The sequence below is a fragment of the Algoriphagus aestuariicola genome (assembly GCF_017254835.1).
Lineage (GTDB): Bacteria > Bacteroidota > Bacteroidia > Cytophagales > Cyclobacteriaceae > Algoriphagus > Algoriphagus aestuariicola.
The window spans coordinates 1624107-1681777 of record NZ_JAFKCW010000001.1; the positions used below are offsets into that span (position 1 = coordinate 1624107).

The 57671-nt window shown below is 46.3% G+C and carries 43 protein-coding genes (2 of these 43 cut by a window edge); 23 read left to right on the top strand and 20 right to left on the bottom strand.

Annotated elements, in window-relative coordinates; translation table 11 throughout:
- From J0A67_RS06785 to J0A67_RS06800, 4 genes are all read left to right on the top strand, one after another.
- Positions 1–150, top strand: partial view of a hypothetical protein gene (locus tag J0A67_RS06785; protein ID WP_206568504.1) — the 3' portion only. The gene continues 468 nt to the left of window position 1, outside the view; 150 of the gene's 618 nt are visible here — the last part of the coding sequence; its start codon lies beyond the left edge, outside the window; it ends in the stop codon at positions 148–150.
- A 99-nt stretch (positions 151–249) separates the two neighbouring features.
- The gene (locus J0A67_RS06790; protein WP_206568505.1) at positions 250–3468 is read left to right on the top strand and encodes a VCBS repeat-containing protein; all 3219 of its coding nucleotides are present in this window, start codon (positions 250–252) and stop codon (positions 3466–3468) included.
- A gap of 40 nt (positions 3469–3508) precedes the next feature.
- Positions 3509–5269, top strand: a complete 1761-nt coding sequence (locus J0A67_RS06795) for a glycoside hydrolase family 9 protein (RefSeq protein ID WP_206568506.1) — start codon at positions 3509–3511, stop codon at positions 5267–5269.
- A gap of 85 nt (positions 5270–5354) precedes the next feature.
- Complete coding sequence (locus tag J0A67_RS06800; protein ID WP_241265080.1) at positions 5355–7271, top strand: sialate O-acetylesterase; 1917 nt, start codon at positions 5355–5357, stop codon at positions 7269–7271.
- A 17-nt stretch (positions 7272–7288) separates the two neighbouring features.
- On the opposite strand, the gene J0A67_RS06805 is transcribed toward J0A67_RS06800, so the two are convergent.
- Positions 7289–8356, bottom strand: a complete 1068-nt coding sequence (locus tag J0A67_RS06805; RefSeq protein WP_206568508.1) for an alpha/beta hydrolase — start codon at positions 8354–8356, stop codon at positions 7289–7291.
- Positions 8357–8608: 252 nt separating this feature from the next.
- Between J0A67_RS06805 and J0A67_RS06810 the strand changes: the two genes are divergently transcribed.
- Together J0A67_RS06810 and J0A67_RS06815 are read left to right on the top strand one after the other, a co-directional pair.
- A complete protein-coding gene (locus tag J0A67_RS06810; protein ID WP_206568509.1) occupies positions 8609–9178 on the top strand; it encodes a hypothetical protein in 570 nt (189 codons plus the stop codon).
- A 380-nt stretch (positions 9179–9558) separates the two neighbouring features.
- Positions 9559–10152 carry a hypothetical protein gene (locus J0A67_RS06815; RefSeq protein WP_206568510.1) on the top strand — a complete coding sequence of 198 codons (594 nt, stop codon included), beginning with the start codon at positions 9559–9561 and terminating at the stop codon, positions 10150–10152.
- A 49-nt stretch (positions 10153–10201) separates the two neighbouring features.
- Here J0A67_RS06815 and J0A67_RS06820 read toward each other — a convergent pair whose 3' ends face one another.
- Complete coding sequence (locus J0A67_RS06820; RefSeq protein ID WP_206568511.1) at positions 10202–11446, bottom strand: ADP-ribosylglycohydrolase family protein; 1245 nt, start codon at positions 11444–11446, stop codon at positions 10202–10204.
- A gap of 2 nt (positions 11447–11448) precedes the next feature.
- Positions 11449–12411: a phosphotransferase gene (locus tag J0A67_RS06825; RefSeq protein WP_206568512.1), complete on the bottom strand. Its 963-nt coding sequence runs from the start codon at positions 12409–12411 to the stop codon at positions 11449–11451.
- Positions 12412–12553: 142 nt separating this feature from the next.
- Here J0A67_RS06825 and J0A67_RS06830 point away from each other — a divergent pair, with 142 nt between their 5' ends.
- The 3 genes from J0A67_RS06830 (at position 12554) to J0A67_RS06840 (ending at position 17015) form a co-directional block, all read left to right on the top strand.
- Positions 12554–13711: an acyl-CoA dehydrogenase family protein gene (locus J0A67_RS06830; protein ID WP_206568513.1), complete on the top strand. Its 1158-nt coding sequence runs from the start codon at positions 12554–12556 to the stop codon at positions 13709–13711.
- A 72-nt stretch (positions 13712–13783) separates the two neighbouring features.
- On the top strand, positions 13784–15475 hold the full coding sequence (locus J0A67_RS06835; protein ID WP_206568514.1) for an AMP-binding protein: 1692 nt from the start codon (positions 13784–13786) through the stop codon (positions 15473–15475).
- A gap of 160 nt (positions 15476–15635) precedes the next feature.
- Complete coding sequence (locus tag J0A67_RS06840; RefSeq protein WP_206568515.1) at positions 15636–17015, top strand: MATE family efflux transporter; 1380 nt, start codon at positions 15636–15638, stop codon at positions 17013–17015.
- A gap of 216 nt (positions 17016–17231) precedes the next feature.
- Here the strand turns inward: J0A67_RS06840 and J0A67_RS06845 are convergent, their stop codons facing one another.
- Positions 17232–17597: a hypothetical protein gene (locus J0A67_RS06845; protein ID WP_206568516.1), complete on the bottom strand. Its 366-nt coding sequence runs from the start codon at positions 17595–17597 to the stop codon at positions 17232–17234.
- A gap of 603 nt (positions 17598–18200) precedes the next feature.
- On the opposite strand from J0A67_RS06845, the gene J0A67_RS06850 reads away from it, so the two are divergent.
- The 5 genes from J0A67_RS06850 to J0A67_RS06870 all read left to right on the top strand — a co-directional run bounded on the left by J0A67_RS06850 (position 18201) and on the right by J0A67_RS06870 (position 22984).
- A complete protein-coding gene (locus J0A67_RS06850; RefSeq protein WP_206568517.1) occupies positions 18201–18635 on the top strand; it encodes a helix-turn-helix domain-containing protein in 435 nt (144 codons plus the stop codon).
- Positions 18636–18713: 78 nt separating this feature from the next.
- Entirely contained in the window at positions 18714–18983 is a 270-nt protein-coding gene (locus J0A67_RS06855; RefSeq protein ID WP_206568518.1) for a helix-turn-helix domain-containing protein, read from the top strand.
- A 57-nt stretch (positions 18984–19040) separates the two neighbouring features.
- Complete coding sequence (locus J0A67_RS06860; protein WP_241265081.1) at positions 19041–20009, top strand: AAA family ATPase; 969 nt, start codon at positions 19041–19043, stop codon at positions 20007–20009.
- A 9-nt stretch (positions 20010–20018) separates the two neighbouring features.
- Entirely contained in the window at positions 20019–22475 is a 2457-nt protein-coding gene (locus tag J0A67_RS06865) for a S8 family peptidase (RefSeq protein ID WP_206568519.1), read from the top strand.
- Between the two features lie 44 nt (positions 22476–22519).
- Positions 22520–22984, top strand: coding sequence for a hypothetical protein (locus J0A67_RS06870; protein WP_206568520.1), 465 nt, complete (start codon positions 22520–22522; stop codon positions 22982–22984).
- Between the two features lie 72 nt (positions 22985–23056).
- On the opposite strand, the gene J0A67_RS06875 is transcribed toward J0A67_RS06870, so the two are convergent.
- The 6 genes from J0A67_RS06875 to J0A67_RS06900 form a co-directional block, all read right to left on the bottom strand.
- Complete coding sequence (locus tag J0A67_RS06875) at positions 23057–23818, bottom strand: hypothetical protein (protein ID WP_206568521.1); 762 nt, start codon at positions 23816–23818, stop codon at positions 23057–23059.
- 7 nt (positions 23819–23825) lie between these two features.
- Entirely contained in the window at positions 23826–24407 is a 582-nt protein-coding gene (locus tag J0A67_RS06880) for a hypothetical protein (protein ID WP_206568522.1), read from the bottom strand.
- A 4-nt stretch (positions 24408–24411) separates the two neighbouring features.
- Positions 24412–25434: a hypothetical protein gene (locus J0A67_RS06885; protein ID WP_206568523.1), complete on the bottom strand. Its 1023-nt coding sequence runs from the start codon at positions 25432–25434 to the stop codon at positions 24412–24414.
- Positions 25412–26794 (bottom strand): restriction endonuclease subunit S, encoded by a 1383-nt coding sequence (locus J0A67_RS06890; protein ID WP_206568524.1) that lies wholly within the window; start codon positions 26792–26794, stop codon positions 25412–25414. Before J0A67_RS06890 ends, J0A67_RS06885 begins: the two co-directional genes overlap by 23 nt.
- 85 nt (positions 26795–26879) lie before the next feature.
- On the bottom strand, positions 26880–28499 hold the full coding sequence (locus J0A67_RS06895; RefSeq protein ID WP_206568525.1) for an HsdM family class I SAM-dependent methyltransferase: 1620 nt from the start codon (positions 28497–28499) through the stop codon (positions 26880–26882).
- Positions 28496–31570, bottom strand: coding sequence for a type I restriction endonuclease subunit R (locus J0A67_RS06900; protein ID WP_206568526.1), 3075 nt, complete (start codon positions 31568–31570; stop codon positions 28496–28498). Before J0A67_RS06900 ends, J0A67_RS06895 begins: the two co-directional genes overlap by 4 nt.
- A 266-nt stretch (positions 31571–31836) precedes the next feature.
- Here J0A67_RS06900 and J0A67_RS06905 point away from each other — a divergent pair, with 266 nt between their 5' ends.
- The 5 genes from J0A67_RS06905 to J0A67_RS06925 all read left to right on the top strand — a co-directional run bounded on the left by J0A67_RS06905 (position 31837) and on the right by J0A67_RS06925 (position 36420).
- Positions 31837–32487 carry a hypothetical protein gene (locus J0A67_RS06905; protein ID WP_206568527.1) on the top strand — a complete coding sequence of 217 codons (651 nt, stop codon included), beginning with the start codon at positions 31837–31839 and terminating at the stop codon, positions 32485–32487.
- Positions 32488–32865: 378 nt separating this feature from the next.
- The gene (locus J0A67_RS06910; RefSeq protein WP_206568528.1) at positions 32866–33528 is read left to right on the top strand and encodes a DUF6266 family protein; all 663 of its coding nucleotides are present in this window, start codon (positions 32866–32868) and stop codon (positions 33526–33528) included.
- A gap of 380 nt (positions 33529–33908) precedes the next feature.
- Entirely contained in the window at positions 33909–34745 is an 837-nt protein-coding gene (locus J0A67_RS06915) for a chromate resistance protein ChrB domain-containing protein (protein WP_206568529.1), read from the top strand.
- A gap of 80 nt (positions 34746–34825) precedes the next feature.
- Positions 34826–35278 carry a chromate resistance protein ChrB domain-containing protein gene (locus J0A67_RS06920; RefSeq protein ID WP_206568530.1) on the top strand — a complete coding sequence of 151 codons (453 nt, stop codon included), beginning with the start codon at positions 34826–34828 and terminating at the stop codon, positions 35276–35278.
- A gap of 5 nt (positions 35279–35283) precedes the next feature.
- Complete coding sequence (locus tag J0A67_RS06925; protein ID WP_206568531.1) at positions 35284–36420, top strand: chromate transporter; 1137 nt, start codon at positions 35284–35286, stop codon at positions 36418–36420.
- 201 nt (positions 36421–36621) lie between these two features.
- On the opposite strand, the gene J0A67_RS06930 is transcribed toward J0A67_RS06925, so the two are convergent.
- From J0A67_RS06930 to J0A67_RS06950, 5 genes are all read right to left on the bottom strand, one after another.
- Complete coding sequence (locus J0A67_RS06930; RefSeq protein ID WP_206568532.1) at positions 36622–37899, bottom strand: hemolysin family protein; 1278 nt, start codon at positions 37897–37899, stop codon at positions 36622–36624.
- A gap of 337 nt (positions 37900–38236) precedes the next feature.
- Complete coding sequence (locus J0A67_RS06935) at positions 38237–39028, bottom strand: peptidylprolyl isomerase (RefSeq protein WP_206568533.1); 792 nt, start codon at positions 39026–39028, stop codon at positions 38237–38239.
- Positions 39029–39108: 80 nt separating this feature from the next.
- A complete protein-coding gene (locus J0A67_RS06940) occupies positions 39109–39522 on the bottom strand; it encodes a c-type cytochrome (protein ID WP_206568534.1) in 414 nt (137 codons plus the stop codon).
- Between the two features lie 272 nt (positions 39523–39794).
- Entirely contained in the window at positions 39795–42455 is a 2661-nt protein-coding gene (locus tag J0A67_RS06945) for a DUF7133 domain-containing protein (RefSeq protein WP_206568535.1), read from the bottom strand.
- Positions 42456–42663: 208 nt separating this feature from the next.
- Positions 42664–43026 (bottom strand): diacylglycerol kinase family protein, encoded by a 363-nt coding sequence (locus tag J0A67_RS06950; protein WP_206568536.1) that lies wholly within the window; start codon positions 43024–43026, stop codon positions 42664–42666.
- Positions 43027–43333: 307 nt separating this feature from the next.
- On the opposite strand from J0A67_RS06950, the gene J0A67_RS06955 reads away from it, so the two are divergent.
- Positions 43334–44755, top strand: coding sequence for a cellulase family glycosylhydrolase (locus tag J0A67_RS06955; protein WP_206568537.1), 1422 nt, complete (start codon positions 43334–43336; stop codon positions 44753–44755).
- A gap of 27 nt (positions 44756–44782) precedes the next feature.
- Here the strand turns inward: J0A67_RS06955 and J0A67_RS06960 are convergent, their stop codons facing one another.
- From J0A67_RS06960 to J0A67_RS06970, 3 genes are read right to left on the bottom strand one after another with little or no spacing between them, the layout of a single operon-like run.
- Positions 44783–46339, bottom strand: coding sequence for a glycoside hydrolase family 99-like domain-containing protein (locus J0A67_RS06960; RefSeq protein ID WP_206568538.1), 1557 nt, complete (start codon positions 46337–46339; stop codon positions 44783–44785).
- Positions 46340–46360: 21 nt separating this feature from the next.
- Positions 46361–46951, bottom strand: a complete 591-nt coding sequence (locus J0A67_RS06965) for a GNAT family N-acetyltransferase (protein ID WP_206568539.1) — start codon at positions 46949–46951, stop codon at positions 46361–46363.
- Between the two features lie 15 nt (positions 46952–46966).
- Complete coding sequence (locus tag J0A67_RS06970; protein WP_206568540.1) at positions 46967–47260, bottom strand: phosphoribosylpyrophosphate synthetase; 294 nt, start codon at positions 47258–47260, stop codon at positions 46967–46969.
- A 396-nt stretch (positions 47261–47656) separates the two neighbouring features.
- Between J0A67_RS06970 and J0A67_RS06975 the strand changes: the two genes are divergently transcribed.
- From J0A67_RS06975 to J0A67_RS06985, 3 genes are read left to right on the top strand one after another with little or no spacing between them, the layout of a single operon-like run.
- Positions 47657–50995 carry a transglutaminase family protein gene (locus tag J0A67_RS06975; protein ID WP_206568541.1) on the top strand — a complete coding sequence of 1113 codons (3339 nt, stop codon included), beginning with the start codon at positions 47657–47659 and terminating at the stop codon, positions 50993–50995.
- A 40-nt stretch (positions 50996–51035) separates the two neighbouring features.
- Positions 51036–53576, top strand: a complete 2541-nt coding sequence (locus J0A67_RS06980; RefSeq protein ID WP_206568542.1) for a circularly permuted type 2 ATP-grasp protein — start codon at positions 51036–51038, stop codon at positions 53574–53576.
- Positions 53573–54466, top strand: a complete 894-nt coding sequence (locus J0A67_RS06985) for a transglutaminase family protein (protein WP_206568543.1) — start codon at positions 53573–53575, stop codon at positions 54464–54466. The genes J0A67_RS06980 and J0A67_RS06985 overlap by 4 nt, the downstream gene beginning before the upstream one ends.
- 239 nt (positions 54467–54705) lie before the next feature.
- On the opposite strand, the gene J0A67_RS06990 is transcribed toward J0A67_RS06985, so the two are convergent.
- Both J0A67_RS06990 and J0A67_RS06995 read right to left on the bottom strand, forming a co-directional pair.
- A complete protein-coding gene (locus tag J0A67_RS06990) occupies positions 54706–55884 on the bottom strand; it encodes a PQQ-dependent sugar dehydrogenase (RefSeq protein ID WP_206568544.1) in 1179 nt (392 codons plus the stop codon).
- Positions 55885–56158: 274 nt separating this feature from the next.
- Positions 56159–57671, bottom strand: partial view of a tetratricopeptide repeat protein gene (locus tag J0A67_RS06995; RefSeq protein WP_206568545.1) — the 3' portion only. 206 nt of this gene lie beyond the right edge of the window; the window shows 1513 of its 1719 coding nt (coding positions 207–1719); its start codon lies off the right edge, out of view; it ends in the stop codon at positions 56159–56161.

The following is a 57671-nucleotide window of genomic DNA, read 5'->3' on the forward strand; positions in this document are numbered from 1 at the left end:
TTGGTTCCCACTGTGAAGATAAAATCCCCCGGAAAAGATGGCCTACTTTTCGACGAAGATTTCCGGGTTCAATATTATTTTATAAAGCCTGCATTCGAGATTTTGGTGCACAGGTCTGGAGAATACGTGATCAACTTTGAACCTCACTAGATGGACTGGGATCGAGCACATATTTTTTTTCGAAGATATTCGGTGATTTTTGTATGGGTGCTCATTTGCGGTGTTTCGTTTTTTTCTTGTGAAAGCAAAATGCAGGAACAAAGGATGTCGCTTTTTGAGGCTTTGAGTCCGGATTCCACAGGAATCCATTTTACCAACCAAATCCAAGAGACCGCCCAAGCCAATATCCTGACCTACCAGTATTTTTACAATGGCGGTGGCGTCGCAGTCGGGGACTTGAACAATGACGGGCTAGAAGATTTATATTTCACGGCCAATCAAGGCCAAAACAAACTTTTCCTCAACCAAGGCGAGCTCAAGTTCCGCGACATTACCCTGGCCACCGGTACGGGCGGACGCGATCAAGCCTGGTCCACCGGCGCGGTCATCGTGGACATCAACGCCGACGGACTCAAAGACATCTATGTGTGCTACTCCGGCGATCTGCCGGAAGAGATGCGCAGAAACCAACTTTTTGTAAACCAAGGGCTCGATTCCAAAGGCATTCCCTTTTTTAAGGAAATGGCCAAAGACTTTGGGCTGGACGATCCGGCATTTTCCACCTCGGCCTATTTCTCAGATCTGGATAAAGACGGGGATCTGGACATGCTTCTGCTCAACCATAATCCGGGTCTTTTCAACAACCTGAACGTAAATGCCTTCAAAACCATGATGGGCACTCCCGACCCCATGAGTTCCAGTAAGGTGTATCGCAATGATAATGGCAGGTTCCGAGACGTTTCTGCCGAAATCGGTATTGCTACCGGCATGCTCAGTTACGGCCTTGGGGCAAGCATTGCTGATTTTAACGAGGACGGCTGGCCGGATATCTACATTGGCAATGACTACTCGGCACCGGATTATTACTATTTGAACCAAGGCAATGGAACCTTTATCGATGAGGCAGGAAATGCATTCGGCCACACCAGTCTATACTCCATGGGCGTGGACGCGGCGGATTTCAATCGGGATGGACATCTCGATTTGATCTCGCTCGATATGCTTCCTGAGGACGCCAAGCGGCAGAAGCTTTTGCATAGTCCGGAAAATTACGAGCACTACGAGCTTTTTGTCGATGCGGGTCTGCATCACCAGCTCATGCGGAACATGCTCCAAGTGAACAATGGGAACGGGACTTTTTCCGAAATCGGCCAAGCGGCTGGAGTTGCCATGACGGATTGGAGCTGGGCACCGCTCTTTGCAGACTTTGACAATGACGGCTGGCAAGACCTTTTTGTTTCCAACGGCTTCCTGAAAGACTTTACCAACCTCGACTTTATCAACTATCGCGAGCAAGTTTTGGCAAACCCAAATGCCGGACAGCAGCAAATCCTCGACCTTATTGCCGCTATGCCCGCCACCAAGCTGGGCAACTATGCCTTCAAAAACAAACAAGGAGGTACGTTTGATAAGGTCTCGAAGGACTGGGGTCTCGATACACCAGGCAACAGCAATGGGGCAGCCTATGCAGACTTGGACGGAGACGGAGATTTGGAGCTAGTAGTAAACAACCTCAACGAGCCCTCCCGGATCTTCAAGAATTTTACTAGAGAGCGAGAAGGTGGCCAATTCCTCCAAATCAAGCTGGAAGGAGAAAAAGGCAATCCGAGCGGAATAGGAGCGAAAGTTTGGGTGTTTTCCCGCGGATCTGTCCAATACCAGGAGCAGTCGGTCTATCGGGGTTTCCAGGGCAATGTGTCTGAGATCCTACATTTTGGTTTGGAAAACCAAAATGTTGATTCCGTTCTCGTTCAGTGGCCAAATGGCCGGGTACAAAGGCTCGTTTCCCCTCAAGCTGATCAGCGTTTGGTTTTGAAAATCAAGGAGGCAAGTGATGAGACTTTGGGAAAAGCTTCTCTAGCCACGCAGTTTCAACTTGTCCAACAGCTGGACTTTGATCAGGCCAAGGAGGAGTTTAACGATTTCAAGCGCCAAAGTCAGCTGCTCTATTCGCTGAGCCAGCCTGGGCCTATTCTGGCCAAAGGTGACCTGAACGGAGATGGGGTGGCGGATTTGGTGTCGACGTCCTTGACCTCAAAACTTACCTTGATCGACGGATCGACTCAAAATGCCAGATCAATTGCGACAGAATTGGCGGTAGGCTACGTTTCAGGCCTACTTCCATTCGATGTGGATGGCGATGGAGATCTGGACTTGTATCTGGCAAGAGGTGGTTACGGAAATCTCAACCAAGACGATCCAGCACTTCAAGACCTGATCTTGCTCAATGACGGAAATGGTAATTTTTCGTCATCTCCTGTTGGAATTTTGTCAGAAAGGCTGACGGCTTCTTCAGTCGCTTTGGCTTGGGATTTTGATGGAGATGGTCAAGATGAAATTTTCGTTGGCGGAGATTACACGCCCGGTCGCTGGCCGGAGTCTGCGGGTTCTTATGTGTTAAAAAAATCAGTAAGCCGCTATGAAGTTCATTCAGAGCCGATTTTGGATTCTTTGAAACGGGTCAAAGATGCAGTCGTTTTTGACTTAGACGGAGATGGAGCGAAAGAATTGATCGTTGCATCAGAGTTTGATCTTTTAAGGGTAATCTCTGCGAAAGGCGGGAAGTTGATTGATAGAAGTGCTGAGTTCTTTCCGCAGGGGAAAAGCGGACTCTGGAGAAGCCTGTTGCTGGAGGATCTGGATGGCGACGGCAGCCCTGAACTACTGGCCGGAAATTGGGGATTCAATTCCAGATTGCGAACAGAACCGGAGATGCCGGTTAGGTTGTATTTTGCCGATTTTGACCAAAATGGTTCGGTCGATCCCATGATGACTTTCCCAATCGGTGGTGCAGAAATCCCCTTTCTTTCAAGGGATGAGCTGGCAGCCCAGATGTATCGAAAAAAGGCACTTTTCCCCAAACATGAGGCTTTTGCGAATGCCTCGATTGCCAAAATCCTGACACCAGAAGAGCTTTCACGCGCGGCTATGCTTCAGGTTGGGACTTTGGAAACCCAGCTTTTCAGCTTAACAGAAGGCAGTTTTAAATCCCAGTCCCTTCCTCCCCAAGCCCAATACGCCCCGGTAAATGTGGCTGTGGCGATAAAAACAGATCAGCCTGTCAAAGATCTTCTTCTGCTGGGCAATCTCGACCAAGCACGACTTAAGATTGGAAGGCTGGATGCCAATCAAGGACTCTTGTTCAGCTTGGATAAAGACAGCGACACTTGGTTTGCCGTCCCGCAGTCCCGGTCGGGTTTTCAACTTAAGGGAGAGGTAAATTCGGCGGAAGTGTTGGGAGACAGGCTTTGGCTTGGCTTGAGAGACCAGGGACTTATGGTTTTCAAAATGAACCAAGGCCTAAAATAATGGTGAAGTTTTATTTGGCTGGAAGACAGCTGTTTGAAAGATGTATTTGAAACTTGCAATTGTATTTGTTTTCGCTGTGGTGGGCACCTCCTGCACGACCAGCCAAAGCATAGATTCACTGGAGCTCACTGAGGCTATCCGGCTGAATCAGGTGGGATATTTTCCAGAGGCATCCAAATTAGCCCTTCTCCTTTCTGAACAACCAGTGGACGGGTTTTTCATTTGGGATGTTTCGGAGAAAGCCATAGTCTTTGAAGCGGACGCCAAGGAAATTGAAGTGCGGACGCTTTCTGGAAAAAAGATATGGAAGCTGGATTTTTCGGCACTTTCCGAGTCGGGCAACTACGAGATTGGAGTTCCCGGATTGGGCAAGTCATACCCATTCCAGATTGGTGAAAATGTATTTGGGAGTTTGGCGCAAGCCACACTCAAGGCCTTTTTCTTCCAAAGGGCCTCGACAGACATTACCAAGGAATTTGCGGGTGTTTGGGGCAGGAGTGCCGGTCATCCCGACACGCTCGTAGAGGTTCATCCCTCAGCCGCCAGTGCACTCCGTCCGACGGGTACCATCGTTTCGGCACCCAAAGGCTGGTATGACGCTGGGGATTATAACAAATACGTGGTCAACAGTGGGATCACGGTCGGGACGCTTTTGTCCCTATATGAGGCTTACCCTGATTTTTTTGCGAAGCAAAAGCTAAACATTCCCGAATCCGCCAATGCGCTGCCTGATATCCTGGACGAGATCACTTGGAATCTGGATTGGATGCTGGCGATGCAAGACCCTGCGGATGGGGGAGTCTACCACAAGCTGACAACTGCACGTTTTGAAGGAATTGGTTTGGAGCCAAAAATGGCCGTAAACCAACGTTTTTTGGTGCAAAAGAGCACTGCCGCTACTCTGGATTTTGCTGCGGTGATGGCTCAGGCATCCCGAATCTTCGAAGCTGTTGCCCCCGAAAATGCCATAGGCTACCAAAAGGCCGCCGAGAAGGCCTGGGCTTGGGCGGTAGACCACCCCGAAGTCTACTATCGCCAAAACGAACTGAATGAAGCCTTTGACCCAGATATCAGTACCGGTGCCTACGGTGACCAAAACCTAAGCGACGAATGGGTTTGGGCGGCCGCGGAGCTATACATCTCCTCGCACAACTTGGACTATTGGGAGACTCTGGAGAAAGCTGAGTTGGAGTATAGGCTGCCTTCTTGGTCCCAGGTCAATTGGCTGGGCTTTTACTCGCTCATCCGGCACGAAAAACAGCTCCCACAGATCCCGCAGGAATGGATGTCCATGCTAAAAATCAACTTGGTCACGGCTGCTAAGTCCTATCAAACTGCGGCCCAAACCCATGCCTGGCTTGCACCCATGGGGGCGGAAACAAAGGATTTTATCTGGGGCAGCAACGCCGTGGCCTCCAATCAGGGCATATTGCTTATCGAGGCATTTAGACTGTATGGAGAGGAAGTCTTTTTGCAGATGGCAAAGGCCAATTTGGACTATATACTGGGGAGAAATGCAACCGGGTTCAGCTACGTGACTGGCTTTGGAGGCAAGACGCCACAACAGCCACATCATCGCCTGGCAGTATCCCGGCCAGAATTGCCCCCATTGCCCGGGTTTGTTGTAGGCGGTCCCAATCCCTCCCAGCAGGATGGCTGCGACTATCCAAGCAAGGTTCCAGATGAATCGTACGTGGATTCCTCCTGTAGCTATGCCTCCAACGAGATTGCGATCAACTGGAATGCGGCATTTGCTTATTTGGTCAACGCAATCCAGGCGATTGAGGCGGACCTCGATTAGTGCATTTGCAAAAGTTTTTGACCGTTTGGGCTCAGATAAATCATTTATTTTAGGCAAATTCCCAGACAATCGACCAAATATCACCTTGAAAAAGATTTGCCTTTTTGCCCTGCTATTGCCCTTGTTGTTTGCCTGTGGCTTGTCCAAGCCGGATTCGGCCGTAGAGTTCCCCAAATTGATTTCCGAAGGCATGGTCGTCCAGCGCGACCAGCCAATCAAAATCTGGGGACGGGGAGTTCCTGACAAAAAAATCCGTGCGAGCCTAGCCGGGGCAATCGGCAGTACTCAGGTTTTGGCTGATAGCACTTGGGTGGTTCAGCTGCCACCTCTGCCAGCGGGCGGTCCCTATGAGCTAGTGGTCAATGCGCAGTCTGTGAAAGATGTCTATATCGGAGATGTATGGCTGGCGGGTGGCCAATCCAATATGGAGTGGCCACTTAAGTCTGGAGTAATACGGGCTGAGGAAGAGTTTGCGAAGGCCGATTTTCCAAAGATTCGATTTTTCAAAGTTGCCAAAGACTATAGTGTCGAGGAGAAAACCGATGTGTCGGAGGGAGAGTGGAAAGCCGCAAATGCCGATAATCTGCCCGATTTCTCGGCTGTAGCCTGGTTTTTTGCAAAACAAAATCACCTGGAAAAGGGAGTGCCAGTGGGTATCATAGAGTCCAATTGGGGAGGGACACCTGCCGAAGGCTGGACTGAAACTAAGGTACTGGCGGAGATTGCCGAACGTTCTTATACCGAAGAGTCTGCCGAGATTCTGGAAAACATGGAAAAGTGGAAGGAGGTTTTGGCCAAAAACCAAAAAAACCAAGCGGTCCGGGATAGTTTGATTGGCGCTCCAGATTCGGCACTGGCGAAAAAAGCCTCCTCGCTTGATTTTGACGACGCAGACTGGGCGGCGATCAATCTGCCTGCAGCCAATCCGCTAGAGCACATTGCTTGGGTCAGAAAGCGATTTAACCTTTCCTCGACTGACGAGGCTACTTTGACGATTCCTGACGTGCAGCAAATGGCCTTTTTATACGTAAACGGCACCCAAATTCACCACAAGGATTGGGGCGCGGCGATGCCAGAAGTCAAGATCCCCTCTGGAATTCTGAACGAGGGCCAAAATATACTCACCATCCGCGCGGTTAATGGCTGGAACAACAGGCCTCAAATCGGCACCGAGGGCCAGATGTACCTGACCCAAAATGAAAAAAAAATCAACTTGGAAGGCACCTGGAATTATTCAAACAGCAGATTGGAGCCAAGGCCCCCGGTGGTGGAATACCACAATTGGCGTCCAGGTTTTATGTTCAATGCGATGATTGCCCCTTTGACCAACTATGCGATACGGGGTGTGATTTGGTATCAGGGCGAAAGCAACACCGGACGGCACGAAGAATACAGAGAGCTTTTCGGTGCGATGATCTCCAACTGGAGAAGACGCTGGGGTGCAGAGGAGATGCCTTTTCTATTCGTTCAATTGGCCAATTTCATGGAGCGAAAGGAGCTACAACCGGAAAGTAGCTGGGCCTATCTCCGGGACGCGCAAAGCCAGACTCTCGAGTTACCGGCTACCGGGATGGCAACGATTATCGACATTGGCGAGGAAACCGATATCCATCCTAGAAACAAAAGAGACGTAGGCGAGCGGCTTTGGCTGCAGGCTAGGAAGGTTGCCTTTGGGGAAAAAATTCTTGCGTCGGGACCCGTATTTCAGACCATAAGCCTGGACGAAAATGGACTCCTCGTTACATTTTCTGAGGTAGGTGAGGGCTTGAAGCTGACGTCGGGGGATGAGGTTTTGGGTTTTATTGCGGAGAATGCTTCAGGGAAATTTGAGCCGCTCAAGGGGACTTTGACAGGCAAAGACCAAGTGCTCTTGGAGTTGCCTCAGGGTTTTGAGCCGGTGGGAATACGCTATGCTTGGGCCGACAATCCCGAAGTAAACCTGGTCAATCATCTGAATCTTCCAGCGGTGCCTTTCAAGGCAAGTCTCAAAACCGAGGAATAATAGGAAAAGGCAGGAGCTTAGAGTACTCCCTCCGCCAGTTCTTTTGCGTTTGTCATTCCCTCTACCTGTTCTTGAAATTCAGGTCTTGCGGGCACTTTCGCGACATTTTCCAAAAAATCTATAGTGCTGAAAAGTACGGTCTGCCAGTCGTTGGAAGTGATGGAGGAGGCTATGACATGGTCGCCGGTATTGGGAAATGCCTGCTTGTGCTTGAGCTTCTCTGGAGTGCTGACCTGCTCGTACATTTCCAACATTTTAGGAACAGAAACGACGAAATCCTGCTCCTTTTCATTTTTGAAATAGTATCCCAAATACAGCGGTTGCTGAATTTTGGAGAAGGTTTTCGCATTCATGTTGCCATAGACCAGTGTGGCCAAGCTTACATGGGCGTTGATATGATAGTCTTCTGACCAATAGGCTTTCTTTTCTCCCGTTCGTTCTTCGTGAAGCATATTATTCTTCATATAAAACTTTCCCATTAGGATTTTCATCCAAGGATTGAATAGCGCACTCAGTTTTTCTCCGTTGTCTCTCACTGCTGGGGAGTATACGACCACAGCCTTTATATCAGGTTGTTGGCTAGCAAGCAGCAGTGTCAAGGCCCCGCCCATTGAGGTTCCGACCACAATCACCGAATCCCCAAGGCTCTTGCCTATTTGGTAAGCTTCACCAACCGCGTCCACGAGCTTTTGGGCCGAGAGGTACTCCATCCCGTTCTCCCGCTTGATGCCGTGCTCAGGCAGTCGCGTCACAAAAAGATTGGCGCCAAAGTGTTCCGCCAAAAAACGATGTACGGGATCACCTTCCATGGGGCTGGCCCCGAAACCGTGGATGTAAACGATAGAGTAAGGAGTCTTTGCTTTGTTGCTGCTGTCCGCCCATTGGATATAGGCTTCGTTTCCCGGCTTGAGACCGATCACCGTGTCTTCGCGATTTTGCACATAGCTGCTTAATTCACTGAGTCTAGTCGGAACTTCGGGGAAATTGATCGTCAGTTCCTCTTTTTCGACTTTCGGGCCCAGCATGTAGACGATCACCAAGATGATGGCTGAAGCAAACAGTCCCAGAAATATTTTACGGAGCATAAAAATCAGTTGGTTTTTTCAGTTGGTTGAGATACAGGTCGAATCCCATTTTCAAAGCAAATAATCGTCTAAGCGCAAAGGCCAGATGTTTATAAAGTGTCAAAGTTAAGCTTGTTCCGAATTAGATCGATATATTTTCAAAAGTTCGTAAAATGGAACTTAAGTTTGTCTCCAATGGAAATGTTCACCTTGAATCTTGGTAGCGACTGAGGCTCTCCTCACGTTGAGTGTAAAGGTTTCTATATCTGTACTATGAAAAATCTTCTGTTTTACTTTCTGCTTTTAATATCAGCGTCGCCACTCTTCGCGCAAGAGGAATCACTGCCCAGCCAATCGGTGTATTTGGAATTGGGTGGAGCCGGACTTCCCTATAGTTTCAATTATGATTTTCGCTTTGATAAGGAACGGATGGATTCTTGGGGGATGCGAGTGGGTGCAGGGGGATACTCGATCGACGGAAGCTCTTTTTTTTCACTCCCGGTTATGGTCAACAAGCTTTACGGCAAGGGACCACACTATTTTGAGATGGGTCTGGGAGTGACCTTTTTCGCGTTTGACGAGGATAACTACAGCTACTGCAATAGCGGGTACTACGATTCGAGTGGCAATTATATATGCACTAGCTATTCGGACGGGGACAGCTACTATGAATTTATCCTTCCAGTGGACGGATCCCCCAGTCTGATGGGAACCATGAATTTTGGCTATCGAAGGGTGCCCGTGGACGGTGGATTTACCTGGCGTTTGAATCTGACACCCATCTTCAACAACAATGGCTTTTGGCCTCTGTATGCCGGAGTTGGGTTTGGCTATGCTTTTTAGCTTTGACTTATGTCAAAAACATTGTGTCCAGACGGACAAAACCTGTACGCAGCCGTACAGGTTTTTTTTCGCAATCGATTTAAATTCAGCTGGATGCAGTTTTTTTGAAATTAATTTTTCTTAATACAACACAATACCCTGTAACCTGCAGAATTGGCAATTTCTCCCAAATCTGTCCGCTCCTGTTACAGAATAACGCCGGAATCCCAAATTCGCACGCGTGTCAGTTACCAAATCTTCATCATTTCCAAACAAAATTTGGCTGGAAGGCTTAATGAAACTTAAAATCAGGATAAAAGTGCAAGGAGTGTTTTGGCATGCTTCAATGGCTTGGTATGGGCTTCGCATGATGACTAGCACAACACTAAACCAACACATTTATGAAAACCTTATTCACTTTAGCACTTGCAGGCGCACTTTCTTTTAGCAGCTTGGCCGTATCCGCAGCAGATGACGATTTGATGGCTCTGTCAGACGTAAAAGCAAAATTCAAAAAAGTAAACGTACTCCTTAAAGAAGGAGTTGGGGAAGCGAAGATCGCGCTTTTTGACAAATCCGGAAGAAAACTCCACCAAAGGAAAGTCAAAGTGGGAGACAGTGACTTGATCGTTCCTTACAACCTGTCCGACCTGCCGGTGGGAGAGTACAAGGTCAGGATCTCTACTGAAAACGAAGAGGTCGCCTACACTGTAGCTACCTTTGACAAGCCGATCCCAAAAGATCAACTTCCTCTAATGGCCTACGGAAAAATCATCGATGGCGAGACCGTAAACCTGACCGTGATCGGACTGGAAGAGCCGGGAGTGGGGGTTGAGATCCGCTACGCCGAAACCAACAAGCTGATCCACCAAGATCAAATCGAGCAGCCTGAAGGGTTCCGAAAAAACTACAAGTTGAACGGTGTATCTCCTGAGGATGTGTACTTTAACGTAACCGACGCAAAAGGCCGTACGAAAACCATCCATTTTGAGTAAGGCAACCAGCCGATTGTACAAAAGCTTCGAACCGCCAGGTTCGGAGCTTTTATTTTTTGAGGATGTGCGCAGTGAGCTCAGCTGCCAGTTTTTCCAAATCTGTGTCGAGAGCTTCCCGATTGACCTTGAGTACCTTTTCCCGATCCGCAATCGGCAGTTTTTCGAATCCATACCAAGCCCCCAAAATCCCTCCGACCAGAGCTGCTGTCGTATCGTTGTCGCGGCCATAGTTGACCAAAAAAGTCAGGGAATGGCTGAAATCAAAATCAGAGTAAATCATCGCCGTCATCGCTTGGAGGTAGATCTCTCCTGCGTGGAAAGGCATATCCTGGAGTTTCATGTCGAGCTCAGTATATGCTTTGAGCAGCGCTGGACTGGATAAAGACATCCTGCTGCCGAGACTGTCCAGCTTGTGGGACTCTTGGCAAATCCAGAGCGCATCCCGAAGGATCCGGTGTGAGCTTCTACCCACTAACCGGCTTTGGAAATATCCTTCGGGGTCCAGTCGCGCGACTGCCAAAAGACTTTTTTCGTCTGTTTCTGGTGTCATCGCAGCAGCTGTCATAGCTACAGCCAAAGCGCTCAGATCACGGGCATACCCCAAATCGAAAATCGAAAGTTTGTAGGCTTCCCTGTAAGCCTTTTCCGGATCTCCTGGAAAATATACGCCAAGGGCTGGGGCGTAGAGCAAGCCCGCGCAGACCATCTCTCCCCCGTAAAACTTCGATAAGGAGTCTGAATAAGCCGTGAGCTTATCATCCAGATAGGGCTTGCTGACTTTAGCCCATTCGGATAGCCAATTTACTTGCAGCATTGCGGCCTCATAGGGTTCCGGATCTGAGCTCTTGATGGATTGGAGGTTTTTTAATCCCCTTTCATAGGTTTCGAGAATATGGCTTGCAAAGTCTTTTGGATCGAGAGTCTCCGGCTCTTGGGTCAGTAAATATTTTACGGCTAGGACTTTCCATCGCGTATCGTCTGTCGTCCCACCTGCAGGGAGGTTGGGTTTCCAAATGCCTTCTGGTGATACTTCCCTTACCATTGAGTCCAGTCCCTTTACAAAACCATATTCCAAACTTATGTTCTCCCGACTCCACATCTCTGTGGGTGCGCCCATCGCATCGCCTATGGCTGATCCGACCAGCATTCCTAGGATTTTATCGTAAAGCTGGGCTTCGCTGAGTCCGGAGGCTGTTTTGACTTCCGGGGAAAAGGAGGTCTGTTGGACCTCCTTTGATTTATTTTCACAGGAAAAAAGGAAGGCAAAAGCCAAAATGAAGATATAAAACCGCATGATCAGTTTAGGATTAGATATTTGCCTTTTCTTAAGAGTTTCGCTTTTTGGGAAAGCGTCAAAGTGAGGGGGAGCTGAGCAATTCCGATCAATCTTCTCAAAATCTCCATTCCTTGGAATTGCCCGACTAGCTGGAGATCCAATGGATTTGAATAGGCCGAAAGTATGGAACCTCTCAACAGCTCGGGCTGCTGGGCCAGATCCAGGTGTGCCAGAAAAATCCCAAGGTCAAACTCCGGCTCACCAAGAAAGCCAAATTCAGGATCGATGATCTTGATACCAGAAGAAACGTCTAACCAACTCCCCGGATAGAAATCACCATGAATGAGGACTTTGCCCGGACTGAGGTAGCGATCTCCGAGCAGTTTCAATTTTTCTTTGAGCTGAACATCGCGCTTGTAAGTGAGGCTGAGTGCTTGAAGTCCAGATTGAATAGTGTCCAGATCAAAACCATTTTCCTCCAAAAAGGGAAACTGGAACAAATGTTCATGGTTGAGAAGGCGCATTTTCATGTTTACGGGAAACTCATCCACTTTCAATCCATGCATTCGGCTCAAAAAGTCGACTAGTTGAATGATTTCATCCTCAGTCAAAGTTTTTTCGCCGGAGTAGATTTTTGAAAAATCAAGTCCTTTTCCCAAATCCTCCATGATCAAAATATGGGATTCCGCATCAAAAAACACCACTTTAGGAACCCTATCCTTGATCCACGCATCTCTTGCTATCTCTTGTAAAAACCGGTATTCCACCTCGATTCTGTCGACGGGAGCAGGAATCTGGGGGTATTTTCGCACGTAAGGCTTGGATTGCTTGATTATCAGGTTTCTATGTGAAGTCTGGATCCTGAGAACGAGATTCATATTGCTTTCGCCTGCGGGCTCGGATTTGATTGGATGTTCACCAGGTAGCCAGTAGGGAAGGTTTTGTAGGTCAGCTAGGGAACTGTCTTCAGTTAGATCGGTCATGGGTATGATTTTGATTCAAGATAGAAGCAGTATCTTGAAGAATTAAAAAAGAGCTTGATTTTTAGGGCTGGCGTAATTCGAAAGATCAATCGGGAGCGGCCCAAATTCGCTATTTTTGGATAAGACAAATCTAAACCCAAATATGTTCGGACTGCACAGATCACTTTTTACCGAAGAACACGAACTCTATAGACAGAGTGTACGCGAGTTTGTTTCCAAGGAGATTACTCCCCACAATGCCGATTGGGAAAAGCAAAAAATGGTCTCACGAGAGGTTTGGAAAAAACTCGGGGACCAAGGCTTTTTGGGAATCCAGGCTCCCGAGTCTCTGGGTGGGATGAACATTTCTGACTTCCGGTACAATGCGATTTTCATTGAGGAGCTCGGACTAAGTGGATGCTCTGCTCCGGCTGTTGGTTTTCCGCTCCACTCGGATATCGTGATGCCTTACATTCTCCATTACGGAAAAGAGGAGGTACAAAGGAAGTACATCCCCAAGATGATTTCCGGGGACCTCATAGGTGCGATTGCCATGACCGAGCCGGGTGCCGGATCTGATCTTCAGGCAATCAGAACCAGTGCCGAGGATCATGGCGACTACTATTTGGTCAACGGTACCAAGACTTTCATTACCAATGGTTTTTTGTGCGATGTGGTGGTGGTTGCCGTGAAGACTGACCCGGACAAAGGAGCCAAGGGCATCAGCCTTTTGGTTCTGGATCGGGATATGCCGGGATTTAAGCGGGGTGTTCCCTTCGAAAAGGTGGGCCTGCACGCCCAGGATACCTGCGAGCTGTTTTTTGAGGATGTCAAAGTGCCCAAAGAAAATCTGCTTGGAAAAGCGGGTGAAGGCTTCAAGTATCTGATGACTGAGCTTGCGCAAGAGCGCTTGGTCGTAGCCTTGGCAGCAATAGCCTTGGGAGAATACATGCTTCAGGCCACGATATCCTATGTGAAAGAGCGCAAGGCTTTTGGAAGGAGTATATCCGAGTTCCAAAATACCAGGTTTAAGCTGGCGGAAATGAACGCAGCTTTGGAGCAGGGTAGGATCTATTGCGACTATCTCGTGTCGCTGCACAATGAGGGCAAACTTGACTCCGCCATGGCATCGGCAGCCAAATACAACATGACCGAACTCCAATGCAAAGTGGCAGATGAGTGCGTACAGCTGCATGGCGGCTATGGCTACATGTGGGACTATGGAATCGCTCGGGCTTGGGCCGATGCCCGGGTACAGCGCATTTATGCCGGAACGAACGAGATCATGAAGGAATTGATCGCCCGTAAAATCCTCCAATGACAAATCGCTTGGCGAAGCATAATAATTTTAAGTAATTGAGCAAAGGTTTATAATACCCAAAATATCCGAAATATGACCGATTTTCCCTGGCTAAAACACTATCCTGCCTCTGTCGACAAAGAGATCAACTACGAGGCCTATTCCAGTATCGTCGACCTTTTCGACGAGAGTGTGAAAAACTTTGGGTCAAACGTCGCCTTTGAGTGCATGGGAAAGACGATGAGCTTCACAGAACTTGAAAGGCTCAGTGCTCTCTTTGCGAACTACCTATCCCAGAGTCTAAAACTGAAGAAGGGAACCCGTGTGGCAATCCAGATGCCTAATACCCTACAATATCCAGTGGCCATGTTTGGAGCCCTGAGAGCGGGAATGATCGTTGTCAATACAAATCCGCTCTATACGCCTGCGGAAATGAAGCATCAGTTTGTTGATTCTGGCGCAGAGGTGATTGTGATTGTAGAAAACTTTGCGTCCAATCTGGAGAAAATCCGAAACGAAATCCCCGCAAAGCATATCATTTTGACGGGGCTGGGTGACCTCTTGGGAGGGCTCAAGGGCATGATTGTCAACCTGGTGGTTAAGCATGTGAAAAAGCTTGTACCCCCGTTCTCCCTCCCGGGCGCCGTTTCATTTAAAACAGCTCTTTCCAAAGGTGGTGAATTCACTTTTAAGCAGACAAAGCTCACGCTAGCTGATACTGCCTTTCTTCAGTACACCGGAGGGACGACGGGAGTATCCAAAGGTGCCGAGCTGACGCATGGAAATATTGTCGCGAACATGCAGCAGATTTCTGCTTGGATGAAGCCCAAGCTGCGACCGAGGGAAGAGATCGTGGTCACAGCACTACCTCTCTATCATATTTTTGCGTTAACAGTGAACTGTCTTTCGATGTTGAAAATTGGAGCACATAACCTGTTGATTACCAATCCGAGAGACATGAAGGCTTTCATTGGGGATTTGGCTAAGAAGAAGTTTACCGTGATCACTGGCGTGAATACCTTGTTCAATGGACTGCTTAATCAGGAGGCCTTTAAAGCCCTTGACTTTTCCGCTTTGAAAATCGCCGTGGGTGGGGGGATGGCGGTACAAAAGGCCACCGCAGAAAAGTGGAAAGCGGTGACAGGGGTTCCTTTGGCGGAAGGTTACGGACTCACGGAGACCTCACCTGTTGCCTCGTGCAACCCTATAGACGGAACTGAACGCATAGGTACCATAGGCGTGCCTCTGCCTAATACTGAGTTTATGATTGCGGATGACGCTGGCAGCCGGCTTTCGATCGGTGAGCGTGGTGAAATATTTATCAAAGGGCCTCAGGTGATGAAGGGCTACTGGAACAGACCGGAAGAAACCGACAACGTCATGCACGGCGAATGGTTTAAGTCGGGAGACATCGGCGTGATGGACGAAGATGGTTTTGTGAAGATTGTGGATCGCAAAAAGGAAATGATCCTGGTCTCCGGATTCAATGTGTATCCCAATGAAATAGAAGACGTCATAGCTTCCTGCCCTGGAGTTTTGGAAGTGGGAGTGATAGGCATGCCTGATGCCAAGTCCACGGAAAAAGTGGTGGCCTACGTGGTCAAAAAAGACGGGGGGGTAACTGCAGAACGGGTGATCGAACACTGCAAAGACTCGCTGACCAATTACAAGGTGCCAAGAGAGGTTCATTTCGTAGATGAACTTCCCAAGTCGAATGTGGGCAAAATCCTGAGGAGAAAAATCAAGGAGGCCCATCTCGAGAAAAAAGGAGTCGTCGCCGACTGAGCTTGTCGGGATAGCTCATCCTTATTTTGGAATAAGAACCGCGGGTTTCGCGGTTTTTTCGTTTTTTTGCAGCAACGTTATAATTGCCAGCAATTCCCCTTGTGAATTTCTCAATCCCAAAATTTTCCAATCCTCCAATTCTAAAATTTTTCAATTCTCCATGACCTGGCAACTGATTAAAGACGCAATCCTTGGCAAGGAGCAGGATTTTACGAGCCTTTCGTTGAAGACGGCCATTTTCGTCTTGGCTATACCCATGATCTTGGAGATGATGATGGAGTCTGCCTTTGCCGTGGTGGACATCTTCTTTGTCGCGAAACTGGGGGAATATGCGGTGGCAACTGTCGGCCTGACTGAAGCGGTGATCGTGCTGACTTATGCAATCGGATTTGGGATCAGTATGGCGGCAACGGCTTTGATTTCCCGAAGGTTTGGGGAAAAGGAGTACGAAGAGGCTGGAACTGCTACCTTCCAACTTTTGCTGGTTGGGGGGATTGTTTCGATTTTTCTCGGTGTGGGAGGATGGATATTTGCGGAGGACTTGCTTAGAGTGATGGGGGCAGAGGAATCAGTGGTGTCGAGTGGGACCACTTATGCAAAGATCGTTTTCGCAGGCAACACCGCCATCATGCTGCTGTTTTTGATCAACGGGGCATTTCGTGGCGCAGGACAAGCGCATCATGCGATGCGTTCCCTTTGGATAGCCAATGGCCTGAACATCGTCCTGGATCCGCTCTTGATTTTTGGAATCGGAAGCTGGGATGGATTTGGATTGGATGGTGCGGCCATCGCGACGACTTTTGGCCGGAGTGTGGGGGTACTCTATCAACTGTATCATCTTTTTAACGGAAAACACAAACTCAAGATCCTGCGTCGCAACCTGCATGTGAAGTGGGAGACCATTCGCAAAATCATTGACCTTTCTTTGGGTGGGATGGGGCAATTCCTGATCGATTCAATTTCATGGGTGGCATTAACCCGGATGAATGCTGAGTTTGGCTCGGCCGCATTGGCGGGGTATACCATAGCTTTCAGGGTTTTGATTTTCACGATTTTGCCTGCCTGGGGACTTTCCGGAGCGGCGGCAACTTTGGTAGGGCAAAATCTGGGTGCCAAGGAGGTCGGTCGAGCCGAAAAGGCTGTCTGGCTTACCGCCCGATACAATGTGATTTTCATGGCTTCCGTGACCGGGATTTATTTGCTCTTCAACCAACAGTTGGCTGGTTTCTTTACCGATATCCCGGAAGTCAGGGACGTAGCCGCAAAGGGACTTTGGGTAATCGTATTGGGCTATGTGTTCTTCGCCATCGGTATGGTCTTAACCCAGGCATTCAATGGGGCTGGTGATACAAGAACGCCAGCTTGGATCAACATCGGGGTTTTGTTGTGTATGGAGGTTCCTTTGGCGTATTTCCTGGCATTTCCGATGGGCATGCAGTACACGGGGATTTTCATCGCGATTGCGATATGCCATTCGTTTCATGCTTTGGTTTCGCTTTATTTCTTCAGAAAAGGGAGATGGAAGACCATGCAGGTGTAGGGGTGATTCGATTATACGCTATTCTGCCATTGGTCGAGTATTCCTTGCTTTTAGGTTGGAAGACCGAAGACCGATGATACACCGATTTGGCGCTTTCTTGGCCTCCTAGCCTTGTGAAAAAGGTGCTGATAAAGTTCAGGATATTCAGAGAAAGTAATCAAAGAACAGTATATTAAGTGGGTTTGATTCCAGTCTTTAGATGGATTGGGAGGGTTTTTAACTCTGTTCTATATGCAAGAGATCAGATATCGAAACCTCAGGCAAACCGAGCATTTGGGCTTTTTCATGGAGTGTCAAAAAACACTCGCTCGCTAATGATTTCAGGTCACGGCCATCTTGAGAAATTGGAAAAGCAGTGGCTTCGCTCATGTAGACTTGATAGATATCAAAGAACATATCCATCTCCTGATCGGTCTTAAATCCCATCCAATTCGCGATTAAATTGCCTAAACCCAAGAAATGGTTGTCAAGCGGATCCAGGCCCAAAGCCGCCAGGCCAAAAATCAATTGGCAATGCTTCAGGTCTGCCAAGATCAATTCCTCGATCAAAGGTTTTAGCGAAAGGGATATGTTGGTTTCCATAGTCGATTTGGGATATTGGATTTGAGACTCAGGCGTAGTCGAATCGATTTCCGAAATGCCTGAATCGAATTTTTTCAAATTCCCATGACAATCCTATTCTGATTTTGGATAAAATATCCTGTTCATATCACTATTTTACCTAAGAATTAAATACCCGTTTTCTGCTCCGTTTGGGGATTTTTTTTAAATTTGATAGTGGTATCAAATTAGATCACACAGGCTTTAATAGCCTGGAAGTTTGACAGCCTGAGTCTGAAATATTAATAAGGGAATGAAAGCCCAAAACCAACAAGATGTGAATCCAGGTGAGAAATTACTTGGTATACAAAACATTAATAGGAAGGGCGCGGAGGCAGACGCAGCAGCGGGCCAGCGTTCGGCCTTGTGCGGTTAGGGCCGAGCGTCAAAAATTAATCCAGTGGATTAATTTAGCGAGGAGCCGGTTTACAGGGGGGACTGCGTCTTGACCTTTTGGTTCTTTTGGGTCAAGCCAAAAGAACGAAAAAAAAGATCAAGCTAATCTGAATTCAAAACTGAAATTAAATGATTGATTGCCATCGCCCCGGTTTGTGTCTTCACAAACCGGATTAAATTATAAAAACCATGACCGAATCCCCATCCAAATCCATCCACCAAGGCCGCAATGTCAAACGCTTCCGTGAAATGCTTGGCATCAAGCAGGAGGCGCTTGCTTATGAACTAGGGGAGGACTGGAACCAAAAGAAAATCTCCCTCCTCGAGCAGAAAGAGGAAATCGAAGCAGGCCTGCTTGCCCAGATCGCCGAGGTGCTTAAACTACCCGTGGAGGCTTTCCAGAACTTTGATGAGGAACTGGCGGTGAATATTATTGCAAATACATTTCACGATAGTGCTGTCGGAAACACTTTTAAGGAAGGTGCTCAAGCAAATTTCCATTGCACAATAAATCCCATCGACAAATTGATCCAACTCCACGAGGAAAAAATCGCGCTGTATGAGCGAATGCTGAAAGAGAAGGACGAGATGATGGCGAGGCTGGAGAAGTTGATAGGGAGGTGATTTTTGTAAATTAAACTCCTAATAAGTAGCTACTTGCGCTTCAAAAAGTAGCACGATTTATGTTTTTCTTTAATTAGCATGAGTTATACCAGTCATTTGCTAGATTCTTTACTTTCGGAAATCGATCCTCTGGAACAGTCAAAAGTTGATGTAAAAATGGAGGTTGCGGCTAGGATTGCTGCCGTGATGGACTCCAAAGGCTGGAGCAAGCGGGATTTGCAAAAAGTGATGGGAGCAAGCCCTGCAAAGGTCAGAAGGTGGTTATCAGGAACTGAAAATTTTACGCTGGATTTGCTTGTTCACTTAGAGGCGGTTCTTGGAATTAAACTTTTGACGAAGAGTTTTTAAATCTATCTTGGGTGAGTTCCTTTTGAAGGAAAATTTACCTTTGCAACAAAAAATATAATGGCAGCGGCGGAGCAAATAAAGAGTTTGATCAAATCTTTTGGGGAAGGCGATGAATCGCGCTTTTATGCTACTGCTATGCAGATAGCCGCTGCAGAAGCCAGAAAAGGGCATGTTGCCATCGCTGAGGAACTAAAAAAACTTATAGACAAAAGCAAATCTTCCAAATCTGTTGTTAGAAGACTTCCAGTTAATGCCGCGCAAAAGGAACTTAATGATTTATTGGAGCTAGTCAGTCCAGAAATCAAACTCAAGGACATGGTTTTGTCCAATGAGATTCAGGAGACTTTGGCGAAAGTAATACACGAACAAAAGCATTTAAATAAACTCCTAAATCATAATCTACAGCCTAGAAGGAAGCTTTTATTAATTGGAACTCCCGGATCTGGAAAAACCATGACAGCACACGCCTTGGCTGGTGAATTGGGATTGCCTTTATTTATTATCCGACTTGATGGTTTGATCAGTCGATATCTGGGTGAATCCATTGCAAAGCTTCGTTTGATTTTTGATGCGATGGTAGATTTCAGGGCTGTTTACCTTTTTGACGAATTTGACAGTATTGGGAGCACCCGAACTCAGGGGCAGGAAGTAGGGGAAATCAAACGGGTGTTGAATAGTTTTTTACTTCAAATCGAAAAGGATAAATCCAATAGTTTGATTATTGCTGCCACCAATCTGCCCGAAAGTTTGGATACTGCCTTGTTTAGAAGATTCGACGATATTATCCAATATGGAAACCCTTCAATCAATCAAATTCATCAAATTTTTTCTTCAAGATTGAATGAAATAGGCTTAACCTTGGATTGGGATCTCGACAATCTATCACAGCTTTCATTAGGCCTTAGCTATGCGGAAGTTCACAAGATCTGTGAGGATATTTGGAAGGATTTTTTACTCAACGGCAAAGATTATGTTACTGAATCAAGAGCTATAAAGTATATCAGTGTTAGAAAGCGAGACCATTAATATTAACCTATGGATGGACTTTTTAAACACATTTTTTTAGAGAACAAGGCCAAGTCAATCAGTTTCACTCCTTTAGGTTCGGGAAGGTTTCCTGTTAATGAAATAGTAAACCAAGTACGACATGGCAAGCGGTTGAAGGACGAATTTAATTCGGCCTTCCTTGATTTTTCGGAGGGAGAGCCGCGTGACTTTGTTTATGTGGAATTTGAGACTTTTCCAGGCTATGATTTGGACTTGGCCAAATTTGAAGGCAAAACCGGAGATGTCAGGATCGCAACCCTCAAAGAAAAAATTGATGAAAATGGGCAACCCAAAACATTGGGCTCAGTTTACTTATCCAAAAAAGGAATAAGTTCTTTTATAAAGAAGCTAAACGAGTATTCGAACCCTGAAATAAAAACGAAAACCGGAAAGCCCAAAAACTCAAGCCTGCTTTCCAATATCGAGTCCATAAACCAAGCCACCCTAAAATCATTTTGGCAGGAACCCGAACGGTCATTTCCGCCAATGCATCTTGAGGTTTGGTGGGAAGTCTGGTTAGATATTACTGTAGATTCAGATACTATCGTACTCGAAAAAATCACTGCAAGGCTAGCCGAATATGGAGTTCAGATTTCTCCGCGAAGCCTGATTTTTCCAGAACATTTGGTAATTCTTATAAAGGGCAGTGCTAATCAGATTTTCGAACCTTTACTTTATTCCAGCTATTTGGATGAATTGAGAAAGCCTGTGGAACTTTCCGACACCTTTAATTCTATGGAGATTCCTGAACAAAAAGCATGGATAGCCGACTTGGCTAAAAGGTTAAATATTCAGGAAGAAACCCCTATCTCCGTTTGCCTTTTGGACTCTGGGATCAATGAAGATCATCCCCTTTTGGGCCATATTAAGCATTTGATCCATCCGGATACAGTTGAGCCATCTTGGAGCACCAATGATAGCTGGTCTGGTTCTGGTCATGGTAATCCGATGGCTGGATTGATATTTTTTGGGGATCTATCCGATACTTTCCTAGGTAAACATTTTGTAAGGATTTTTCATAGACTGGAAAGCATTAAGATTCTGCACCACATCCATCCAACGCATCCTGATTTCTATGCTGTAATCACTGAAGAAGCCATTTCTCGTGCAGAAGTGATTAATTCTACTCCAGAAAGAGTGTTTTGTCTGGCGATTACTGCCAAAGAAGTTATTCATAATGGAAAGCCATCCTCTTGGTCGGCAAGTCTAGATAAATCAGCTTTTGGTGAGGAGGAATGGAAAAGGTTAATTCTGGTTTCCGGAGGTAATATACCGAGTACCCATTGGCCAGAATATCCGCGCTCAAATTTTGAATTTAGCATTCATGATCCGGCACAGGCATTTAACGCGCTCACAATCGGAGCATATACGCTGAAGGATCGCATTGATTTAAAAAAATATCCCGGCGCGAGTCTTTTGGCACAAAGAGGTCAACTTTCTCCATCGAGTAGTACCAGTATTTCTTGGGAAAGCGATTGGGCAATCAAACCTGAAGTAGTTTTTGAAGGCGGAAACTGTGGATTATGGAATGAAGGTTTATGTGACCCTGATTCATTACAGCCTTTAAGTATTTCGAAAGGAGGGATGGCTAAATCACCTTTCACTACATTTGGAGATACTTCAGCCGCTACCGCTTTCGCCACAAAATTTGCAGCAGCTATTCTGGAAAACTATCCGGGACTCTGGCCTGAGACGATTAGAGCATTGCTTGTCCACTCTGCGCAGTGGACAGATCAAATGCTGGGAAATAGGAAAATTGAAGAGCTTTCGCGAGAGGAAAAGATTAGCCTATTACGCACGGTTGGCTATGGTGTGCCATTCCTGCCTTCAGCTATTTACACCCTTCAGAATTCTGTTTTCCTTGTAATTCAGGAGAAAATCAAACCCTACAAATTTGAAGAAAATAGGGTTAAGGCAAATGAGTGTCATGTCTATACACTTCCTTGGCCCCAGGCGCAGCTTTTGGAGTTGGGTGAATCCCAAGTTAGGCTTAACGTTACCTTGTCCTACTTTATAGAACCGAATCCGGGAAACAAGCGCTATGCCGTAGCCAACAACTATGCTTCGCATGGTCTTCGCTTCAGGCTTAAAGACCGGGATGAATCCTCTTCCGCTTTTATGGCCAGGATCAATAATAAGGCTAGGAAGGCCTTGGAAGAAAAATACGAAAGTGAGGGAGGAGAAAAATGGACGATTGGTCAACAAATCCGTGACAAAGGTTCAATTCATAGGGATATCTGGATAGGAAATGCAGCCGATTTGGCAACAAAAAATGAACTGGCGATTATCCCAACGGGTGGCTGGTGGAAAACGAGACCGAATCATAAAAGATACGAAAGCGAGGTTCGCTATTCCCTTATCATTAGCATTGAGACGGATTCTGAAGATATCTTGACACCGATTTTGAATGAATTAAAAGTAGATGTCGATGCGATTAATTTTTGAGTTTTAAGCTTGATCTCTACAATACTGAAACCTAAACCACCCAAATGAATAAAGAATATCTGGATTTTATCTATGCCATTTCGCTAGTGATTGGGATTTTTGGAGGGTTATTCTACGGAATTCAAATTCTTTACAAAAACTTTAAAACTGCCCAAAAGAAACGACGCCAACAACTTATAGGAGCGTGGACAAATGAAGGGTCAATAGGGAATAATGAAACACATTACCTCACTATTTCTTTGGATTTAGACCTTGAGGATGGAGAAGTTGTAGGTTTGGTTGAATATGTAAGAAGTCTGAAGGATGATGAAGAGTTTAAAAATATTTCATTGAATGGAAATTTTTTCTGGAGAACATCAAAACTCAGGATGTCAATCGTCAAACAAGGGGAGGTGTTTGATTGTGGATATTTGAAAATCAGGCGACAAAATCACAAGAGATTGGAACTAGTATCAAAATCCGTTGTGGAAAGACATTTTCCACGAAGAACGATTTTATGGAAAGCGTAGATTCTGAAAATTTATATAAATGAAAGTATTCGAAAGATGAATTGTAAACTTTTATAGCCGGTAGAAAAATAATCATTTTCTGTAATCTTTAATACCGATGTGGACTGGAGTACTTGGGACTTTTCCGTCTTTTATTCCTTGAATTACATCTTTTCTAGATAGCCCGAATTTATCACTTAAATAATGATAATGGGGCTCCCCATCGTTCCAACTCTCTTTTCCTGAAAGGGCTTTAAAAGTTAAATAGAAACAATGCCATTCTTTTCCTTTATCCAAAAAATTAGCAACAATATTTTTTCTATGGATAATTACGTTTTTTAATTCCCCTTCCTTAAGAGTTGTTTCTCCGATTATTGAGACAGATTCCTCATTATCACTTAATTCAAACAGTAATGGGAGTTGAGACTTTTCTATATTACCTGGTAATTTTTCAGAAGTGTATCTACTAAAAGAAAATCCAAATTCTAAATTTGCCAGGAAAAGAAGTTTTGCTAAAGCATGGGTAGCAAGAGTTTTACCTTTAAGTAGTTTTAACTGATCTTTCTTACTTTCTGCGGACAGCAAAACAAGAAATTCTTTGTCTAAAGACTCGTTTGAAATACTTTCAAATCTTTCCTTCCATATTTCATTTGCTTTTTTTGCAATGATTTTGTTTCTGACCTCTTCTGGGATACCTTGGAGTTTGTGTTCAATTTGATCCTTTATTAAATAGTAAGAAGAGGTAATTGATCGATCTTTAAAATATTTTATAGGGTTGACGCATTCAATATCTTCGTCATAAAAAAGTCTATAAAAGCTTTTTTTGTCTTCCGAATAGATTTTTAACATTTTCATTTGTGTGCTACAATTTTAATTCATACATATAGAATCTATATACTCTTATGGAGAGTACTATGATTACCCATAGATAAATGCTAACTAAAAATGTGTAAAATGTTATTCCAAATTTATAAAGATATGTTTGAAATCTCTCTAAGAAGACTATGTTTAAGGAGATGCCTAAAGAGATTCCAGTTGTAAATATTATTATCGAAATTATTACTAAAAGGATAATCAAAGTGAATAATGTGTCAGCAAATTCAATGTATCTTAATCTAGTGAGAATATCTGATTGATTATATTTTTCATTTTCCGGTAAATATTGATCTCTTTTAAAAGATTTAATAGTTATTCCTAGTTCATCAAAAATTTCTAATATTTCATTTTTTTTCTTCTTTGAAGCATCGAACATTAAAAATGAAAAAGAAAATAAAATTCCGCTAAATAAGGCGACAAAAGTTCCGATAGTTCCTGATAAATTTTGGTCAAAATAGGAGAAAAAGCCTATTATAATTGATGTAGTAATGATAATGAAAATCACATATTGACTTTTTAAAGGAGTCAATTTATTTAGTATTTCATATGATTTTCTGAAAAAACCCATTAATTTATTTTATTAAGAATTGGCTTGTATAGTTGTTTTCTTTTTGAAGAATTTTAAGATAATTTTTGCAATATATTCTCATTGAATCAAGATCAGGAGTTTGTTTTCCGTTCTCTTTTAGCTCTTCACCTAATACAAGTGAAGGAATGAAATTTTTATGATCTGTTATTACTGCATGAGAGCGAGAATTATCTCCTTTGTAAAATGCTTTTGGATCTGACTCTTTAATTTTTTTAGCACCATCTATAGACAGTTTAATAAAGTCCGTCAATCCTTTTTTAATATCCTTTATTCCTTTAAAATATTTATTAGTGTTCTCATGTAAGTTTTTAATTCTCACCTCTACTTGGAAGGATTCAGCCTTACCTAGATATGCTGAAAATTCTCCACCAGTATTTTTTGATTCAAATGTGCTTAAAAATGAAAGTTCATGAACAACTGAATGTTCAAGAAATTCTTCGCGATCTTTATTGGAAATGCACATTTGCTCATCAAAAGTGAATCCTTTCTTCTTAAAAACTTTTTTTAGATGGTCTTTGACAAGTGAATTTATTGTTGAATTCCCATAACTCTGGATCATAATAATTCCATAATTTACATCTGAGGGTAACCAAAATAGAAAATAAAAAGGTAATGCAGCAACATCATCTTTTGAGATTTTTGACTTTAGTTTTTTTCTTTTTTGATCTTGAACACTTTGTTCAATTCCTGTTAATCCTCCTTCGAAAATTCCATCAATTATGAAGTTTGCTGTATTTTTTTCGATTGTATCCCCAGGTGTATATGCCTTGGTTCCATCTTTGTCTTTAACAAACTCTGAATTAAATGATTCTAAATAGAATTTGTAAAACCTATTAAAGAGGGTATTTTGGGTTACCTTTTTGTCTGTGCTCTCTCTAAATGATTCAAAAAATTCTGAAAATGTAACTTCAGATTTCTTTTCTCTTTTTTCGTTATACCTCCTTAGAATTATTGAATAAGAATTCAATTTTAATGTGTGTCCTTTAGCCATTTTTTTGTTTTTCAAGGTTATAATATGGTTTTCTTTCCCCTTCCGCCACTATCCCCAATTCCTCTTCCACCTGTTCCTTTGCCTCAGCCACTGTCACCTGCCCATTCATCAGCATCGGCAATAGCCAATCCCGAAGCGAGGAGAGTTGTTGGTTTTGCATTGAATTAATCCTTAGCTTTTCAAACAATGGTTGTACTATCTCATTGAATTTAGTCAATGTGGAATTATCGGGAATTACCAATTTAAACCCTCTGACCATTGATCCATTAAGGTTGTTGATATTTGTTCCTAGACATTCATTTTTGATAGTGGTGAAGAAAAAATCTGATTGAGTATAGGAGTAGAGATAAAACTCGAAATCTTCATTTGCCGCCATTTTAGCGCAAAAAGCACCAAAGGCAACCTTTTCTTTGAACAAGTAAAATCCATTCTTTCCAATATGATCAATGCTTCCACTTGACATTGTAATCAAAATGTTAAAAGGATTAAGAATCTGCTCCTCATCGACTAGAGATTCTGAGACATAGACCATGCTGTTGAGGTCAATTTGATTTCCTGTAATGTTTGTTGCCCTTAAAATTGGGATCGTGCCTGCGGTACCTTCATCTTTAATATCATCTTTATTGTAGGTCACTCCTCTAGTTAGTGATGCAATATCTGATATTGTCCCACTTCTCCACCCCTCCGGAATCTCTCGTTTCAACTTCTCATTCCAGACCATTTTGCCGCCGGAGCTTTTATAGGGCTTGCCGTTTTGGTCAGGCTTGCCCTGAGCGAAGTCGAAGGGAAAATCAAACTGCACAAACCAATAGGCATACACCAAGTTCGCCATCGCCTCCAGTTCCGCATTGATGCGGTTGTTGAGCTCGATCTTTGCATCCAAGTCGGATAGGACTTTGGCGATTTTTTCTTTTACGCTTTGCTCTGGATTTAAAATTGGAAGTTTTCTCAATGCTCCCAAGGATAAATAGGGTTGAGAAGATCCAGATTTTGCTTGTCCTAGATAATGTTTGCCATAATCGGATTGTAGGTAATAGGTTAGCCAGTTTGCTTCAATTTTTGATTTTGTTTTAAACAATCCTACGTTTTTTATTGCGTAGATAATGTTATCATTTTTTTCTATGTAAGTATAGCCGCAATATTCTCCAATCATACTTATGATAACATCCCACTTTTCAACCTGACTCCTTTTATTGATGCTTTCGTAATCCTCTTTTGAAATTAAGCTTGCAGTGGTCAAGTCTAAAACCCCTCCCTTGATATTTTTTGAAGTTACGAGAGGGAATCCTGTTGACTGAGCTTTTGGGGAATCATGAGTTCCATCTGTGACATTTGAGTATAATTTTTCAGCGGAAATAAATGGCCATTTCATCATTTTCTCTTCCAGTTGTTTTCATCTTAGTTACCAACCTATCAAAATCTACTTTTCTTGAACTGTACGGATTTTCCAATCTGTTGGCCTAAGCTTTAAATTTGAGATTCTTCAAATTCACCAAGATCTCACTATCCAAGGCTTTTCCCTCGGCAAACATCCTGACCAAGCGCTCTTCAAAGCCATTTAGCTTGGCCTGAAACTCTTCCACCGTGATATCCACATAGTCGATCTTGACCTCGAAGTACTGCCCGGCGCTGAAGCTGTAGTTTTTCTCAGCGATCTGCGCCTTTCTGACCACCACGGAAAGGTCGTCGACGGCTTCCTGATGATTGAAGGCCTCGATGATTCGGCTTTCTTCCTCCCGGGTGAGGACGGTGCGTTGGTTTTTACCCTCCTTCACGGTCTGCCCCAGTTTGGAGGCATCCATTAGCACGATATGCTCGGAGTCGGCCATCTTGTCAAGGAAAAGTACGGAGACGTTGGTGCCCGTACTGGCGAAGATATTGCTCGGCATACTCACCACGCCCCGCAGCCAGCCTTGCTTGATGAGCTTTTCACGGATGCTTTTCTCGATCCCGCTCTGCGCGGTGATAAATCCCGTCGGCACCACGATGGCCGCCCTACCGCTTTCGCTCAGGCTGTGCATGATGTGCTGGATAAAGAGCAAGTAGATCGCCATGGATTCCTTCTTGGCCTTGGGCACATTGGGAATCCCCGCAAAGAAGCGGTCCTTGAAGCTGTCCTTTTCCAGATCGTCCCGGAAATCCGAGAAATCCAGCTTGAATGGAGGGTTTGAAACGATAAAATCAAATTTCTGGGTCAGGTAATAAGGCTGAGCGATGGTATTGGTCTTGATGATATTTGGGATGCTGTGGGTCAGGCCGTTCAGCACCAAGTTGAGCCGCAGCATGGTGCTGGACTTTTGGGAAATATCCTCAGAATAGATGCTGCAATTCTGCTCGCCGATCTGGTGGGCTAAGCTCATGAGCAAGGTGCCCGAACCCGCACTCGGATCATAGCAGCGCACGCCTTTGACCGGTTCCGGAACCAAGATGGCCGCCATAATTCGCGCCACAGCATGAGGGGTATAGTACTCCGCATATTTTCCGCCGCTGTCGCTGTTGTAGTCCTTGATCAGGTACTCAAAAATGGTCGCGAAGAAGTCGTATTTCTCCTCAAACATCTCCTCAAAGCTGAACTCAAAGAGCTTGTTGATGAGGGCCCGGCAAAAGGCATCCCGCTGGGAGGAATCGGAGATAAACTGGCTGAGTTCGTCAAAAAGCGAGTCCTTGGCTCCGGAAAAGGCCTTGACGGAAAAGACGTCGGCGTTTTCGATGCTGATCTGCCGCAGGGTATCGTCGAAAGTCTTGGCAAAGTCCGGCTCGGATTGCTTGTTGAATAAGTGTGAAATCAGTTGGTAGCCATGCAGCCTCGGCACATTGGGGTCGAGCAGGGCCAGGAGAATCTGGTATTCTTCCTCATCGAGGGCGTTGAGCGCCTCGGTGAAGTTATCGGCGGCGGCAAGTTCTGGGTTTTGCTTTTTGACCTCATAGCGAAACTTGTCATTGAGAAACTTGTACAGGAAAACCTGGGTAATGATCTTGAACTCATTGCCATCGTTGCCCAAGCCAAAGTTGGCGCAGACGCTCTTCAGGTTGTCGATGAGTTGCTTGGTTTTGGTAATAAAGGTTAAATCCTGGGTCATCTAAATGCGGTATTGTTAAACTGATTGAGGTATTCGGACACGATTAATTGGTTGATTCTTTGGGTAGTTTTGAAGTCGAGTTTCATTTTTTGCTCCCGCAAAAACTCCTGAGTCACGAGCTGCATCATGTAGCGGTTGAAGAAGGCTTCATTGGCCATGATGTCTTGGGAATTTTGGATTTGTTCGTCTGCTTTGGACTTGACGTTCATCAGGGCAGATTGAAGCTGCACCTGCTTTTGAGTCAGCCCTCCGCTTTCGGTGAGTCGCTTGTGCACCCGGGCAAACTTTTCATCCTGATGGTATTTGGCCCGAAGATTGGCGTTTTCCCGATTGAGTTCTTTGGCTTTTTCGTGGATTTTGCGGAGCAGGGGAAGGTTTTCCACCAAGTCCTGCTGACTCACTTCGCTGAGGTTTTTCTTTTTGAAGATCCGCTCCAGTTCCTCCCGCAAACTTACAAAAGCCGGGTCCTGTTGGTCGAAATTATCCCGCAAAGATTCCCGTGTTTTGCGCAGCATGTCTTTGAACTGATCCGCGAGCACAAGTTCGCTCTCGGAGACCTTGATAAACTCAAAGACGATGTCCTCCAAAGCGGTATTGATGATATTGGTCGTGGCGTCTTCATTCCCGATATTTTCTACAAAATGTAGGTTGTCAAGTCGGCTTTGTGCCACCGTCAAGAGGCGGTTCCAAGTGTCAAAATCCGCCAAGCCCTCCAAACCTTCATAGCCATTGAGCGCGATCAGGTTTTTGAGTTCCTTGGCCGTGCGGAGTGATTTGACGATTTCCAACAGATGGCTTTTGTCGGTGATTTCGGCGATTTGTTGGGAAAAGATTTCCTTGTTTTCGGTATCAAACTGGAACAGCACTTCCCTGATCTTGGAGATGTCCTGCTGAATCTCCTCTTGGGATTTAAATAGGTTGGAATACAGCGCCATTTCATCTCCGAGTTGCTCCTGCAGCTCGTCAAAATACAGGCGGTTGGTGCGGTCAAATGCGCTGGAGATATCCGCAAAATCTACCACATAGCCGTACTTGTACTTTTTGTATGGCCGATTGACTCGGGTGAGCGTCTGTAAGAGGTTATGATCATGAATGACTCGGGCGAGGTACAGCTTCTTCAGGCGCTTGGCATCAAAGCCCGTCAATAGCATATTGTACACAAAGAGCAAATCGAGATTTCCTTTTTTATAGACTTTGACGAGGTCCTTTCGGATATCTTTGTCGTTTTCGTCATGGAGAATCAGCGCTGCTTTGAGTATCGGGATTTCATTGGTCAGGTATTTCTCTTTGGGCTCTGCTGCCAATAATACTCCTGCGTCAGTTTCCTGCTCCCCGAATCGTGCTTCAAAAAGATGGAACAGTTGTCTAGCCTGCTCGGAGGAATCGCAAACCACCATTCCGCCCAAGGTGGCGTCGCCCTGATCTTTTCGGAATCGGATCAGGTCGTCCACTATGTAGTCCAGCATGGCTTGGACAAACTTCGGGTGTGCGTAGATTTTGGAGCGGGGGATGTCACCCTTTTGGATTTTGATCTGATCCATCAGCTCCTTCATCTCCATCTTAAACTTGCCCTCAATCTCCTCCCGAATCAGTCTCAGCGTGTAGCCATCGGCGATGGACATGTTGTAGTAGTACTTGTGGATGTAATTGCCAAAGAGCGTTTTGGAATCGTACTCCTTAGCCACTTCACGGAGCAGGGGAGTGCCTGTCAGGGCGATTTTGATCGCTTTTTTGTCCGAATTGATCAGGTTGGCCAGGTAATTTCCCTTGGGATTGTAGCTGCGGTGCGCCTCATCTAGGAAATATACCCGCTGAATGTGAATGTCATAAACCATCACCTCAGCGACCATGGCATCCGTGCTGAATTTCTGAATGTTGACTACGGTGATTTCCGGCAAACCCGAATCGTTGTGAATCGCTCCGGTGATCCGCAGATCTTTGATAAAATCCTGTCGGGAATTGACCTGATTGACTTTCAGTCCCCGGTTGCTAAACTCCGTGGATGCCTGAATCAGCAAATCCAATCGATCCACGATAAAGTAAAACTTGGGAATGATTCCCTGTTTTTGGAAAAATTCGGTAAGGAACTTGACATTGTAAAAGGCCAAGGCCGTTTTTCCGCTTCCTTGCGTATGCCAGATGATGCCTTTTGTTAGTCCTTCACTGAGTTTTTGGGCAATCGCCAGCGAGGCAAAAAGCTGGGGATAGCGCATGATGTGCTTTTCCATTCCTTTTTCTTCTGCCACATAAGCCAAGGCATATTTGAGAATAAAGGCAAAGCGCTCTCGGCTAAAGAGCGAAGTCAGGATGCGGTGTGTGGGTGTGTATTCGGATTTGTTGGTCAGGAATTCCGGGCTGTGCTTGATCACCATCAGATTGGTGTCTTTCAGGATCGCGTTTTCCTGTTCCTCGGAGATCGGTTTCAGCCCCTGCTTAACAGGATACTCAGGATCTTCCCGGAAGTAGTTGAATTGAAGGTCTTTGTAGGCAGCCGTGGCATAGAAGGCCCCAAACACGGGATCTACAATGCCATCTTCATACTCCATGTTGTTGGAGAACACCATCACTTGGGTGATGTTGGCAAAGCGGCGGAAATGCTTCTGCATGAAGCGTTGGTTGATGCGGTTTCGTTCTGCGATGACTCCATCCCGGTTGTGCGGTTTTTTGACTTCGATAAAGGCCAAAGGCATCCCGTTGATCAGCAAGGTGATATCCGGTCGAAATTCCTCGTCTCCGTTTTTGCAGGTGAGTTCCGTGGTGACGTGGAAGGAATTATTGGCAAAATTTTGGAAATCGATGAGTTTGATTCCTGCCCCGCTCGTCAGTCGCTGATAAAACTTTTGTCCCAAATCCTCATAGTCCAACTCCAAGCTGATCTCATCCAGAATTCGCCTGACATCCGAGGCATCCAGATGGGGATTGAGCTTTAAAATGCTTTGGCTGAATATGCCTTCAAAAATATTGGTGTCCTCCCTTCGGTGTTGCTCACTCAGCGGGATATAGGTAAATCCAAGCCGAATCAGGTGCAGAATAGCTGGGATTTTTACCCTTGAGTCTTCGTTAAAAGCCATTAAAAAGAAACTGGAGAATTTATGTTTCTTCCAATATGAGGAATTCCAGCAAGTTTGGCAATGTGAATTTAAATGATAGGTATCCTTTGGACTAAATCGAATTCCCAAGGGTTAGGACCTTAGTCACATAAAGCTTTATCCTCAAAATAATTAGCTACTGGAATCTAAGGTTTTTCACTATTAGGTATTTTACCTCCTCTCCAGTTTTTTATCCCTGTTCCTTCTATTGACTTTGGGCCATGTTTCATTCAAAAACCCAAATCCTTATGTATCAAGTCACGAGTTACACCATTGGAAATGGTAGTCGCACCATTATCGAAAACCAGATCAATTTATCTCCGGAGCAAAAGATTTTTATCCCACAGCATCTCTCAAAGGATGAGCTCCAAAATCCATTAAAAGTATTTTCGCAGTTTTTCAAAGATCACTTTCCTTTGCCTATGGCTAGAATGGCCCTTGGAGATATCGAATTAAAAGCTGTCTATGATGTCACTGATAATTTTTGGAAAAGTAAGGAGGACAGCATCCTGTTCATTATCCAATTTTCCCGGTTGATCGAAGCGGCTTATTTAATTCGAAATGAGGGATACCCTGCTTGCAAGGTGGAAAAACTGTCCAAGGAAAACATGATCCCTAAAGAAATCCTTGCCGAGGGAAACGATTTTGAAACAATCGTTCCTTTTCTTCCCTTTTCTCATGATCCACAGGATTCGAAAGATCCCTGCCTTAATTTACAGATCCTATTCTATGACACCCCAATGCACAAACTCCTTGAAAGCTTCAAAGGTCTTGGGGATTTGGTTTTGTCTGACCGTAAAGCGGATATGACCCAACGCTGGAAATCCCACCTGGATTTAAAAATCTTTGTATTGATCCTAGAGGCATGTCACTTGATCTATGTCAGGTCCCAAACGTAGGATGGACCAATATACCGAATTGGAAGTCGGACCCTTAAAAATTTGATAAAACAAATGACGGCATTGGTCAACTTCATTGGGTAGAAGGTTTTGTAAGTCTCCATGCTTCAAATCAAACAGCTAAGCAGTAACCCAGTCAGCAATACGATACGAATCCTTTACATCATTCCGGCATCAGCGTAGTGTATCTAGAAACAATTTCTAAAGTGATAACCAAACCAAAACCAATTCAAAACCAAGTTTAACGCTAGTCAAAATGATTATGTATATGCTTTTAACTACTTTTTGGATAGTGAATAATCAATGATAAGCATCTGAATACTTGTAGTTTAATATTAGTTTCATTATACTCGGTTACCGATTTAACCTAAAGGAACTATGGCTAGAGTAGCAAATACCCTCCTGAATGGTATCCAGGGAACCATGGGGGATATGATTTTTTACCAGGTCAATGGGGTCACCTATACCAGAAGAAGGCCCAACAAACGAACCAACGCCCAAAAGAAGCGGATGAAAAAATCTCCCCTCAACGAGCGCTCTCAGGGGATGTTTTCGATGGTTCAGAAATATCTCAAAACCCTCCGAAGTGCGATTGCCTTCGGTTACCAAGAACATACGGTAGGCGCGAGTTTGCCCTATCATGCCTGTGTTTCCTATACCCGTAAAAACTGTTTTGCATTCGACGGAAGGGATTACCGAATTGACCCGGCATTGATAAAAGTGAGCCGGGGTTCGCTGATGCCTCCTGAAGGTGCCAAAGCTGAAAAAGTAGGAGAGGGGATTTTGTTTACCTGGCGAAATAATTCCTGGATATCCAGTGCCAGACCTTCAGATCAGGCGTTTATCGTCATTCATGATACCGAAAATACCACCATGGATTGGGTTGATTTGGGAAATTTCAGAGAACAGGGTGAGCACCTTTTTAAACTTCGAAGTTATTATTTAAACTCGTCATGGCACGTTTATATGGCATTCAGTCAAAAAAATTATATCTCCAAAAAGCGGACACTTTCTGATTCGGTGTACTTGGGAGTGGTTTGAGCTCTCATAATCATTCTTAGTATTTCTGTCAATTCTTGCGTAAGTGCGACTTTTTCAAAGCGTCCATTTCAATTCTGTCCAGGCCCCTGGAAGAAAATGGGAAGGGCTAGAGAACTGAGGATTAGACTCCAGTCACATCAAGCCGATTTCAACAAATATGGTTGATGTCGCCCATCCGCTATCCGCGTTAAGTCGATAGGACTCAGGATCAATGCTTCTTTTTTCCCAAACCACCGGTACCTCGGAAATTTTGAAAAATTGAATTGGGTAAGATCAGCTTTAGGTTTAGATTCATACAAACTGCTTGGAAATGCTCCGGACGATCCCTTTGTATCTGGACACCGAGGTTTCTGGTTTTTTTACTTTAAGATTGATTCTGTATGAAATGGATTACGCGTGAACGCCCCAAGATTGACCGGATCGCCTGCCCCTGGTTGATCAGGCGTTTTGTAGATAAAGAAGCAGAATTCCTCTATGTCCCGTTTGAGCAGGTTATCCCAAACTCCAAGGAGCTCAATGCTGTTCCCTTTGATCTGCCGGAGGTGGAGTACACGCATTACGGGGATGAATGCACCTTTGACTACATTATCAAAAAGCATAAGCTGGACGATCCTGCATTAAAAGTGATGGCCGTTATTGTGCGAGGGGCTGATACAGACCGCCATGATTTAGCTAGTCAATCATCGGGACTTTGGGCCATTTCCGCAGGCTTGTCGCACAATGTAAAAGATGACAATCTTCTCCTCGAGAAAGGAATGATGATCTATGATGCCTTGTACAGCTGGGCGAAACATCTTCAAAACGAAAAACATACCCAAAACCCGATCGAAAACCTGTTGCGGGATGTGTACAAAAAATTCCTCAAACACAAATCCGGTAAAATCCCCGAGTGGGCGAAAGAATTGAAGGAAATAATTCAGGACCAGATAGACACCAATCTCTCCCTGAGCCTGAGGCAACTTTCCGAAAGCCTGAATGTCCATCCCAGCTATTTGTCGCGGGAGTTTTCCAAGTATTTTGACGATTTATCCTTTGGGGACTACATCCGCAAACTCCGGATAGAAAAGGCGATCGTCCTCCTGCAAGATCCAAAACATTCCCTTTCAGAAATCGCCTACCTGACTGGTTTCTCCGATCAAAGCCACTTCAATCGGATTTTCAAAAAATACACTGGAAAAAATCCCTCCGAATACCGGAAAAGTTTGCTGAAAAAGTAAACAGGATACAAACCGGTAAATTCTGTTCTATTTCCGAAATATTTCTCTTTGTAGCCTTGTATGGTCAAACCGTGCAGACTATGAAATGGATAACCCGTAACCGCCCCAAGATTGATCGGATCGCCTGTCCCTGGCTGATCAGGAACTTTGTTGACCCCAAGGCTGAGTTTATCTATGTTCCCAAGGAACAAGTCTTTTCTAAGGCAGAGGAGCTTGATGCCATCCCCTACGACATCCCGGGATCTGAATATTCACACGTGGACGAATATTGCACCTTTGACTACATCGTCAAAAGGCATAAGCTTTCCGATCCAGCACTGGATCAGATTGCCTTGATCGTTCGCGGGGCTGATACGGAGCGCTTTGACCTTGCACCCCAAGCAGCAGGACTTTGGGCAATATCTGCCGGACTTTCCTACAACATTAGCGACGATCATGAGCAGCTTGCGCTAGGCATGAAAATCTACGACGCACTCTACAGTTGGGCAAAATATGTCCAAAATGAAAAACACACCTGGTCACCAAAAATCTGAAACGTATGCCTGTTTACTTCTTAAAAGATTTAATCATTTACTTTTTAAAATTGGGAACATGGGGGTTTGGTGGCCCGGTAGCCTTAGTCGGGTACATGCACCGCGATCTGGTTGTTGATAAAAAATGGATCAGTGAGGATGATTACAAAGAAGGGCTTGCGCTTTCACAACTTGCCCCCGGACCATTGGCCGCGCAGCTTTCTATTTATCTGGGATTCGTTCACTACCGATTGCTTGGTGCTACTTTGGTAGGAATCGCCTTTGTGCTTCCTTCGTTTTTTATGGTTTTGGCGATCGGATATGCCTATGTATCCTATGGCGGTCTTCCCTGGATGCAGGCTGTATTTTACGGAGTCGGCGCTGCGGTGATTGGTATTATTGCGATGAGCAGTTACAAACTCACCTCCAAAAGTCTGGGCAAAGACAAACTGTTGTGGATTATTTTCATTGCTTTGGCAGTTACTACTTTCATCACCGAAGAAGAAATTTTGTGGGTGATCCTGTTGGCGGGTGTGGCGGTATGGTTTGCCAAAGCTCCGCCAAGATGGTTGAGTTCAGGGGCAAACGGAATGTTTCCTGTGATGTTTGTACAGCTTCAACCGATCGCGACCGAATCCAAACTTTGGGAGATCGCATGGTTTTTTACCAAAGCAGGGGCTTTTGTGTTTGGAAGCGGACTAGCCATCGTTCCCTTCCTCTACGGTGGGGTAGTGAAGGAATTTCAATGGCTGAATGAACAGCAGTTTTTGGATGCCGTGGCGGTAGCGATGATCACGCCTGGTCCGGTAGTCATTACCGTGGGATTTATCGGTTATCTGGTAGCGGGTGTCCCTGGAGCTTGTGTTGCGGCCATGGCCACATTTCTTCCCTGTTACCTTTTCACCGTGATTCCGGCACCATATTTCAAAAAATACGGCAAAAACCCGGCTATCAAGGCATTTGTGGATGGGGTAACCGCCGCTGCCATTGGTGCTATTGCAGGTGCTGTTTTGGTGTTGGGAAAAAGGACTTTGACCGATTTGCCGACGGTTCTCCTCGCTTTGACTACCATCGCGTTATTGTTCAAGTTTAAAAAACTCCAAGAGCCCCTTATCATCGCGGTGGCGGCTTTGATCGGGATTACATTAAAACTGATGCTATGAACGGCAACGACATTCTCAAGAAAACATCCATTTGGCGGTAATATTGAAACCCAAGAGCAGAGTTTGTGGACAACCTTTTTCCGATCGTCAATTGGGACAGTATGGCGGAGCGATTCAATTTGCCAAGGAAGATTTGAAAATATTAATAAATAAAGCTGAGTCACTTAAAGTATCTCTGCAATTTGTTTTGAAAATCCGCTTTTAAGACTCGATCCGGCTTACTAAGATCTTATCGATCCGCTGACCATCTTTGTCGACAACCTCGAGCTCAAGATTTTCTACTTTAACTTTGTCGCCGACTTCGGGGATGCTGGCTGATTTGTGGATCATCAATCCGGCCACGGTCGTGAATCCTTTGGTTTTCAACAGGATATTCAAATCAAAATATTTCACAAAATCAATGATGGCATACTGACCATCCACCAGCCAGCTGTTTTCGTCCCGTTGGATAATCTGGTACTCCTCGTGGTCCAATTCGCTGGAATCACCGACCAATGCATCCATGACATCATCCATAGATACTATTCCCATCGTGCTTCCGTATTCGTCGATGACAATTCCGTAGTGCATTTTCTCCTTTTTGAAGAGTTCCATCACCTGGTAGGCGAAGGAGTTTTCGTTGATAAACAGGGGTTTTCTGGAGACTTTTCGGATATCAAAATCCTGTTCCAGGCCTGGGGCAAAAAGGTCTTTGACCATTACCATGCCAACGATATCGTCGAGGTCATCTTCTATGCAAACAGGGTAAGCCGAGTGCTTTTCGTTGTTTATTTTGACTCGGATCTCTTCCCAAGTGTCTGTCAAGTTAAAATATACCAAATCTGAGCGGTGGGTAAATAGTGTGTTTATTCTCCTATCACCCAGTTCAAAAACCCTTTCTACAATATCCTGTTCGATGTTCATAATTTCACCACCCTCAGCACTTTCCTTGATTATAGCTTTGATTTCCTCTTCCGAAATCTTGGATTCGGAGATGTTTTTAATGCCAAAAACCGTCAGTAAAAAATCATTGGAAACGGATAATAGCCATACAAAAGGTGCAGCTATCATCGATAGAAGATGCATAGGTTTAGCTACCACCATCGCAATAGGTTCCGGAAAAGTCATTCCCAAGCGCTTTGGGAACAATTCCCCTAAAACGATCGAAAGGTAAGTAACCAACAAGACAATCAACCCGGTAGCAATCGGTCCGGAATAGGGTGTCAAAAAGTCAATTTCGGAAATTGCCGCTGCCAGTTCATTGGTCAGGTTTTCACCTGAATAAACACCTAGCATAATCCCGATGAGGGTGATCCCGATTTGGACTGTTGAGAGAAATTTGGTAGGGTTTTCGGCGAGTTCTAAGGCGATTTTTGCGTTGGAACTGCCCCGTCTTTTGGCGTTTTCCAGTTTGAATTTCCGGGAAGAAACCAATGAAAGCTCGGACATGGCAAAAACGCCATTGAGCAGCACGAGCAAAAGAATGATGAGGAGCTCCAATTCGTTCAGGCTAGGTTTGGAATGAGACGGCCTAAATTAAGGATTTAACATAGTATTGGGACACTGTCCAAGTGCCTGAAAACAAAAAGGACAGTATAAAGCTGTCCTTTTTGTTTGAATCGGAAGTAAACGGTTACGTCTCGATTAGTCTTTTTTGCTGTTTTTCTTTTCCGCCTTTGCGGCTCGCTTTTCCTTCAAAGTTTTCGCTGGCGCTTTCTTTTCGTTCTTTTTGGTTTCGGGTTGCTTTGACATGGTAGTAGATGTTTAGAGTGGTTTGACACTAGTTGGAAGATACTCATTTGTAGGTCGCTTTGTTGCAGCAGTCGCCGACATTTTTTTACAGTATTCGCATGCTGATTATTCTCACGTTTGCAAGCGGCCGATCCCTTGCATCGGTCTCTACCGCGGCGATGGCATCGACTACCTCCAAGCCAGAAATTACCTCTCCGAATATCGTGTAGTTTTGGTCCAAATGTGGCGTGCCCCCGATTGTTTTATAGACCTTCCGCTGATCTTCTGGGATCGAGTATTTGTCAAAGTTCCAATAATTATCCAGGATGGAGTTGAGTCGCAGATCCAGTTCTTTGATCAAAACCGAATCTTTTTGGTTTTTGGCCATTTCCAGAGAATCAATCAGAGGCTTGTTAGCTGGATCATTTACTCCAAAATGCCGGGCAAGCATCTTGTTAATCCGGCCTTCGTTGTAGGCCAAGAGACTGTCATTTTGGATTTTTCCCTGCACGATGTAAAACTGGGTGCTGCTCGATGCGCGCTGCGGGTTATTTGTTCTCGCTGCTGCCAACACCCCTTTCTTGTGGAAAAGATCCGGGACGATCTCAGCTGGAATCTGATAGGGGAGGTCTGCACTTCCTACGCTTGCCAAGCTATCCGCGTATTTGCTTTCGGTGTCTCCCGCCTGAATCATAAATCCGTTGATCACGCGGTGAAAAAGAAGACTGTCATAGACTCCATCCTCGACCAACTTGACGAAATTGTCGCGATGAAGCGGAGTTTTGTCCGAAAGTTCGAGGACAATCGTGCCGCAGTTGGTGACCATCTCCACCTGTACCGGCGGGGCATGGAACGTGTTGATTAAAACAGCCAGAAATGAATAGAGTATAGTAATCATTAGGTTTCGTTTTTATTCCAATAAATAAGATATGCCGGATATTTCTACTCATTTCACTTTTTTATAACAACGCCAGCCAGTCACTTTTCTTCCAATGAAAGAATATAGGTGACCATCGCTTTGGCTTCATCAGCAGGCAGCTTTGGGTGACCACTCATGACGGGGTATCCCCAAACGCCAGAACCACCGCTGATTACTTTGCGGGCGAGCATGTCTATGTAAGCCTCCTGTATGGGGTAGCGACGAGCGATGTCGGAAAAGGAGGGGCCCTTGGCTTTGCTTTCTTCTTTATGGCATTGGTAGCAGTCAGAATAGGCGATGAGCACTTCCCCTCTTTTGACCAAGGCCGAGTCGATGGGATCGTCTTCCCCGGGGACGATGTAAAACGCCTTCTTCGGTTGTTCTTTGGTGATTTTTAATTGGGTATCCTTTGCTCCGCAGGAATAGAACAAAAAGGAAAATGAAATTACCGCCAGGATAGCGAGGGTTTTCATGAATTGGAATTGATGCTTGGGCTTCGGGAATATACCATGGTCGTCAATGTTACCACGGCGATCAAAGATTTTGAAACGTCAAACTAGCCTGTCTCGATGATATAAAGAAGAGGCTGTCTCGAAGGCCTGATTGTGTCAGCCTGAGCACTGCAGCTACGGGAGTAGCGTATATCGAAGGCCAATTACAGTAAACATAACGGCATTTCGACTTAGCTCAATGTGACAAACATCGGTTATGAGACAGCCTCTTTGGAGCAATTGATCGGTAATAATTACTTCTGCTGTGACAGAAAGGTCACCAGCGATGCCAATTCCTCATAAGAAAGGGAGTTGGCCAGTCCGGCAGGCATCATGGAGTTTTCGAGCTCTTTTCTTTCCTTGATGTTCTTTTTTTCCAATTTGGTTGCCGTGCCGGTGATATCCCGTATGGTAAGCTCCTCGGCAGATTCTGCCGTAACAAAACCCATAAAGAACTTGCCGTCATTGGTCGTGATCTGCACGGAAGCAAAGCCTTGGGAGATTGAGGCATTAGGTTTCAGAATAGCCTCCACGATTTGGTCCCGATTCATGATCGAGCCGATCTGCCCCATAAATGGCCCCTTCATCACCTGACCGGCTTCGATCGCGTGGCAGGCGATACATCCTTGGCTGGTGAATAGCGTCTTGCCTACGGCGGGGTCGCCTTTGAGTCCGCCTACCGCAAGAATGACATCTTCGATGGATGCCGCTCCGACTTGTCCCTTCTTGTTTTTGATGGATTCCAAATCAACTGAGGCTTCTTCCACTTCAGGAGCCGCAGTCTCTGTCCCCATTTCGACAATTCCCAACCTTAATCTGTCATTGAGCGAGGCAAACAAAGGTTTTTGGCCTTCATCAGCAGAGTTTAGCTCAGCCATAAGGAAGTTTTTGACCTTAGCTGAGCCTTCCCAATCGGCAGTTTTATAATAAGGCCCATGGGTATCAGGGCGGGTTCCCCACCACCAGCTGCCATCATAGGGAGCCTCTTTTTGGTAAAGGCGGGCTAGTGTGGCTAGAATTTCGGCTTTTTTCTCAGCATTGTCCGTCTCAGTATAGGCGGCGATCAAGCCGTCCACCGCTTTGGCATCATGCATGTAGCGTAATGCCCAAAGTGCCAATTTATAATTGTCTGAATCAATGGCCTCCATAGTGGCATCCACCGCATTGAGGTCCACCAATGCCTTCACGGCCAAGTGGGGGAGTACTATTTCTGAATTTGGGGTAGCGTGCGGTCCCTCCGTGTCTTTTGCGGGGATTTGAGCAGATGCAGGTACTTCAACTTCTAACAAAACCTCGGTTGCTTTTGGGTCTCCCAGTCTACCCAATCCTACGATGGCGGCAGCCCGAACTCTTGGATTTGCATCTTGAGCAGCGGCAATAAACAATTCCACAGGAACACCCGTGATACATTTCTTTTGATCGGCTAACGCACGGAGGGCAAATTCACGCAGCTTGTCTTCTTCACTGAGTTTGATTAATTCCTCTACGCCTGAAGCACAAGCTGCCTGAGCGTAGGTGAAGATCGCGGCTACCCGCGCCTCTAGTGGCAACGAAGTGTCTTGTGCGATGGAAAGTGTTGCCGCTGCCGCCTCATCTTTTGGTCTTGTCAACATTTCCTGCTGTGCATCCAGTCTGGTGACGGAGTTTTTGGCTTTGAGCAAGTCCGCAAGCTCTGCGACGGAGGCCGCCTTCAGGTCGGGATAGGCCTCATATTTCCAGCCTACTGGTACAGCGCGTACCACGTAGCCTTTTTCTGGACTTCCCCGAAATCCCGCGCCATCCCAGGCAGCGAGGTACATCGTACCGGATCCGTCCACGTCCACGTCGGTAATCTGGGAAAGCTTGATGAAATTTTCATCCTGCTGGGTAAAGCTGGGGCCGTCCATACTTACCCGATGGATATAAAGTTGGCTTTTGCCCCAGTCCGCCATCATGGGAACTCTATTGTATTTAGCTGGCCAACGCTCGTCGTCCATGAAATAGGCACCTGTACCAGATCCCCCGCCGAGATCCTTTAGAGCCGGCAGGATTTCGTCGGTAAAATGCTTGAAGAGGCTAGGATAGCCGTATTCCCCAGTTTGGATGTGATGGATAAAGCGGATGTTCCAGCCACCCCCGTCATTGGTGTTGCCTCGGGTGTAAACGTTCATGAATGGGTCAATCGCCACGTCATAGATGTTTCTGGTCCCGTGGGTATAGACCTCCATGCCGGTGCCGTCAGGTCTTACCCTTACGATTCCGCCTCCAAGCATGGTGAGCTTGGTGCCTTCCCTGTCTTCTGCATCCACAAAGCCAAAGTCACCAACAGCGATGTAGATCCACCCATCGATGCCCATGCGGATGCCGTTGGTGGAGTGGTCAGTGCCGCGGCTTCTTAGCTGGTTGGCGGTGCTGATGCCTGTGATAAGAGGCTTGGCCGGGCCGTCGGCGACGCCGTCTTTGTTTTTGTCCTCAAAGACCACCAGGTCCATGCCTGTGGCCAAGCTATCCGTGCCAAAAGTGGTATGCAGTACAAATACCTGGTCAGCCAAGGCAATGATTCCCCGCGGGTTGTCCACTTTGGTAAACTCGGTATGTGCGTCCAGATTGCCGTCGTGGTCACTATCGACCAGCTTCATGATACTGCCCTTTCCAGGCGTTTTGCCGAGAGAGCCGATCATGTCTACACCGACAAAAACTTCTCCGGAAGGGGCGACGGCGAGGCAGGAGGGACTGGGAACCAAGTCCGGCCCTGCAAAATTGGTGATGATCAACTCGGTGCTGTCTGCTCCGATACTGTCGGAGACAATGCCCTCCGAGGAGAAATAGGCAGTTAGCTCTGCCAGATCGGAAGTTTGGGATGGCTTGTATTTGCTACAGCCCACCAAAGCGGTCGCTGCTATCAAGCCCAAAATAGAATTTGGAATTTTAGACATGTAAAAAACGGAATTAGTTTTTTTTCGCATGGTTCTCGAATGAAAACCGCCGCGAATATATCGCTTTAGGCAGGGTAAACTTCCCTGTTTGATGCAAAACGATGATACAAATCCGCTTTTTTTATGGACGGCAGCCTCAAATCAGACGAATCGATTGTTCGGTTTTGCTTTCTTAGGGGGCGATCGGGTAAAGGTAAACTTGTAAAATTCAGCCCAAAAAATATGGCGCGTAGATGAGCAGCGCAATCGCCAAGGCCGTTAGAACAGCAAAGGTCACTGCTCCCGATGCGATGTCTTTGATAAAGCCAATTTTTTGATGATAGTCGGGATGCACGAAATCGCAGACCTTTTCGATGGCCGTATTGAGGCTTTCGATCGAGAGTACCAGCCCAATTGCCAAAAACTGGAGCGCCCAGTCGACTCGGTCTATTTTAAAGTATAAGCCCATTCCTGTAAAAACCAAGGCAATGGTTGTTTGGGTGATGATGGAGTTTTCCGTGGTAAGTAGCAGGAAAAAACCTTTGACAGCGTATTTGATGCTTTTGACCCGATCGATGAAAAATCCTGACATAGACGATGGAATTTGTCCCGAAAATAGCGGAAAGCAAGTTTAGTCCCGCTTCGCCTATCGCTAAGTTTTTTAGCAATAACAAATCTCATTGGCTTGATCTGAGTCCATCAGCCCAAAGCAAAAACTCAGGAGATTATTCAAAAGGCGGCCAATGCTGGGCATGTCTTGGCTATTGACGAGTTAAATACACAGGACCATTAAGCCCAAGTAGGTATGGCTGGAAACAAATAAGCCCCCATTTGCTAACATTTGACGGACCTCAGCCAAAGAATGGGTGGGTACATTTGGGAAAATAAACCCTAAGACGATGAATAGCCTACCGAGAACTTTTATTCTTTCTTTTTTATTTTTTGCCTTCCTGATTTCCTGCGGTGAGAGTGATCCCAACGAACCTCCAGTTTTGCAGCTATTGCAGACTGAAGTCGTGGCTGATGCAGCCGGGGGGAATTACATTTTGAACATTTCAGCGAATATTCCTTGGACCGTTGTAGTGAATTCGGATTGGATTGAGGTAAGTCCGGTAAAAGGAAGTGGCAATGGCCAAGTGGAGCTAGTCCTCCAGCCAAACACCTTGGAGACTGCGAGAAGTTTGGAAGCAAGGGTGACTGGTAAAGGAATAGTGAGGACAGTAAATATTTCACAGGCAGCTGTGCCAAGAGGATTTCCGGAATATTACATTCCCGCGGATCAGACCGGGATGCGGAATATTTCCAGCTTGAGTTTGGCTAAAGAAATGGGAAATGGCTGGAATTTGGGAAATTCTCTGGAAGCGATCGGAGGGGAGACCAATTGGGGAAACCCGCTGGTCACCAAGACGCTGATCGATCAGGTGAAAGCGGCGGGATTCCAAGCCGTGAGGATTCCGGTGGCTTGGAGCAAGTTTAGCAATCCCGACGACTATACCATCGATCCCTCTTGGATGGCAAGAGTGCAGGAAGTAGTGGACTATGTGATCCACAACGGCATGTATGCGGTTCTCAATATCCATTGGGATGGTGGCTGGATGCAGCCAACCTATGCCCAACAAGACGCGGTGAATGAAAGACTGGAGAAAATGTGGCTTCAGATTGCGCTGAACTTTAGGGATTACGAAGACCGGTTGCTGTTTGCCGGTACCAACGAAGTGATGGTGACTGGTGACTACGGTACACCAAAGCCGGAGTATTACATTGTGCAAAACTCTTTCAACCAGACTTTTGTCGACATCGTGAGATCCACGGGGGGACGAAATACCTACAGGAATCTTGTTGTTCAGACCTTCAATACGAATATTGACCACGGGATAAGTTTTTTTGAACTGCCTGAGGACTCCACTGATGACCGGCTGATGGTCGAGGTGCATTACTATGATCCCTATGAATTTGCATTGAAGGAGGAGGGAGGAGTGAGCCAATGGGGAAAAATTGCAGTCGATCCTCTAAGAAAAGCAAGCTGGGGCGATGAGGCCCATGCGGATGCCCAGTTTGGAAAGATGAAAACTGAGTTTGTGGACAAAGGCATTCCGGTTTTGGTTGGGGAGTACGGTGCCATCTCCAGAGCTGCAGAATCCGACCACGAAATCTATCGGAAATATTATCTGGAATACGTTTCCGCGAGTATGAAAGCCAAAGGCCTTATCCCGTTTTATTGGGACAATGGCTATGCCGGGAATCACGGTTTCGCGCTTTTTGACAGGGCTAGCGGAGAGCAAATCCATCCGGAGTTAATACAGGCCATTACCGGAAACTGAACGTTGTTAACGTCTTCCTCTAGCTGCTCACTGATCACCAAAAACCTCCTGAATCGCCTCCAAGTAGCTGAACCCATGGCCAACTGTAGGCTCGATATAGTTCCCTTCCAGGTACTCATTCCAGCAGCAGATCATTACGGTGTTGCCGTTGTTTTGCCGGTATTTCCTGGACACTTGTTGGGCTTCCTTCAGCTTGGCTTTGAATGAGGTCTTGTCACTATGGACCAGATCTTTGTAGGGTTCGGAGGGAAATCCGCTTGGCTGCGGCCAAGTGCCTCCGGCGGGTCTCATATCCCATCCCATAGCTACCGGGACCTGATATTCAAAGTTGGGGTCATTCTTGAATTTTTCGCTCCACATCTTCCAATGGCCCCGATAGGTCGCGCGCATATCGGCGTAGGAGCGGTTGTCCTTGTCCATGAAGTTGTGGTATACGTAGGAGGTCATCCCTTCGAAACCCATTCCTTTCAGCCGAGGTACGTATTCCTGTAGTAGCTGACGTTTCTGATATTCTCCGCCTTGCCAAGCCTGCTTCGGGTTTTTGGGTTTCCAAACGGTCGGCAGGCCGTACATACGCTCGTGCTCGAGCATGGGTCCGGCCATGACCGCAATGAACTTGATTCCGGGAAGACCTGCTTTTTGGGCGGTTTTTTGTGAAAGCTCCAATAAATCTACTAGGCGAAGGCCATAGTAAGCGGCCCTGGACTCCGCATCTTGGGGGAAATAGAAATAGACGACAGGTCGCCCGTCGCTTCCTTTCAGATAGTCATCCCGGCTGAAGTAGAGGTCTATCCACAGTTGGGTGATCTTCTCGTGGACTTTCAGGTAAAGTTCTTTGCTAGGCTTTTCTCCCTCATAGTTTGCCTGCCTGGCAAGCTCTTCTGGAGAACCAATCTTGAGCCAAAGCTTCCATCGCTCGTCGCTGTCATCGCACCAATTGATCGCAAATTTCATCTGCTCACCCTTGGGAAGCCTTGCATTTTCCGCCAAAAGGACCTCCAGTTGGTCACCCCATTCGATCATCCCGGGGACGGCCACTCTTCCGGATCGTGCTTGGTCCGTTGCCCAGCCTTTTGGATAGTAGATTTTGGCTTGCGGGGCAAAGTTTTGGTGGTGGAAATAATGCCGGCCAAAAAACCAGTCGTAGGCAAAGAAGTCAATGCCGTAGCGCTTCATGTACTGCAGTTGTTTTCTGGCAACTTCCGGGTCTGTCCGGCTGTAGAAGCCCTTCAGCTCCGCAATGGGTTTGCGATCCAGATAGGGACCTTGGTAGGGATATTTGGCGTTGTAGATCCGTCCTTTCGGACCCCAAATGCTAGGATTCAGTAGATTGGAGCAATTCCCAGGATCCTGTAAACAGGACCAAAAACTATCCCTATCCACGGCTGGGTCAGAAGAGGTATTCCAAGAGGGCATGAAATAAACCCCCACAAGTTCTCCCTGATTTGGGTTTTGACCTAGGGTCGAAATCATGGAAAAGCTTGCAGATTGGGAATTGAAAACGTCGGGGCGCTTCGGCTCACAGGCTCCCAGTGCCATGACAAGCACCATCACCCCAAAAAAGAACTCAAACCGATTACTCATAAAAATACCTTTCTTTTAAATTCAGATCTCGGCTGAAAATGCACTCTGGGCGGATTGGAGGTTTTTCCCCAGCACTTTTCTCCAGATTTCTATTCCCCGATATTCTGGCAGCAACATTTCAAAGTCCAATTGATAGCTCAGCAGGTGGCTAAAACCCATCTTTTCATAAAATCGCTTTGCCTGAGGTTGGCAGGACATTACCTCTAGCCAGATTGACTCCAGTCCGTTCTCCAGGCTTATTTTTTCACAGTGCTCGACTAGCCTCTTGGCGATTCCTTTGCCGTGAAAGTCCGGATGCAAATAGAGACGATGGAGCTTCATGGAATTTGGGATTTGAATTTCCCGGGGAGAAAAGGGGAAGTCATACTTTAGAATCCCGATTTTTACCGCATCCGACTCCACAAAGAAATAGTGGCTTCTCGCGCGGTTGAGTTCTTTTTGCAGCGTTTCAGGATTGTAGATCAAATTGACATACCAATCCCCCTGATCGCCCCAAACATATCGGTACGCATCCCTATAGATCTTGTCCATCAAAGAAAAGAGCACGGCTTGATCGTCAGCCTGAATCGGGACGAGATTCAGGCTAGGGCCAATGGGTGACGGAATTTCCATGCAATGAAGACCTCTTTACTTTAGTTTGTCGATCATTTCTTCGGTGAGGTCATCCGCATACACTCCGTAGGAATTAACCAAGACTCCTTTTAGGTCTCCGGTTTTGGAAGAGATCGCGTAGAGGATTGCCTCATCCGAGGGATTGGTATTTCCCTCAAATCTAAACGTCTGATCGACTTCAAACTCTTGGGGGAGCAGGCAGGCCTTGTCACAGATCAGGCTGTCAAAACGAATGTTGAAATCCTCGGTATAGCCTTCTTTTCTGAGTTTCTCTAGCGTTTCGACTAGGGTAGGTTCGTAGTTGGGCATCGGCGTAGTTGATTTGTTGAGTTCAAGTTAATTCTTAGAATCCTAAATTCTGACGGCTTTCATCGAATATCGTTGGCTTCGCTCGTATCGGTTTAGACCTTCGGAATCCCTAGCGCGAACAACAGCCTCTGATTCGATTTTATCCATTGTAGAAAATACTAACATATAACTCTCAGAAAATCAATACTTAGGGAGTTTATTTATGAGATGACACTGGAAGTGTTTTTCGGAGGATTATCCAGTTGAAATTTATTTAGTCATTTCGATTTGCATGGACTTTTTATTTTGGGTTAACTTACTCCAAGTAGAAACGCCCGAATAGCCCAATCGGAAAGGGCCGCCGCCCTTCCGGTTTTGACAATTGAGATTTTTCTTACCACCAAACCTATTAGGCCTATGTCTATCCGAGTTGCTGTCAGGCATTATACCAAATATGAGTACGACCGTCACATCAGCCTCAGTCCACAGGTGATTCGCCTACGGCCCGCACCTCATTCCCGCACCCATATCAAAGGCTATTCCCTGAACGTAAAGCCGGAAAATCACTTTATCAACTGGCAGCAGGATCCGTTTGGCAACTATCTCGCCAGGATAGTGTTCCCGGACAAGGTGAAGTTTTTTGAGATTGACGTCGAGGTGATCGCCGATATGGTGGTGATCAACCCATTTGATTTTTTTGTGGAGGACTATGCCAGTGAATTTCCCTTCGTCTACGATGAGAGCGTTCGAAAGCAACTTGGTCCCTATCTGGAAATAGATGAATCAAGTCCGTTGTTGATGGCGATGGTGGACAAGGCCAAATCTCTTTCGAAAGAGGGGATCAGAACCGTAGACTACCTGGTAGCAATCAACCAGCTGATCCATAATGAACTGCGATACAATGTACGAATGGAGCCCGGTGTACAGTCTTGCGAGGAAACACTTGAATTAGGTTCAGGTTCTTGTAGGGATTTTGCATGGCTGCTAGTTCAAGTGTTACGGCACGTTGGGTTGGCAAGCAGATTTGCGTCGGGCTATCTGATACAGCTAAAGTCAGACGAAAAATCCCTTGACGGGCCGTCTGGGCCTGAGCAGGACTTTACCGACTTGCATGCTTGGGCGGAGGTTTTTGTTCCTGGTGCCGGATGGATTGGACTGGATTCGACCTCAGGTCTGTTTGCCGGAGAGGGGCACATTCCCTTGGCATGCACACCCAGTCCACAGGACGCGGCACCGATCACCGGGATGGCAGAGCCAGCGGAGACCAAGTTTTTCTTTGAAAACCAAGTGACGCGGATCAAGGAAAAGCCACGTGTGACCAAACCTTATTCCGAAGAGCAATGGACTTCCATTTTGGCCGTGGGAGACAGAGTGGAGGAGGATCTAGTTGCCAATGACGTCCGCCTCACCATGGGTGGGGAACCGACTTTTGTTTCCGTAGACAATCAGGATGCCCCAGAATGGAATTCCACAGCGGACGGAGAACATAAGCGGAGTCTGGCAAATACGCTTTTTCACAAACTCAAGGGAGAGTTTGGTAATGGCGCCTTGATGCAATACGGTCAGGGAAAATGGTATCCCGGAGAGCCTTTGCCTAGGTGGAAGCTTGCGTGTTATTGGAGAAAGGATGGGAAGGCACTTTGGCATGACGATACGCTGATGGCCGATCTTTCGAAAGACTATAAGTTTACCAACGCACATGCGAAAGAATTTATGTCCGAATTGGTCAGTCAGTTGAGCGTAGATCCTAAAAATGTGACACCGCTTTTCGAGGATCCGTTTTATTTCATTTGGCAGGAAGGAAAAGTGCCTGTGAACATTGATCCATTTCAATATGATCTCAAATCTCCTCTTGAAAGACAGAAACTCGCCGAACTCTTAAATGAAGGCTTGGATGAGGCGGTCGGATACTCCATTCCTCTGGAATGGGAATACCAAAGCGGGGTGTGGCAAAGTTGCCGTTGGAAATTCAGGAGGAACAATCTTTTTCTGGTTCCGGGTAATTCACCTGCCGGACTGAGATTGCCACTGGATTCGATCGAAGCTGTCAAACCAGAAGACGAGCCCATACAGCCGGAAAACGATCTATTTGCCGAGGTTCGAGATTTGCCCGAATCTCTCAAGAATGTTTCAGAAAGAAAGCCGATCAATTCTGACCGCATATTCAAGACTTCTTTGGTGGTAGAAGTTAGACAAGGAAAACTTTTTGTTTTCTTCCCTCCGGTCTCGTATTTCGAGCACTACCTGGATTTGGTAAGTGCCGTGGAGCGAAGCGCCCAAAAGCTGAAATATCCCATCTTAATCGAAGGCTACGATCCACCTTCAGATAACAGGATTGAGAAATTGATGATTACACCGGATCCCGGAGTCATCGAAGTCAATGTGCAGCCAGCAAAAAGTTGGAGGGAGATCGTGTCAAATTATGACACTTTATATGAAAAGGCGCGCGAATCCCGATTGACCAGCGAGAAATTCAATGTAGACGGAAAGCACACGGGAACTGGCGGGGGCAACCATATCACGTTGGGTGGCTCTACCCCAGCGGAGAGCCCGCTGCTGCGTCGTCCCGATGTGCTAAAAAGCTTTATTACTTATTGGCAGCACCATCCCTCGCTTTCCTATCTTTTTTCTACCCAATTCATCGGACCAACCAGCCAAGCACCACGGGTGGATGAAGGGCGGGACGACCTGCTTTACGAGTTGGAGCTGGCTTTCCAACAAGTGCCCAACGGCAAGGAAAATGAAGTTCCGTTTTGGCTGGTGGATAGGATTTTCAGGAATTTGCTAGTCGACATCACCGGCAACACCCATAGAGCCGAGTTTTGCATAGACAAGCTGTATTCACCTGACTCCAGCAGCGGACGCCTTGGGATTTTGGAGTTTAGAGGGTTTGACATGCCCCCACACTATCAGATGAGTATGGTGCAGCTGCTGCTTATCAGGTCTTTAATGAGTTGGTTTTGGAAGGAGCCCTATGACCATCAACTAGTCCGCTGGGGTACGTCCCTTCACGACAAGTTCCTGCTTCCCCATTATTGCCAAAAGGACATGCTCGATGTAGTCAATGATCTAAAGGGTGCGGGATATTCCTTTGACATTGCTTGGTTTGATCCCTTTTTCAGCTTCCGTTTTCCTTTTGTAGGAGAGTTGCAAGTTGATGATATCCATATTGATATGAAAATGGCTATTGAGCCGTGGCATGTATTGGGAGAGGAGATGTCCAGCTCGGGTACTGCCCGTTTCGTGGATTCCTCCTTGGAACGTCTGCAGGTGAAAATCACCGGTTTGACGGAATCGCGCTATCATTTGCTTTGTAATGGTTATCGCATTCCATTGAAAAATACCGGCGTCCAAGGAGAATTTGTCGCGGGAATACGGTACCGTGCCTGGCAGCCGCCATCCGCTCTGCACCCAACGATAGGTGTCGATACCCCTTTGGTCATCGACCTGTATGACACCTGGACCAAGAAGTCTATTGCCGCTTGTCAGTACCATGTGGTGCATCCCGGCGGCAGAAGCTACGACACATTTCCCATCAACAGCTTTGAAGCCGAATCCAGACGAGTTGCCCGCTTTTTTGATTTTGGCCACAGCCTTGCTCCCCCCAAAACAGTTATTGTGGCTGCGGACGGGGAGGGACAATCCAATAGATTTCTTTCCAAAGTCACAGTACAGCCTCACTACGAAGCTTCCGAAATAATAATCAACCCAGAATTTCCGCATACAATGGATCTCCGCCGGTATAAAAAAAGATGATTCTGTATTATATCCCGATCCATGCTATCAATTTTGAGATATGATAGACTCTTATCTTATTGAAAAGATGTTCAATAATGCGCCCTTTCTTGATGAAATGGCGACTGACCAAGGCAAAATATACCCCCACTGGGAACGCCTGGCAAAATACTACGACCAAATCGGCCGCGAGCGGATGGGGCAGTTTCACGAGGAAGTGGGACGGCAGCTGCGTGAAAACGGAGTAACCTATAACGTGTATGGGGATCCTAACGGAATGAACCGTCCTTGGATACTCGATCCCGTACCCATGGTTTTCAGCTCCGACGAATGGGAAGGAATTGAAAAAGGATTGGTTCAAAGAACAAATCTTTTGAACTTGGTTCTGAGTGATTTATATGGCGATCAAAGTCTGATTAAGGAAGGATTAATTCCCTTTGAACTGGTCTACAATCACAAAGGCTTTCTCAGACAGGCCCATAATATCAAGCTGGATGGTGACCAGCAGTTGATCCAATACTCTTCCGATTTGGCGCGGGGTCCAGACGGCAAAATGTGGGTATTGCATGACCGTACGGATGCACCCTCGGGGGCCGGATATACCTTTGAAAACAGGGCAGCGATGACGCGTGTTTTTCCCGAGCTGATTCGGGAAAACCACGTCAGGAAGATCACTTCCTATTATCAGACATTCAAAAACACCCTCAGCAACCTTACCACGAACAACAAGGAAAATCCCAGGATAGCCCTCCTTTCCCCCGGACCCACGAATGAGACCTTCTTTGAGCATGCCTACATCTCTTCTTTTATGGGATTTACCTTGGCATTTGGGGAAGATCTTACAGTAAGCGATGGCTATGTTTGGCTGAAGACTATCAAAGGCCTTGAGAAAGTAGATGTGCTGATCCGCCGAGTCGATGATGTATTCTGTGATCCTCTGGAATTCAGAAGCGACTCCCACCTAGGCGTGGTGGGCCTGATGGAAGCCGTCAGGCAGAAGAAGGTGCTAGTCATCAACCCACTCGGCTCTCGGGTGCTTGAAAATCCCGGCCTGATGGCTTTCCTACCCAAACTGTGCCGACACCTGCTCGGAGAGGATCTGGAGATCCCTTCCGTGGCCACTTGGTGGTGCGGCCAGCCTTTGGAACTCAGCTATGTATTTGAAAATATAGAGTCGCTCGTTATTCGTAACATCTACCGCGGCACCAACAATAAATCTGTGTTCGGGGGCAGCCTTTCAAAAGCTGAGCTCGATTTGTTGAAGCGGGAGATCCGACGAAATCCTTACCTATTCGTTGGGCAGGAGATGGTGGAGTTTTCTACGACACCCGCTTGGATCAATAATTCCTTGGAGGCCAGAAATGCGGTTTTCAGAAGTTATGTGGTCGCGGACTCCGAAAACAAGGACTACAAAGTCATGCCAGGCGGTTTATCCAGAAGCTCTCCCGAGAAAGGGGCTTTCTTGGTTTCCAACCAAACGGGAGGGATCAGCAAGGACACCTGGGTACTGGGAAAACCCAAAGAAGCAGGAGCTTTGCCAGTAAAGGCGATCAGTATTCAACCTTTGGTTCGCAATGTGCTTCCCAGTAGGACTGGCGAACGCTTGTTCTGGCTTGGGAGATATCTAGAGCGGTCTGCCTATACCGTACGACTGATGCGAATGGCCTTGCTTTCTTACAATGAGGCGGACGAGGATATCCATATCCAGGAAAATCCCGTTTTGAACACGCTGCTTCAAACCCTGACAGCAGTGACTGGCACGTTTCCTGGGTTCAGCGAAAAATCCATCCTCAAAAACCCGGAACCGGAACTTATTGCCTTGGTGCGGGACGTGGAAAAGTCGGGGAGCTTGGCCTATTCGATTCAAAGCTTTTTGGGCAATGCCTATGCGGTGCGGGACAGGTTGAGTCTAGACACCTGGAGGATATTGGACAGCATTTCGGAGGAGCTTAACAAGATGAGGCTTTCGGTGACTACCATTCAGCAGGCTTATCACAGTTTGGATAGCATGATCGTGAAGTTGATGGCCTTTTATGGACTGAATATCGACAACATGACCCGTGAACCGACCTGGCATCTTTTGAATATCGGACGCTTCATTGAGTCCGCCGTAAACAACTGTACCATTCTTCGAGGTATGTTGAGCAAGTCATTTGACCAAGAATCCAACAAAGAACTGATGGAAGACACGCTGCGCTGCAACGAGAGCTTGGTGACTTACCGCTACCGCTACCGATCTAACCTCGAAATGAATGGTGTGCTATCCCTGTTGATGCTCCACGAGGACAATCCCAGAGCGCTGATCTACCAGTTGCTGGAAATTGACCAGCATTTAAGGACCCTCCCCAACGACGGAGATGGGGAGCTGTTTGGAGCGGAGCGAAAAAAGCTGTTGGAGGCCATCACCAAGATCAGGCTTTGCGATATAGACAGACTAGCCGAAGCAGAACCTGCAACTCGGGAGTTTCTAGCCTTGACCGCATTTTTGGATGAGATCGTCGACTTGTTGCACGAAACCTCCGATGTGGTCTATGAGAAGTATTTCAGTCATACCGGTAGCAGTTATCGAATGATGCGAACTGCCGTAATCCCAGAAATATGAGATATCGCGTCATCCATGTCACCAAGTACATCTATGAGGTCCCGGCTATGCTCTGCCACAACCTTATGTTTCAAATTCCCCAAGATCTCCCTTTTCAGGCAGTGGAAGACTACACTTGTGAAATCAGCCCCAAGCCAAGCTTCGAAGCTGACCGAAGCGATTTCTTTGGCAACAGGTATCGCTACTTTTCCGTGGAGCGAATGCATAAAATGCTGACCGTAACATCGAAGAGTACGCTTGAGCTTGTCGCTCCAGCCTGGGAAAGCGCTGATCCGAAAGCTACCATGCATTGGGAATTGGTGGTCGAATGGCTTCACTCCACCGCCGCGTCCAGCGAGATTCGGCAGTTTTACCTCGAATCCCATCATGTGCAGTTCATTGATGGCATCCGAGAGTATGCGCTCAAATCCTTTTTGCCTGGCCGCCCCATCATGGAAGCCATGCTCGACTTGAATACCAGGATCTTCAAAGATTTTGCATTTACGCCAGGCTTCACGGACATCAGCACCCCCCTAGAGAAGGTGTTTGAGCACAAAAAGGGAGTCTGCCAGGATTTTGCCCATTTTTCTCTTGCCTGTCTGCGCTCCTTGGGCCTTTCTGCCAGGTATGTCAGTGGCTATATAGAGACTTTTCCACCTCCGGGAAAACCCAAGCTCGTAGGCTCGGATGCTTCCCATGCATGGATAGCCCTCTATATTCCGGGCTTGGAGTGGGTGGAATTTGATGCGACCAACAATCTATTGGTGGGTGACAAGCATATCCGCGTGGCGGTCGGGAGGGACTTTTCAGACGTGACACCACTGAAAGGAATCGTGTTTGCTGGTAAGGAACAGGAAATGAAAGTCAGTGTGGATGTCCAGGCACTAGATGAAGAGGAAGTGGACAGCTAGTAAGTGGCATTGAGAGGTCTATTGAAAGAATCATTAGCGCATGCGTGCCAGTCTTCTATAAAAATCAGAGAAGTATCGAAAGAGTCTTTAATCCAAAAACGTATTGGATCCTGTAAACGCCGCCTCGAGGAGTGTGAACACCTGTTGGATTGGGCATGACGCAGACTCTGGGGGAATCCTATGGTAGATTTGCTGAACCTAAATGCGGGGAAGAAAGGACGGCTGAAGTCAAATTTAAACTATTGGGGATATTCTGATACGAGCTTGTGGATTTTCCCATCGAAACCACAAAGGAAAAGCTCTCCTGCTTCGTCAATTCCAAACGATGAGACGTTAAAGTTTGCGTCGGCAATTTCAAGGTTTACGGGAGATTGTGGATCGGAAACATCGAGGCTCCACACCCGTCCTGAAGCAAAATCGGCATAGATGTATCGGCCAATTAAGCCTCTTAGTTGGGTGCCTCGATAGACAAAACCACCCGTGACTGAAACTCCTTGGGATCTCTCATATTCCCATACTGCTGGTTCTAAAGATCCCAGATCACAATTCGCTGACCTGAAGCAATGGTTTCCTTCGGCGATGTTCCATCCATAGTTGCCACCCTTGACGATAATGTCAATTTCTTCGTAGCTGTTTTGTCCCACGTCTCCAGTCCAAAGCTTGCCCGTTTCGGAGTCAAAGCTAAATCTCCATGGATTTCGGAGGCCAAAGGCGTAGATTTCTTCAGCATATCCTTCTGAATTGTTCGCAAAGGGGTTGTCTGGTGGTATGTCGTAGTTTTTTGTCCCTTCTGCCTTGTCCACGTCTATCCGCAAGATACTGCCCAATAATGTCTTCAAATTCTGTCCGTTCCCTTCGGGATCGCCACCGCTGCCTCCATCTCCGACGGCAATGTAGAGATATCCGTCTGGACCAAAGGCCAGCTGACCGCCGTTGTGATTGGAGTAGGGTTGGGGGATCTCCAGCAGAACCTGCTCCGAGCTCAGGTCAGCTTTGTTGGCATCCGAGGATACCCGAAATCTGGAAATTACAGTTCTGTTGGGATTGGATGCCGTGTAGTTCAGATAGAAAAAGCCGTTTGATTGATAGTTTGGGTGAAAGGCCAAGCCGAGCAATCCCTCTTCGTTACCCTGGTCATCCACTTGGCTTTCTATGTCAAGGAAGGTGGTTTTTTCCGCGGTTTGCATCTCGTTTTTGAAAACGGAAATGACGCCCCGTTGCTCTATGACAAATACGCGATTGGAGCCGTCACCAGCGTTTTGCAGGTCGACAGGCCTGTTGAAACTCAGCTGCGGGAAGGCTTCGGTTAACTGATAGCTAGCGGGAGAAGGTGGGTCCGTGGGGTCGTTTTGGGCACAGGCTCCTGCCGTGGCAGCCAAGAAAAGTAATAACAAGGGAGTGAATGGAGTTAATTTCATAGCGACATTAGGATGGCCAAAAAGAATGTTCCCACAGACAGTTGATTCATGTTGAGAGGTTTTATGCTGAGCATATACGCTATAACGACCTTTTTTGGATGCTGGTTTAAGCTAACGGTGTTATCTGAGACTCAATGGGTGTAGTTGGCAAAAGTGATTCAGTTTACTTTGTTGAGGAAAATCGAAAGCGCGCTAGTAGACTGATAGCGAGGTAAAGCGGATGGCGCTCATTGGCTATCCGCTTGGTTCGCTGCCAAATTGAGTTTTATCAATGCTATCTGATGCATACCGAAGCAGCTAGGTAGATCAACTCCGTCGGGGAATTGTCATCGATTTTTAGCGCGACATCGACGCGTTTTCTCGGGTCGATTTCAGACCCTTTCAGTTCCATCTCCGCGAGCTTCCAAGCTTCCTGAAATTGCTTGTCCATTTGCGCCGCTTCTTCTGTTTTTCCCTGCGCCATCAGGGCGGCAGTCAGACCGCTTAGGGCGAACCCATTCTTCGGCCAATTGTAAAGATCCTCTCGAAAGATTTTGTCTGCTCTTACAAAGTCGCCGGTTTCCAGATAGAGATTGCCTAGAATGTGCCTGACGGAGAAGAACCAGTCAGGGGGCTCATTATAGTTGAGTCCGTCTTCGATAATAATTGCTTCGGACAGCAGTTTTTTGGCTGCATCATTTTTCCTTTCATTTACCAGCACTTTTGCCTCCAAAACCCGAGCAGCTATTTGGCAAACCTCGGTGACTTTGTTGATGCCCCAGTTCATTTGGTCAGCTATCGTTGAGTCTTGTCCCAAGGTCCTGAGCTGCTCCAATTCGGTTTTTGCCTGGTCATTTTTTCCTTCCTGGGCCAAGGCCATTCCCTGCGCGTAGTGCCAGATAGCCCGCGGATAAATCAGGTCCTCGGTAGGCTCTGGCAGGGATTTGATTTTCTCCCACTGGGCAAACTTAATGAGGATATGGTAGGGGATGGTCAAGTAGTGTTGCACCATTTCGAAGCCTGGTTCGTGGGAAAATGCTGGATCGACCAAGCTTGCTGTTTTGAATGCCGCCTCGATAGAACGGGAAGCCCGGCCCTCAAAAGCTGCGGTGGCAGCCAGGAAATGGTAATTGTGAGTGAAATACATTTGGGGATAGTATCCCTGGGCTTTGCATTCGGCGATATAGGTGCTATCTGCTATCACCGCTTTCTCATTGGCTATAGAGCCTTCGTGATAGTCTCCGGTATTGATGTAGATATGGGAAGGCATGTGGACCAAATGTCCCGCCGAGGGGACCAAGTCCTTCAACCTTTCCGAGACTACCAGTGCCTGATCCAGCTTTCCGCTCGCTTCCGTAGCGTGCAGATAAAGATGATTGGCTAGGGGATTTTGGGGATCTATAGCAATCACTTTTTCCAAAAGAGCGACTACTTCGGGAGTCCATGGCCGGGGTTCGCCTCCTCTTTTCTCGTAGAAATCCCAAGGGTGGAGATTCATCACGGATTCTGCATAAAGGGTCGCGACAATGGAGTTTTCCGGAAACTCCTCGTGCGCTTCGCGCATTGCATTGGAAAAGGCTTCGTCATCGGAATTTGCGGAGGTAGATGGGAATTTGGTGGCGATGGCCTTTATCACTGCTTGTTCCCAACGGCTAGCTTTCTCGCCTAATCGAGTGGCCTCAGCGACAGCATCCCGGATTTCGTTTATGGTGCCCATGTTTGAGGCTGAGTTAAAATTTGGTCCCAGCACATAGGCAATACCCCAATATCCCATAGCAAAGTCGGGATCAAGGCGAACAGCTTCCCTG

Bases quoted from the DNA above. Each gene is read 5' to 3' on its own strand.
- J0A67_RS06865 (WP_206568519.1), top strand. From the start codon at position 20,019: ATGGATGGACTTTTTAAACACATTTTTTTAGAGAACAAGGCCAAGTCA.
- J0A67_RS06850 (WP_206568517.1), top strand. From the start codon at position 18,201: ATGACCGAATCCCCATCCAAATCCATCCACCAAGGCCGCAATGTCAAA.
- J0A67_RS06805 (WP_206568508.1), bottom strand. From the start codon at position 8,356: ATGCTCCGTAAAATATTTCTGGGACTGTTTGCTTCAGCCATCATCTTG.
- J0A67_RS06870 (WP_206568520.1), top strand. From the start codon at position 22,520: ATGAATAAAGAATATCTGGATTTTATCTATGCCATTTCGCTAGTGATT.
- J0A67_RS06905 (WP_206568527.1), top strand. From the start codon at position 31,837: ATGTATCAAGTCACGAGTTACACCATTGGAAATGGTAGTCGCACCATT.
- J0A67_RS06835 (WP_206568514.1), top strand. From the start codon at position 13,784: ATGACCGATTTTCCCTGGCTAAAACACTATCCTGCCTCTGTCGACAAA.
- J0A67_RS06910 (WP_206568528.1), top strand. From the start codon at position 32,866: ATGGCTAGAGTAGCAAATACCCTCCTGAATGGTATCCAGGGAACCATG.
- J0A67_RS06855 (WP_206568518.1), top strand. From the start codon at position 18,714: ATGAGTTATACCAGTCATTTGCTAGATTCTTTACTTTCGGAAATCGAT.
- J0A67_RS06795 (WP_206568506.1), top strand. From the start codon at position 3,509: ATGTATTTGAAACTTGCAATTGTATTTGTTTTCGCTGTGGTGGGCACC.
- J0A67_RS06955 (WP_206568537.1), top strand. From the start codon at position 43,334: ATGAATAGCCTACCGAGAACTTTTATTCTTTCTTTTTTATTTTTTGCC.
- J0A67_RS06935 (WP_206568533.1), bottom strand. From the start codon at position 39,028: ATGATTACTATACTCTATTCATTTCTGGCTGTTTTAATCAACACGTTC.
- J0A67_RS06920 (WP_206568530.1), top strand. From the start codon at position 34,826: ATGAAATGGATAACCCGTAACCGCCCCAAGATTGATCGGATCGCCTGT.
- J0A67_RS06950 (WP_206568536.1), bottom strand. From the start codon at position 43,026: ATGTCAGGATTTTTCATCGATCGGGTCAAAAGCATCAAATACGCTGTC.
- J0A67_RS06875 (WP_206568521.1), bottom strand. From the start codon at position 23,818: ATGAAAATGTTAAAAATCTATTCGGAAGACAAAAAAAGCTTTTATAGA.
- J0A67_RS06860 (WP_241265081.1), top strand. From the start codon at position 19,041: ATGGCAGCGGCGGAGCAAATAAAGAGTTTGATCAAATCTTTTGGGGAA.
- J0A67_RS06880 (WP_206568522.1), bottom strand. From the start codon at position 24,407: ATGGGTTTTTTCAGAAAATCATATGAAATACTAAATAAATTGACTCCT.
- J0A67_RS06945 (WP_206568535.1), bottom strand. From the start codon at position 42,455: ATGTCTAAAATTCCAAATTCTATTTTGGGCTTGATAGCAGCGACCGCT.
- J0A67_RS06810 (WP_206568509.1), top strand. From the start codon at position 8,609: ATGAAAAATCTTCTGTTTTACTTTCTGCTTTTAATATCAGCGTCGCCA.
- J0A67_RS06830 (WP_206568513.1), top strand. From the start codon at position 12,554: ATGTTCGGACTGCACAGATCACTTTTTACCGAAGAACACGAACTCTAT.
- J0A67_RS06940 (WP_206568534.1), bottom strand. From the start codon at position 39,522: ATGAAAACCCTCGCTATCCTGGCGGTAATTTCATTTTCCTTTTTGTTC.
- J0A67_RS06895 (WP_206568525.1), bottom strand. From the start codon at position 28,499: ATGACCCAGGATTTAACCTTTATTACCAAAACCAAGCAACTCATCGAC.
- J0A67_RS06790 (WP_206568505.1), top strand. From the start codon at position 250: ATGCAGGAACAAAGGATGTCGCTTTTTGAGGCTTTGAGTCCGGATTCC.
- J0A67_RS06915 (WP_206568529.1), top strand. From the start codon at position 33,909: ATGAAATGGATTACGCGTGAACGCCCCAAGATTGACCGGATCGCCTGC.
- J0A67_RS06985 (WP_206568543.1), top strand. From the start codon at position 53,573: ATGAGATATCGCGTCATCCATGTCACCAAGTACATCTATGAGGTCCCG.
- J0A67_RS06965 (WP_206568539.1), bottom strand. From the start codon at position 46,951: ATGGAAATTCCGTCACCCATTGGCCCTAGCCTGAATCTCGTCCCGATT.
- J0A67_RS06845 (WP_206568516.1), bottom strand. From the start codon at position 17,597: ATGGAAACCAACATATCCCTTTCGCTAAAACCTTTGATCGAGGAATTG.
- J0A67_RS06900 (WP_206568526.1), bottom strand. From the start codon at position 31,570: ATGGCTTTTAACGAAGACTCAAGGGTAAAAATCCCAGCTATTCTGCAC.
- J0A67_RS06975 (WP_206568541.1), top strand. From the start codon at position 47,657: ATGTCTATCCGAGTTGCTGTCAGGCATTATACCAAATATGAGTACGAC.
- J0A67_RS06980 (WP_206568542.1), top strand. From the start codon at position 51,036: ATGATAGACTCTTATCTTATTGAAAAGATGTTCAATAATGCGCCCTTT.
- J0A67_RS06840 (WP_206568515.1), top strand. From the start codon at position 15,636: ATGACCTGGCAACTGATTAAAGACGCAATCCTTGGCAAGGAGCAGGAT.
- J0A67_RS06890 (WP_206568524.1), bottom strand. From the start codon at position 26,794: ATGATGAAATGGCCATTTATTTCCGCTGAAAAATTATACTCAAATGTC.
- J0A67_RS06825 (WP_206568512.1), bottom strand. From the start codon at position 12,411: ATGACCGATCTAACTGAAGACAGTTCCCTAGCTGACCTACAAAACCTT.
- J0A67_RS06990 (WP_206568544.1), bottom strand. From the start codon at position 55,884: ATGAAATTAACTCCATTCACTCCCTTGTTATTACTTTTCTTGGCTGCC.
- J0A67_RS06970 (WP_206568540.1), bottom strand. From the start codon at position 47,260: ATGCCCAACTACGAACCTACCCTAGTCGAAACGCTAGAGAAACTCAGA.
- J0A67_RS06925 (WP_206568531.1), top strand. From the start codon at position 35,284: ATGCCTGTTTACTTCTTAAAAGATTTAATCATTTACTTTTTAAAATTG.
- J0A67_RS06960 (WP_206568538.1), bottom strand. From the start codon at position 46,339: ATGAGTAATCGGTTTGAGTTCTTTTTTGGGGTGATGGTGCTTGTCATG.
- J0A67_RS06820 (WP_206568511.1), bottom strand. From the start codon at position 11,446: ATGCGGTTTTATATCTTCATTTTGGCTTTTGCCTTCCTTTTTTCCTGT.
- J0A67_RS06815 (WP_206568510.1), top strand. From the start codon at position 9,559: ATGAAAACCTTATTCACTTTAGCACTTGCAGGCGCACTTTCTTTTAGC.